This is a genomic window from Methylobacterium indicum (genome assembly GCF_001043895.1).
Lineage (GTDB): Bacteria > Pseudomonadota > Alphaproteobacteria > Rhizobiales > Beijerinckiaceae > Methylobacterium > Methylobacterium indicum.
In genome coordinates, this window is record NZ_JTHF01000017.1 from 1 (window position 1) to 57,671 (window position 57,671).

Consider the following 57,671-nt stretch of genomic DNA (forward strand, 5'->3'; position numbering starts at 1 on the left):
TCACCGTGCGGGCCGGCGAGATCGTCGGGCTGATCGGGCCGAACGGCTCGGGCAAGTCGACGGTGATGAAGCTGATCATGGGGCTGGAGCGCCCGAATGGCGGCAGCATCCGGCTCGACGGCACCGAGATCGCCGGCTGGCCCTCGCACAAGGTGGCGCGGGCCGGCATCGGCCTCGTGTTCCAGCATTCGCGGCCGCTGCACCGCCAGACGGTGCTGGAGAACATCAAGCTCGCGCTCCTGCCCGACAGCCTGGTGCGGCTCTTCGCCGATGCCGGGGTCGAGAAACGGGCACGCGCCATCGCCGAGCGGGTGGGCTTAGGCGCCGTGATGGACCGGCGCCCCGGCACCCTGCCCTTCGCCGACCTGCGCCGGATGGAACTCGCCAAGGCGATCGCCCGCGATCCCAAGGTGGTGCTGGTCGACGAACCGTTCGCCGGCCTCACCTCCGGCGAGGTCGCCGATTTCTCCGCCCTGATCCGCGGTTTTCGCGATGAGGGCAAGGCGGTGCTCCTCGTCGACCACAACGTGAAGAGCGTGTCGGCCCTCGTCGACCGGGTCTTCGCGATGTATCTCGGCGAGCGCGTCGCCGAGGGCAGTGCCGCCGAGGTGATGCGCAACGAGACCGTGCGCCGGGTCTATCTCGGCGGCAGCATCGAGACTGCGTCGCGGCCCGAGGCGCGCTTTGCCGGCCGGCCCTTGCTCACGGTCGAGGGGCTCGACGTGCTCTACGGCAAGGCGCAGGCCCTGCGGCAGGTGAGCCTTCACGTCCACGAGGGCGAGTTCGTCTCGGTGGTCGGCCTCAACGGCGCCGGCAAGACCACCCTGTTCAACGCCATTTCGGGGCTGGTCCCGCATTCCGGAAAGATCGGCTTTTCGGGCGAGCCGCTGGCGAAGCGCACGCCGGCGAGCATCGCCAAGGGCGGCATCGTCCAGGTGCCGGAGACCCGTGAGCTGTTCGGCGAGATGAGCGTACGCGAAAACCTCGATCTGGGCGGCCAGCACCTGCCCAAACCCGAGAGCGCGCGCCAGCTCGACTGGCTGTTCGAGCTGTTCCCGATCCTCAAGAGCCGCGGCGGCCAGATGGCGCGCACGCTCTCCGGCGGCGAGCAGCAGATGCTCACCATCGCCCGCGCCCTGATGATGAAGCCGCGCCTCCTGATCCTCGACGAGCCGACCCTCGGCCTCGCCCCGGTGATCCTCGAACAGCTCTCGAAGGCGCTGGAACGCCTGCGCCAGACCACGCCGATCACCGTGCTGCTCGGCGAGCAGAACGTCACCTTCGCCCTGCCCCACGCCGACCGGGTCTACGTGCTGGAGCATGCCCGCATCGTCTGGGAGGGCCCGCCCGACCGCTTCGCCGCGGAGGCGGGGACCGGCTACCTGTAGGGGGCGGGACCGGCCGCCGGGGTGAATGCGAAAACCCTTGACTCGGGTTAAGGCGGCCGGAGACGAACCATCGTATTCAAAGCAGAACAACCACCTCATGGGAGAGCGGGATGTCCTGCTACTACTTTCACTTTCAGGTGGGCGGCCGCCTCATCCGCGACACGCGCGGCGTGGAACTCGATGAGCCGGGCGAGATCGTCAACTGCTCGGCGCATATCGCGAATTTGCTGCGGCGGCGCGCCTGCCGCGAGCCGGAGTGGAAGGAGGCGATCATCCACGTCGAGGACAAGGAGCGCCGCTTCAGCCTGTTCCTGCCGATTGCGCGGTTCGCCGACGCGATCCCGCGCCTGCAGGCCTGAGGGAAGAACGCACCGCAACCGCGGCGGCGGACCTCCCCCCGCTGCCTCGATCTGTGCCGCCGCCGCGCGGCCCGGCCCGGCCGTCCCGACGATGGCGGGCGCCCCCCCGACGGTTCCCCGAGCACCGCCCGGGGCGAAACCGCCTCAGCCGTAGGCCGCCAGCATCCGGGTCTGGCCCGGCTCGGCCACCGCGATGCCGGCGCCGGTATACTCGTTGAGCTTGTTGCGCAGGGTGCGGATCGAGATCCCCAGGATCTTGGCGGCGTGGGTGCGGTTGCCGAGGCAGTGATCGAGGGTGTCGAGGATCAGGTCGCGCTCGACATCCGCCAGCGACCGGCCGACGAAGCCCCGCGTCACCGCCTCGGCGGTCTGGACAGCCCGCGCGGCGGCGCCCAGCGCGATCGCACCTGTCGAGAAGGCATCGCCCTCGGGCGAGCGGATCGCGTCGGCGTCGATCTCGGGGCCGCTCGCCAGCAGCACCGCCCGGTGCAGGGTGTTCTCCAGCTCGCGGACGTTGCCGGGCCACGGGCTCTGGGTCACGAGGCGGCGCGCCTCCGCGGAGAGCGGCCGGGCGGCGAGGCCGTTGGCCTCGGCGTATTTGCGCGCGAAATGCTCGGCGAGGGCCAGGATGTCCGCCGGGCGGTCGCGCAGCGGCGGCAGGCGCAGGTTCACCACGTTGAGGCGATAGAGCAGGTCCTCCCGGAACGTGCCCTTGCGCGCCTCCTCGGCGAGGTTGCGGTTCGAGGTGGCGAGCACCCGGATGTCGACCTTCACCGGCTGGGTGCCGCCGACCCGGTCGATCACCCGCTCCTGCAACGCCCGCAGGAGCTTGGCCTGGAGCCGGACATCCATCTCGGAGATCTCGTCGAGGAGCAGCGTGCCGCCGCTCGCCTCCTCGAACCGGCCGATGCGCCGGGCCACCGCGCCCGTGAAGGCGCCCTTCTCGTGGCCGAACAGCTCGGATTCGAGCAGCGCGTCGGGGATCGCCGCGCAGTTCACGCTGACGAAGGGCTTCTGCGCCCGGTTCGAGCGGGCGTGGACGTGGCGCGCCAGCACCTCCTTGCCGGTGCCGCTCTCGCCGGTGATCAGCACCGAGGCGTCGGAGCGCGCCACCTGCTCGGCGAGCTTGACCACCCGCTCCATCGACGGGTCGCCCCACACGAAGGAGCGGGCATCCGACGCCACCGCCTCCAGCACCGCCGCGATCAGCTCGGGATCGGGCGGCAGCGGAATGTATTCCTTGGCCCCCGCCTGGATCGCCGCCACGGCGGCCTTGGCGTCGGTGCCGGTGCCGCAGGCGACCACCGGGGTGCGGATGCGCTCGTCGGCGAGCGCCGTCACCAGCACCCGGATCGGCAGCGACACGTCGACCATGACGAGGTCGGCGCCCTTGGCGCGCAGCGCGTTGAGCCCCTGCTCGATCCCGTCGGCCTGGGTCACGGCGGCGCCGCGGCTCATGGCGATCCGGGAGGCGGTGATGAGTTCGCCGTTCAGGCGTCCGATGATCAGCAGCCGCATGGCGGGCACTCCGTGGCGTCTCGTGTCGGTCGGGATGCGGGCGGGACCGGGCCTCAGCCGTCCACCTTGACGATCTCGGTCATCGTCACGCCGAGGCGCTCCTCCACCAGCACCACCTCGCCGCGGGCGACGAGGCGGTTGTTGACGAAGATGTCGATCGCCTCGCCGACCTTGCGGTCGAGTTCCAGCACCGTGCCGGGACCGAGGCGCAGGAGGTCGCCGATCGGCATCCGCGACGACCCGAGCACCGCCGAGACCATCACCGGCACGTCGAAGACCTGCTCGAGGTCCGCCGCCGACTTCGCCGCCACCGGCGCGTCGCGCATCGTGCTGGCCGCCGCCGTGTCGAAGGCGAGGTCCGCCTCGTTGAGCTGGGGCAGTCCGAGATCGTTGTCGGAGGACATCGGGGTTACCTTTGGGGACGAAGCGAGAGCGGAAAGACGTCGGAGAGGCGAAGAAGGGCCGCAGCGTGCGGCGTCAGGCGGGTGCGAGGGCGGCGAACACCGCCGCCTCGATGGCCGCGCGGTCGCGCACCACGCCGCCGTCGGCCCATTCGATGCGGGCATCGCCCGGCGCCAGGCCGGGATCGCCGAGCACGATCAGGCGGCCGTCATAGCCGCGCTCGCGGGCGAGCCGCGCGACCTGCCGCTCGGTCTCCTCGACGAGGTCGTCGTGGACCCGGATCGCCAGGTGGGGCACGCCGCGCAGGTGCTGGAGCGCGCGGCCCGCGGCCTCGGCGATCGCCGCGACCGGCTGGCTGTCGAGGGCGGCCCCGGCGATCTTGCGCCCGAGCGCGACGGCGAAATCGAGGGCCTGGGCCTCGCACGCGGCATCGCGCTCGTCCGCGGCGGCGATCATGCCGGCGGCGGCGGCCGCGACCCGGTTGAGGGCATCGGCGAGGCGGGCCTGGACCTGCGCCTCGGCCTGGGCGCGGCCCTCCTGCAGGCCGCGGGCGAAGGCGGAGGCTTCCGCCGCGGCGCGGGCCGAGGCTTCCGCTTCGGCGGCTGCCTGGGCCGCCGCGGCGCCCGGCGCGCCGGGATCCTCCCGCTGCGGCTTGCCGCCGGGGGGGCTGAAATCGGTATCGAACAGGAAGCGCCGGATCTGAGCCATCAGTAGACCAGCTCCTCTTCGGCGCTGTTCTTGGCGATCATGATCTCGCCCTTCTCGGCCAGGTCCTTGGCGAGGTCGGTCATCTTCGACTGGGCCTCGTCGACGTCCTTGAGACGGATCGGCCCGAGCGAGCCCATCTCGTCCTGCATGTTCTTGGCCGCGCGGCTCGACATGTTGGCGAAGAAGAAGTTGCGCACCGGGTCGGAGGCGCCCTTGAGCGCGCGCGCCAGCACGTCGCGGTCGACGCTGCGCATCAGGGTCTGGACGCTGCCGGCATCGAGCTTCATCAGGTCGTCGAAGGTGAACATCAGCTGGCGGATCTTCTTCGCCGAGCCGCGATTCGCTTGGTCGAGGGCGGTGAGGAACCGGATCTCGGTCTGGCGGTCGAAGGCGTTGAACACGTCGGCGAGGAGTTCGTGCGCGTCGCGCCGGGTGGTCTGGGCGATGGTCGAGACGAACTCGACCCGCAGGATCTCCTCGATGTGGCGCAGGGCCTCCTTCTGCACCGTCTCCATCCGGAGCATCCGGTTGAGGACGTCGATGGCGAAATCCTCCGGCAGGATCGTCAGCACCCGGGCGGCGTAGTCGGAGCGCACCCGCGACAGGATCACCGCGACGGTCTGCGGGTACTCGTTGCGCAGGAACGAGGCCAGGATCTCGGGGTCGATCTGGGTCAGGCTGGCCCAGACCCGGCGGCCGGAGGCGCCCTTGACCTCCGCCATGATCACCGAGACCTGCTCGGGCGGAAAGATCTTCAGGAGGAGCGACTCGGTGCGCTCGAAGCTCGAGGTGATGCCGCCGCTCGCCGAGAGCCGCGACACGAAGTCGATGATCAGGTGCTCGACCACGTCGGCTTCGAGCGAGCCGAGCTGGACCATGGCGTGCGAGACCTTCTTGATCTCGTCCTCTTCCAGCATGCGCCAGATCGGCGCGCCGTCCTCGTCGCCGAGCAGCAGCAGCAGCGCGGCGGCGCGCTGGGTGCCGGGCATCTCGGCGTAGCCCGCGGCCCCGGCGGTCGGGAGGGTGATCGGCATCGGGGTCGCGGCCATGACGTCGGGTCGTCCTCGGTCGAATTGGGGAGGCGGAGGGGGCCGGCCGCGGCGCGGCGGGCCCCGCGGTGCGGGTCAGCGGTCGTCGATCCGGATCCGCGTCAGCGGTCGTTGATCCAGGTGCGGAGCACCTCGACGGTCTCGGTCGGGTTGGACTTCACCACGTCGACCACGCGCTCGACGGTCTGGGCCTGGATCTTGCCGTTGATCTTGGCGAACTCGACGAGGCGGCCGGCCTGGCTCTCGGGGATCGCGATCTCGGTCGGCATGGCGGGCTTGGCCGTCCCGCCCTCGACCGCCATGACCCGGCCGCTGGCATCGGTGAGCACCGTCACCTGGCCGAGCGCGAGGGCGGGCGTCTCCGAGGCGACGACCTTCGCCACCAGCGGGCGCACCACGGTCATCACCACCACGAGGCCGAGGAAGAAGAGCACCGTCATCTCGGCGATGCGCAGCACGTCCTCCTTGGTCGGCTGCAGGAACGACGCGAGGAGGCCGGGCTCCTGCAGGTCGGGCACCGCCGGGGTCTCGGCGAAGCGCAGGTTCACCACCTCGACCTGGTCGCCCCTCGCCTTGTCGTAGCCCACCGCGGTGCGCACCAGCGCGGTCAGGCGCTCGAGCTCGGGGGCGGGCCGCGGGGTGTAGACCGCCTTGCCATCGGGCCCCGCCGCGTAGGTGCCGTCGACCAGCACCGCCACCGACAGGCGCTTGACCCGGCCGCCCTCGTTCACCTCCGTGCGGGTGACGCGGGAGATCTCGTAGTTCGTCGTCTCCTCGTTCTTGTTCGAGGCATCGCGCGGGCCCTGGTTCTGCTGGCCCTGGTTGGCGCCCGGCAACTCGTTGCCGACCGTGACGCCGTTCTCGTTGCCCTGCGTCTGCTGGGTCTCGGTGCGGGTCTGGGTCGAGCGCACGACGCGGCTCTCGGGATCGAAGGTCTCGGAGCGGCTCTCGATCCGGTTGGCGTCGAGCTCGGCCGTGACCTGGACCCGGGCGCGGCCCGACCCGACGATGCCGGCGACGATCTCCTCGACCTGGTTGCGCAGGCGCCGCTCCAGGCCGGTCTGGCGCTCGTCGAGGCCGATGCCCGCCTGGTCCTCGGCGCCCCGGGCGCCGTCGGCGAGGAGCCGCCCGCGCTCGTCGACGATCGAGATGCGCTCGGGCTTCAGGCCCTCGACCGCCGAGGCGACGAGGTGGCGCACCGCCCGGACCTGGCCCGGATCGAGGTCGCCAGCGAGCCGCACCACGATCGCGGCGCTCGGCGCCTCGCGGTCGCGGGAAAACAGCCGCTTCTCGGGCAGGACGAGGTGGACGCGCGCCGCCTGGACTCGGCCGATCGCCCGGATCGAGCGGGCGAGCTCGCCCTCGAGCGCCCGCAGGTGGTTGACGTTCTGGACGAAGCTCGTCGACGAGAAGGCGTCGCCCTTGTCGAAGATCTCGTAGCCGACGCCGCCGGCGCTCGGCAGTCCCTTGGCGGCCAGATCCATGCGCAGCCGCGCGAGGTCGGCGCGGGGCGCCATCACCGTCTGGCCGGCATCGCCCCGCATCTCGTAGCGGATGCCCCGGGCTTCGAGGTCGCGCACCACGGCGCCGGCATCCTGCACCGAGAGCTCGCTGTAGAGCACGCCCATCTCGGGGCGGGAGACCCGCAGGATGACGAAGGCGAAGAATCCGACCAGCGCGAGGGTCACCGCCCCCATCGCGGCGAGGCGCGAGGGCCCCAGCTTCGTCACCAGATCGAGGACCGGCTTCACGACGTCACGCACCCGCCAACCGAAGCCGGAAGCGGCCCCAGGGCAAAAATTGCCGGGTCGTGGTTATGACTTGGTTAACGCGGCAGCAATTGACGTGCGCGAACCCGGGACGCCCGCGGCTTCGCAAGCGAAGCGGGGCGTCCCGGGCCTGTCGATCGGACGGGGCCGGAGGCGCGGGCTCCTGGCGCGAGGCCGGGCCGCGACGGGTCGGCGGGTCCTACTGCCGGTAGTGCTGGATCCGGGTCGTGCGCAGGCCGGCGAGGCCGTGCTGCTCGATCGAAAACTGCCAGCTCAGGAATTCCTCGGTCGTCAGCGTATAGCGCTGGCAGGCCTCTTCGAGGCTCAGGAGACCGCCGCGGACGGCGGCCACCACCTCGGCCTTGCGCCGGATCACCCATCGGCGGGTATCGGTGGGCGGTAGGTCCGCGATGGTTAGCGGGCTTCCGTCCGGGCCGATGACGTACTTCGCCCTCGGGCGATGCGGTTCGGTCATGATACGCTCTACACTCGACTGACCTGTCGAGACCGAAGCTAGGGACCCGCGCTTAAGATTGGTTGAATCATTTCCCTCGCATGTGATTCGTAATCCACAGCAATCCACCGAATCAGTTGCTTGCGGTCCCACCGATCGCCTCGACGCTGCTGAGGGCCACGGTGCGGTCGCCGATGGTCAGGACCGGTTCGGCGCCCGAGACGTCCACGCTGGAGATCGTCCCGGAGATCTTGGTGTCGACGGAGACGGCCGCGCCGGTGGCGTCGAGGGCTTGGACCTTCAGGGTGTACTTGCCGTCAGGGGCGAGCTGCCCGGTCGAGCTACGCCCGTCCCAGGCGAAGCTCTGGCTGCCGGCGGCGAGCGCCTTGGTCTGGGTCGCCACCACGTTGCCCTTGGGATCGGTGATGGTCAGGACCGCCTTGGCGGCGGCCCGCGCCGGGTCGAGGGTCCAGGTCGCCTTGCCCTCGGCGAGCGACGCGGTGGCGCCGTCCGCCGTCACGGTCTTGCCGATGAGGCCCGAGGCGGTCGCGGCCGCCGAGGCCTTGCTGGCGGTGATCAGGTTGCCGAGCTGGTCGTTGGTCTTGAGCTGCTGCTCGACCGAGGCGAACTGCACCAGCTGCTGGGTGAACTGGTTGGTGTCGAGGGGATCGAGCGGGTTCTGGTTCTGCAGCTGCGTCGTCAGCAGGGTCAGGAACTGGTTGAAGTTCCCGGCGATCGTGCTGGCGTCGCTCGATGTCTTGCCGGCGCTGGCGCCGGAGAGGCTGGTCAGGCTGCTGATGCCGGCGGTCATCGGGACCTCTGTCTGTCACGCGTCATCGGGATGATCTTCTTTTAGATTCGCAGGTCGAGGGGCCGGGCGAGGCTGCGCAGCGGCGCGAGCGCGGCCTGGCGCTCCTCGGCCGCCTCGACGCCGGGCCGATCGGTCCCCGGCGGGCGCTCCGTCTGCTCGCGCTGCGGATTCCGGCCGCCCTCGTCGCGCAGGGAGAAGCTCAGGGCGCCGTCGCCCGGGTTGAGCCCGGCCTGGGCCAGCGCCTGCTGCAGGCTGCCGGCGTCGCGCTGGAGCAGCGCGAGGGTCTCGGGCCGCTCCACCACCAGATGCGCCTTCACGCCGTGCTCGCGGTCGATGTCCAGGCGCACGTCGATGCGCCCGAGCTCGATCGGGTCGAGGCGGATCTCGAAGCGGTTCGTACCGGACAGGGCCCGCATCCCGACCGTCATCGGCACGGCGCTCAACGGGGCCTGGACCGAGACCGCGGGCCGTCCCTGGACCGTGTCCGCGCCGGCGGCGGCTCCCTTGGCCTCGGGGCCGGCACTGGCCTCGAGGCCGGCTTTGGCGCCGACGCTTTTGGCGTCGATGCCCCCGATCCCGGCGCCGGCCTGCGCCGCCGACGGGTCGGGCATCGCCTGGCCGGCGGGCGCCGCAGCAGCCCCCTCCCCCGTCTCGGACCGGCGTTCCGTCGCCGGATCGGCGGCGACCGGGACGGCCGGCTTTCCGGCCGCCGCGATCCCCGGTCCGTTCGCCGTCGCGCCGCCTTCCGAGGTCACCGCGGCCCCGGCGGTGGCCGGGCTCGCCGGCGCCGGGGCGGCGAGGAGCGCCAGGAGCGAGCCGGGCGGAGCATCGCCCGCCGCGTTCTCGACCTCCGTCTCGTCGTCGGGATCGATCTCGCCCGTCCCCTCCCCGGCCGCCGCGGCGGCGTGCACGGCCTCGGCCTGCGCGGCGGCACCGGCCTGGGCCGGCGGACCGGCGGCGGGCTTGCGCGCCTCTGCCTGGCCGGCATGGTCGTCGGCACGCCGTGCGGCGGGATCCGCCGAGTCGCGGGCGAGTGTCTTGTTGGCAAGTGTCTTGCGGTCGAGTGCCTTGCGGGCGCGGACCGCCTCGGTGCGGGCCTCGTCCGCCCGTGCCTCGTCGCGGGCTTCCTGACGGGCGTCCTGCGCACGCGACCGGGCCGTCTGGTCGGCGGTGCGGGCCCGCTCGGCCTTGGCTTCCGCGTCGGACGCTTCGGTCCGCGAACGGTCGAGGGACGACGTATCGGTGCGATCGGGCGCGGTGCGGGCGCGCGATGCGGCGTCCGCCCGGGCGAGCCGGGACGCGCGGGCGGCCTCGTCGGCAGTCGGACGAAACAGCTCGTGCGCGGCGGCCCGAACCGGCCGGGCCGGCTCGCGGCCCGTCATCCGTCCCCCCTCACCCGCTGCGCTGATCTGCATCGCCGACCTCGTCGCCGGCCCGTCGGGCCGACCTTCCGGGTCGAGGCGGAGCAAGCCGCCTGCCAGTCGGGCGCACAGGGTAAGCAACTGATATGATGAGGCTATTTTTACAGCCTCATGGGCCGGCGGCGTCCGTCCGGTCGAAATCTGCCGGGCCCCCGGCAAGAACTGCCCCCCTCACGTGACGGTGGGGCCTTCCCCTGCCGCCCTGGCAGAACCCCGGTTGGATCGCTATAGACTCCCTCGCGCATCGCGGATCACCGCCCGGAGCGCGACCCGAAATCCCGCGCATGGTCATGAACTCGCTCGATCTGCCCAAGGCCCCGGAAGAGACCCGCGTCGTCGTGGCGATGTCCGGGGGCGTCGATTCCTCCGTCGTCGCCGCGCTCCTGAAGCGCGAGGGCTACGACGTGGTCGGGATCACGCTGCAGCTCTACGACCACGGCGCGGCCACCCACCGCCGCGGCGCCTGCTGCGCCGGCCAGGACATCCACGACGCCCGCCGCGCCGCCGAGACGATCGGGATCCCGCATTACGTCCTCGACTACGAGGACCGGTTCCGCGAGGCGGTGATCGACCGGTTCGCCGACAGCTACCTCCAGGGCGAGACGCCGATTCCCTGCGTCGAGTGCAACCGCTCGATCAAGTTCCGCGACCTGCTGACCACCGCCCGGGACCTCGGCGCCGACGTGCTGGCGACCGGCCACTACGTCGCGAGCCGGGCGCTGCCGGGCGGCGGCCGGGCGCTCCACCGCGCCCTCGATCCGGCCCGGGACCAGAGCTATTTCCTGTACGCCACCACGAGCGAGCAGCTCGACCTCCTGCGCTTCCCCCTGGGCGAGCGGCCGAAGGACGAGACCCGGGCGCTGGCCAAGGAATTCGGCCTCTCGGTCGCCGACAAGCCCGACAGCCAGGACATCTGCTTCGTGCCACAGGGCCGCTACCAGGACGTGATCGCGCGCCTGCGGCCCGATGCAGTGCGCCCGGGCGAGATCGTCCACCTCGACGGGCGGCGGCTCGGCCGCCACGACGGCATCATCGGCTTCACGGTCGGCCAGCGCCGCGGCCTCAACGTGGCGGCGGGCGAGCCGCTCTACGTCGTGCGCCTGGAGCCCGGCGAGGCCCGGGTGGTGGTCGGCCCCCGGGAGGCGCTCGCCACCTCGGTGGTGCGCCTCGCCGATCCGAACTGGCTCGGCGACGCCCCCCTGACGACGGCCCGCCAGCTGCCCGTGGCGGTGCGGGTCCGCTCGACCCGCGAGCCGCGCCCCGCCACCCTGACCTGGAATCTCGACACGGCCTCGGCCGAGATCGCGCTCGCCACCCCGGAGGACGGAGTGTCCCCGGGCCAGGCCTGCGTCATCTATGCCGATGACGGACCGCGGGCCCGGGTGCTCGGCGGCGGCACCATCCGGCGGGTCGAGGCGGAGCGCCTGGCCGCGGCCTGAGCGGGTTTCGCCGACGTGGACACCGGTTCGGCGGCGAAAATCTGCGACGAAACAAGAGCCTAAGCGCGCGACGCGGTGGCCTGCCGACGCAAGTCCGCCGAGGGCGGCGCCCGGTCGCCCGGTCGCCCGGCGCTGCTCTAGGGTGTTGATCTTGCCGCATTTTCCGCGACGAACCGCTACCCGCTCCGTCGAAAAATGCTCTAGGACGATTTCCGAAGATTTCCTCGGGAAACCGTAGCACAACCGCGCGCGTCATTGCCCGCGAGACGATCGACCTCGGAGACGATACCGACATGCTGAGCGAGCCGCGAGAGGCGGGGCCCACCACCGCCTTGATGCGCAAGGCCTATGCGCGCTGGGCGCCGGTCTACGACGTGGTCTACGACAAGCTCACCGAGCCGGCGGCGCGGGACGCGGTCGAGGCGGCGCTCGTCGGCGGGCGGCGCATCCTGGAGGCCGGCGTCGGCACCGGCCTGTCCCTCGGCTACTACCCGAGGGAATCCGAGGTCTACGGCGTCGACCTGTCCGAGGACATGCTCCGCCGCGCCAACCGCAAGGTGGCGCGGCGCGGGCTCACCCACGTCAAGGGCCTCCAGGTGATGGATGTCTGCCGGCTGGGCTACGCCGACGCGAGCTTCGACGCGGTGGTGGCCCAGTTCCTCATCACCCTGGTGCCCGATCCCGAGGGCGCCCTCGACGAGTTCCTGCGGGTGGTGCGGCCCGGCGGCATGATCGTGCTCGCCAACCATTTCGGCCAGGACACGGGCACGATCGCCAAGGTCGAGGAGATCGTCGCGCCGCTCTGCGAGAAGATAGGCTGGAGTTCGGCCTTCAAGGCCGCCCGGATCGAGGCCTGGGCGAAGAGCCGCGGCGTGACGTTCCTCGGCGTGCGCCCGACCTTCCCGGGCGGGTTCTTCAAGATCCTGCGCATGCAGAAGGCCAGGTGAGCGCGCTGCCCCGGCCCGACCGCGATCCCCCCCCGCCCGACGCGCCGGAGGAGGCCGGTCCCGAGGCCGTGGCGGCCCCGGCCTGGCGCGGCTGGCTGCGGGTGCTGCCGCTCGTCGCGCTGGTGGCGCTCTCCCTCGGCCTCCTCGTCGGCGGGTTCACGCGCTGGTTCAGCCTCGACCAGCTGCTGGCCTCCCGGGCCTACGCCAAGGCCTGGGTCGCGGAGGGATTCTGGCGCGCCTATGCCTGCGCCTACCTGGCTTACGTCGGCACCGTGATCGTGTCGCTGCCGGTCTCGGTGGTGATGACGACCCTGTGCGGCTTCCTGTTCGGGCCGGTGGCCGGCGCCCTCGTGTCGATCTCGGCCGCGACGACGGGCGCGGTGGTGGTATTCTCGATCGGCCGCACCGCCGCCGGCGAGGTGCTGCTGCGCCGCGCCGGCTCGCGGCTCGGGCGCCTCGCCGAGGGGTTTCGCCGCGACGCGTTCTCGTACGTGATGGTGCTGCGGCTCCTGCCGGTCTTCCCGTTCTGGATGACCAACCTGGCGCCGGCGATCTTCGGGGTCAGGCTCCGCACCTTCGCGCTCGCCACGCTCATCGGCATCAGCCCCGGCGCGTTCATCTACGCCTCGGCCGGCGCCGGGGTGGAGAACGTCGTGGCCGCCCATCAGGCCGCGAAGGAAGCCTGCCTCGTCGCCGGGGGCATCGCCTGCGACGCCGCCCTGTCGCTCAGGGCCATCGTCACGCCCCAGCTGATCGCCACCCTGCTCGGCCTCGGCGCCCTCGCGCTCATGCCGGTCGCGTGGCGGCGCTGGAAGCGTCCCGCCGCGTGAGGGTGACCGACTTCGGCTCGTGCCCCATTGGTTGGGTGACGACTGGATTTTCAGCAATCCGGGGATAGCTTCGGATCGGCTCCCGCCGCGCGGGCGACCGGCGCCGGACGGGCGTGTTAGATTCGAGGCGTTGTGGGACTCGGGGGCCCGGCGGGACCGCCGGGCGATTGGGGGCGTCGGCACCGTGCAGGGACGGGATGATGCGGGCAGGCAGGGTGGCATCCGGCGCCTCGCCGGCCGCATCGGCCTGTCCGGCCGCCTGCTGCTCCTCACGGTGGTGTTCGTCCTCATCGCCGAAGTGCTGATCTACGTGCCGAGCGTCGCGAGCTACCGGCGCTCCTGGCTCTCCGACAGGGTCGCCGCTGCGCAGGTCGCCGCCCTCGTCCTCGACGCCGCGCCCCAGCAGCGGGTCTCCGACGACCTCGCCCGGCGCCTGCTGATGGGCGCGGGCACCCGGGCCATCGCGCTCAAGGCCGGCGGCGCGCGGCGCCTCCTCAACCTGACGCCGATGCCACCGGAAGTCGGCGAGACCGTCGACCTGCGCGAGGCCGGCTGGCTCGAGGGGATCGCCGGCGCCTGGCGCACCCTGACCCAGGCGAGCCCCCTGCCCCTGCGGGTGATCGGCCACGGCATGGACGGGGTCGACTTCGTCGAGCTCGTCCTCGATCCCGCGCCCTTGCGCCGGGCGATGATCGCCTTCTCGGGCCGCATCCTGGTCGCCTCGCTGGTGATCTCGGGGATCACCGCCGGCCTCGTCTTCCTGGTGCTCCAGCTCTCGATCGTGCGGCCGGTGCGGCGGCTCGCCCGCAACATCGCGTCCTTCGCGGAGGATCCGGAGGATCTGTCGCGGCGGATCGCGCCGTCCTGGCGCAGCGACGAGATCGGCGCCGCCGAGACGGCGCTCGCCCGGATGGAGACGATCCTGTCGGGCGAGCTGCGCCAGAAGCGGCGGCTCGCCGATCTCGGCCTGTCGGTGAGCAAGATCAACCACGAGTTGAGAAACCTGCTGACCACCGCCCAGCTCCTGGTGGACCGGCTCGAGCATGTCGACGATCCGGGGGTGCAGCGGGTGGCGCCGCGCCTCGTCGCGACCCTCGGCCGCGCCATCCGCTACTGCGAGGGCACGCTGGCCTATGGCCGCGCCGCCGAGCCCCCGGCGGAGCGGCGTCCGACGCCGCTGCGGCCGATCCTGCGCGATGCCCTCGACCTCGCCGGGCTGGCGCCGGGCACCGCCATCACCATCGCGGACCGCACGCCCGAGGACCTGACGGTCGATGCCGATCCGGGCCAGCTGTCCCGGGTGCTGGTCAACCTCGTGCGCAACGCCGTGCAGGCGATCGGGCTCGCGGGCGCGAGCGAGGGCCCGCCCGTGGTGGCGATCGAGGCCGTGCGCCGCGGGACGACCGTGACGATCCTCGTCTCCGACAACGGCCCCGGGCTGCCGGAGCGGGCCCGCGCCCACCTGTTCGAGGCGTTCCAAGGCTCGGGCCGCTCGGGCGGCACGGGGCTCGGCCTCGCCATCGCGGCCGAGCTGGTGCGGCTCAACGGCGGAGCCTTGAGCCTCGACGAGACCCGCAGCGGGGCGCGGTTCCGCATCGTCCTGCCCGACCGGGAGGCGTGAGACCAGCGCTCCACGATGTCGGCGCATCCATTCGGTCTCGGGCAAGCCCGAGATCGACGGGCCGATGAACCATCTCGAATCGTCGATTCCAAGCCGGCGGCTTGGCGACGATGTGAGGACTGTCCCCCCGGTCCTCGGCCTCTGGTGAGCCATCACGGAACGGCACTCTCGGCCTGCGCATCCGCCAGTGTCGTCGGCTGTGAACAGTACCAAAGGTCGTTGCCGACCCCCGTCGGTATCATGCGGCTTTCCAGACGATCCCTCCCGAAAAACCGTATCACCGGCCAGCGCCGCGCCTGAGCGAGGCCGGTTTCCGCATCGCCGCGCGATTGCGCAGCAATCGTTCGGAAACCGCACGAGCGGGGCGGTTGCCAGCCCGCCCGCGCCGACGCATCGTCACCCGATGTCGCTGCGCGTCCCCCTCTCCGCCGTCCGCTCCTTCGAGGCCGCGGCGCGCCGCCGCTCGTTCAAGGATGCGGCGGCGGAGCTGAACCTGACGGCGAGCGCCGTCAGCCATGCCATCCGCAAGATGGAGGCGTCCCTCGGCGTGACCCTGTTCGAGCGCCAGGGCCAGGGCGTGGTGCCGACCGCCGCCGGCGAGGCCCTGCTGGAGCATGTCGGCCGCGCCTTCGACGAACTGCATCGCGGCCTCGACCTCGTGGCGGCGCGCGGGCCCCAGCTCCTGCGCCTGCACTGCGCCCCGAGCCTCGCGGCGCAGTGGCTGACGCCCCGCCTCGCCCGCTTCCTGACCGCCAATCCGGGCTTCGAGGTGCGTCTCGCTGCCGGCATGGATTACGCCCGCTTCGTCAGCGACGAGTTTGACGCCGACATCGTCTACGGCCCGCCTCGGGGCGAGGGCCTGGTGACGGTGCCGCTCTGCGCCGAGACGGTGACGCCGCTCTGCGACCCCGCGCGGGCCGCCTGCATCCGCCGACCGGAGGATCTCCTCGATCAGGTGCTGATCCAGAGCGACAACAAGCAGGTGCGCTGGCCGCTCTGGTTCGCCCGCAACGGCCTGCCGGCGCCCCGCCCCCTCGGCGTGCGGTTCGACCGCAGCTTCCTCGCCATCGCGGCCGCCGCCGACGGGCTCGGCGTGGCGCTCGAATCGACGCTGCTCGCCGAGCGCGAGATCGCCAGCGGCCGCCTCGTCGCGCCTTTGCGCGGCCTGGCGCAGGACATCACCTACATCGGCCACCACCTCGTCTACCCGGCCACCACCCGGCGCCGCGCCCCCTTGCGGGTCTTTGCCCGCTGGCTCGGGCAGGAGATGGGGGTCGCCCTGCCGGACGATCTGGCGTGACGCGCGGGCGGCATCGCGCCCCCCGCCCTTCCCTCACCGCCGCGCCGTCGAGCCCCGGGCGATCAGCCGGCCGCTCAGCACCACCTTGCGCACCGGCTGGTCCGGATTCTTCAGCCGGTCGAACAGCAGGTCCATCGCCTGGGCACCGATCTCGGCCACCGGCTGCTCGATCACCGTCAGGCCGGGCTCGACCAGATCGGTCCAGGGCTCGTTGTCGAAGCCCGCGAGCGCGATCCCGCCGGGCCAGGCGAGGCCCGCCGCGCGGGCCGCCCGCACCGCCCCCATCAGGATCAGGCCGTTCGACAGCACCAGGGCCTCGGGCCGGTCGGCCCCGGCGAGCCAGCGCGCCACCTCGCCTTGCGCCGGCTCGGCATCCGGCAGGACGGTGCGGACCTGCGGCGCGAGCCCGTGCCGGCGCATCGCCGACAGATACCCGTCCCGCCGCTCCTCGGCGGTCGAGCTCGTCGAGCCGAACAGGCCGCTGATGCGGGAGAAACCCTGCTCCACCAGGTGATCGACGAGGGCGGCACCGGCCGCGACGTTGTCGAGCACCACACCGTCATGGCCGCCCGGCGGGCCGGTCCGGTCGATCAGCACCAGGGGAAACGGAAAGTCCTCCGGCCGCAGCCGCTCGGCAGTGCGGCGGGTCGGCGCGAAGACGACGCCGGTGACCCGCTCCTCCTGCATCAGGCGCAGGTACAGGGCCTCGCGCTCGGCATCCTCGCCGGTGTTGCACAGGATCAGCCGCATCCCGGCCCGGTAGGCCGCATCCTCCACCGCCCGGCTCACCGCGGTGAAGAACGGGTTGCGGATGTCGGCGACGATGAGCCCGATCGTCTGCGCGGCCTGCGAGCGCAGACGGCGGGCCGACAGGTTCGGACGATAGCCGGTCGCCCGCACCGCCGCCTCGACCTGCTCGCGCAGGGCGTCGCTGACCGGGCCCTTGCCCAGGGCCCGCGACACGGTCGCGGTGGATACGCCTGCCGCGCGGGCGACGTCACGGATGCCGACGGCCATGCTCTCGAAAACGTTTTCACTCACGATCGGGAGATCGTGCCAGTCGGCAGGCCATGACGCAAGCCCTGGCGGGGGTCGCTTCCATCCCCATAGGTCATTTCAGTTGACACGGCCTATGAAAACGTTTTCATAAGCAGCAAGCAAAACCGACCTCGTGGGAGGAAGCCTGCCATGTCCGCGCCGACAGCGCCGCGCGTCCTGATCCGTACCGCCGCCGCCCCCGCCGACAAGGAATCGGCCATTCGCGAGGCGGCCCAGCTCCTCGTCGCCGCCGGCTGCATCGACCCAGCCTACGAGGGCAGCATGCTGCGCCGCGAGGGCGTGGCGAACACCTATCTCGGCCACGGCGTCGTGATCCCGCACGGCATGGTCGACGATCGCGCCTTGGTGCGCGAGAGCGGGCTCGCCGTGCTGCAGGTCCCCGCCGGGGTCGCGTGGCACGACGGACAGGACGCCCATCTGGTGGTGGCGATCGCCGCCCAGTCCGACACCCACATTACGATCCTGCGCCGCCTCACCCGCCTGATCCAGGACGAGGCCCGGCTCGCGCGCCTGCGCACCACCCAGGACCCCGCCGAGATCGCCGCCGCGCTCTCCGAGGACGCGCCCGCTCCCGGCGTCGCCGGCCCGGCCGCCGACCTGCCCCACGCCTTCACCTGGACCGTCGACTACCCGACCGGCCTGCACGCGCGGCCGGCTTCCGCCTGGGTCGAGGCGGCGCGCGGCGGGAGCGCCCGGATCCAGGTCCGCCACGGTGCCGAGGTGGCGGACGCCAAGACCCTCATCGCCCTGCTCCAGCTCGGCCTGCGGGCCGGTGACGAGGTGGTGATCTCCGCCGAGGGCGAGGACGCGCCGGCGGCGCTCGCCCGATTGAAGGCCACGGTCACCGGCCTCTCGGCCGGCGAGAAGGCGGCCGCCGCCCGGGCGGCGGAGGCCGTCGCCAAGGCCGCCGCCCCGGTGGCCGGCTGGAACCTGGCCGATCCGTGCCGGATCGTGTCCGGCATCGGCGCCAGCCCCGGCCTCGCCATCGGCCCTGTCCACGTGCTCGGGCCGACCGACGTCGCGGTGCCGGACGAGCCCGAGCCGCTGACGAGCGGCGGCGACCGGCTGCACGCGGCGCTCGAGAGCACGGGCGCCCAGCTCAAGGCGCTCGCCGACGATACCGGCCGACGCCTCGGCCAGGCGGATGCGGGAATCTTCAAGGCGCAAGCCGAGCTCATCGCCGACACCGACCTGATCACGCTCGCCTGCCAGCTGATGGTCGAAGGCCACGGCGTCGCCTATGCCTGGCACCAGGCGGTGGAGCGGATGGCCGGCCAGCTCTCGGCGCTCGGCAACCCGGTGCTGGCCGCCCGCGCCGCCGACCTGCGCGACGTCGGCCGCCGGGTGCTGGCCCAGATCGATCCGGCGCTCCGGTCCGGCCACGCCCTGCCGGACGCGCCCTGCATCCTGCTCGCGCCCGATCTCGCCCCCTCCGACACCGCCGGCCTTGATCCCGCTCGGGTGCTCGGACTCGCCACCGCGCAAGGGGGCCCGACCTCCCACACCGCGATTCTCGCCCGCACCCTCGGCATCCCCTCGGTGGTGGCGGCCGGCGCCAACCTGCTGGCCCTGCCGGCGGGCACGACCGCGATCCTCGACGGCACCACCGGGCGGCTCTACCTCGACCCGAGCGAGGGCGACCTCGCGGCGGCGAGGCACTGGCGCGATCGCCTGCGGGCGACGCAGGAGGAGGAGGCGCGCGAGCGCGGCCTGCCGGCCCGCACCCGCGACGGCCACGCCGTGGCGATCGGCGCCAACGTCAACACCCCCGACCAGGTACCCTTCGCCCTCTCGCAGGGCGCCGAGGGCGTCGGCCTGATGCGGACCGAGTTCCTGTTTCTCGAGCGCGGCGACACCCCGGGCGAGGACGACCAGTACGCCACCTACCGGGCGATGCTGGAGGCGCTGGAGGGCCGCCCCCTGATCGTGCGCGCCCTCGACATCGGCGGCGACAAGCAGGTGCCCCACCTCGCCCTGCCGAAGGAGGAGAATCCCTTCCTCGGCGTGCGCGGCGCCCGCCTGCTCCTGCGCCGGCCCGACCTGATGGAGCCGCAGTTGCGCGCCCTCTACCGCGCCGCGAAGGATTGCGTGCCGGCCGGAGCGCCGACCGGCAAGGACGCGCCCCTCTCGATCATGTTCCCGATGATCACCTCGGTGCCCGAGGTCACGGCCCTGCGCGCGGCCTGCGAGCGGATCCGCACCGAGATCGGTGCGCCGGAGGTGCCCCTCGGCATCATGATCGAGGTACCGGCCGCGGCGATCCAGGCCGACGCGCTGGCCGCCCATTGCGACTTCTTCTCGATCGGTACCAACGACCTCACGCAATACGCGCTCGCCATCGACCGTCAGAACACCGAGCTGGCGCCGGAGGCCGATTCGCTCCACCCGGCGGTCCTGCGCCTGGTGCGGATGACCTGCGAGGGTGCGGCCCGCCACGGGCGCTACGTCGGGGTCTGCGGCGGCATCGCGGGCGATCCGTTCGGGGCGGGGCTGCTCGCGGGCCTGGGCGTGCACGAGCTCTCGATGACGCCCCGCGACCTGCCGGCGGTCAAGGCGCGCCTGCGCGCCGCCACGCTGGCCGACCTCGAGGCGCTGGCCATCGATGCCTGCGCGCAACCCGACGCCGCCTCGGTGCGGGCCCTCGACGGCAAGGCGGGCGAGACCGCGGAGGCGCGGTCGTGACCCGCATCCTGACTCTCACCCTCAACCCGGCGATCGACCGGACCGTCACCCTCGACCGGCTCGTGCCCGGCGCCGTCCACCGCGCCCGGGCGATGCGCGACGATGCCGGCGGCAAGGGCGTCAACGTGGCGAGCTGCCTCGCCGATTGGGGCGTCCCGATCACGGCTGCGGGGGTGCTCGGCGCCGGCAATGCCGCCGTGTTCGAGGCACTGTTTGCGGCGAAGGGCATCGCCGACCGCTGCCTGCGGGTGGCGGGCGAGACCCGCACCAACCTGAAGCTCGTCGACCCCGCCGGCACCACCGACGTGAACCTGCCCGGCCTCGCCCTCGACCCGGCGAGCCTGGACGCGGTGCGGGCGGTGCTGCGCGCGGAGGCCGGACCGGACACGCTGGCCGTGCTCGCCGGCAGCCTGCCGGCGGGCGCCGGGACCGACCTCTACGCGGTGCTCACGGCGGAGCTGAAGGCCGGGGGAACGCGCGTGCTCCTCGACGCCTCCGGCGCAGCCCTCGCCGCGGCGCTGGCGGCGGAGACCCTGCCCGACATCGTGAAGCCGAACCGGCACGAGCTGGAGGAATGGGCCGGGCGGCCGCTCCCCACCCTCGCCGACGTGGTGGACGCGGCCGCGGACCTGGTGCGGCGGGGCATCCCGCTGGTCGTCGTCTCCCTCGGGGAGGACGGCGCGGTTTTCGTGCGCGGCCAGGGTGCAGCGGTGAAAGCCCTGCACGCGCTCGCCCCCGTGGTCGAGGTCGCCAGTACCGTCGGGGCCGGCGACGCCCTGGTGGCCGGGCTGGTGGCGGGGCTCTCGGCCGACCTCGCGCTCGCCGACACCGCCCGCCTGGCGCTGGCCTTCGCGGCCGGCAAGCTGACGAGGGCCGGCGCGAACCTGCCGGATCGCGCGGAGATCAAGGGAATCGCCCGGGCGATCGAGGTTCGCGTTCTACCCGCCGCGAAAATCTAAGACGCGGGTAGATTTCAGCATAGTTCATTAAAGATCCGCTTCTCGAAGTCATCCCGGGGCTCGCCTCAGACGAGAGCCCGGGATCCAGAACCGCAAGCCATGCCGAACGAAGCGGGATGCGGTCCGCTCTGTTCTGCAGGGAAATGCGGTTCTGGCTTCCGGTCGCCGCTGCGCGGCCCCGGAATGACGAACGAGGGCGAAAACTCCGAAGACGCCGCGACACGCATCCAGACGGAACACCCGAGGAGGAACAACCCATGACCCAGTTGGTGGCCGTCGTCGGGGGCGGCGAGCTCGGCACCCATGCGGTGCTGGCGGCCGAGGCCCTGCGCCGGGCGGCGGCGCGGCGCAACCAGCGCCTCGACCTCGAGGTCCGGGGCCGCGGCACCGCCGGCACGCCCCTGACCGAGGGCGCGATCCGGGGCGCCGACGCGGTGCTCCTCGTCGGCTCCGGCGATCTCGGCGCCAGCCGCTTCGGGGGCTTGCGCCGCGCCGAGGTGGGCATCGAGGACGTGCTGACCGACGCCGACCGGGTGATCGAGCGGGCGCTCGCCGGGGCTCCGCCCGCCCCCGCCGGTGACGGCGTGAAGCGCATCGTCGCCATCACCTCCTGCCCGACCGGCATCGCCCACACCTTCATGGCGGCGGAGGGCATCCAGGCCGCGGCGCAGGCGCTCGGCCATCAGGTCCGGGTCGAGACGCAAGGCTCGGTCGGCGCCCGCGACGCCCTGACGCCAGACGAGATCGCGGCGGCCGACATCGTCCTCATCGCCGCCGATACCGGCGTCGATCGCGGGCGGTTCTCCGGCAAGCGGGTCTACGCCACCACCACCAAGGCGGCGATCCGCGACGGCAAGGGCCTGATCGCCACCGCCCTGAAGGACGCCGAGCTGCAGGGTGCGGGAGCCGCGGAATCCGGGCCCGACCGCCCCGCGGCGGCCGAGACGAAGGCCGGCGCCTACAAGCACCTGATGACCGGCGTCTCGTTCATGCTGCCCTTCGTGGTGGCGGGCGGCCTCCTGATCGCGCTCGCCTTCGCGTTCGGCGGCATCGACGCGATGTCGGCGGCCAACAAGGGCAGCCTGGGCTTCGCGCTCGGCGAGATCGGCGCCAAGGCGGCCTTCGCGCTGATCGTGCCGGCGCTCGCCGGCTACATCGCCTTCTCGATCGCCGACCGGCCCGGCATCGCGCCGGGCATGATCGGCGGGATGCTGGCGGCCAACCTCAACGCGGGCTTCCTCGGCGGCATCGCGGCGGGCTTCATCGCCGGTTACACGGTGTCGTTCCTCAACCGCTCGATCCGCCTGCCGAAGAATCTGGAAGGCCTGAAGCCCGTCCTGATCCTGCCCCTACTGGGCACCCTCGTGACCGGCCTCCTGATGGTCTACGTCGTCGGCGTGCCGGTGGCGGCCCTGCTCGCCGCGCTCACCGGCTGGCTCAAGGGCATGCAGGGCGCGAGCGCGCTGGTGCTGGGTCTCGTCCTCGGCGGCATGATGGCGGTCGACATGGGCGGACCGATCAACAAGGCGGCCTATGCCTCCTCGGCGGCGCTCATCTCCTCGGGGATCTACACCCCGATGGCCGCCGTGATGCTCGCCGGCATGACCCCGCCGCTCGGCATCGCGCTGGCCACCCGGCTCTTCCCCGGCCGCTTCACCGCCCAGGAGCGCGAGGCCGGGACCGCCGCGGCGGTGCTGGGCGCGGCCTTCATCACCGAGGGCGCGATCCCCTTCGCGGCCGCCGACCCCCTGCGGGTCATCCCGGCCCTCGTCGCCGGCTCGGCGGCGGCGGGCGCGGTCTCGATGACCTTCGGGGTGGCCCTGCGGGTGCCCCATGGCGGGCTGTTCGTGCTGCCGATCCCGAACGCCATCACGCCGGTGCTCGGCGCGGTCGCGGCCCTCGTCGTCGGCACGCTGATCACCGCCGTTCTGGTCGGGGTGCTCAAGAAGCGGGCGGCCTGAGCCGCAGGAGGACGATCCCGTCCGGGCGGCCTCGGGCCGCCCGGCGAAATCACGCATCCGGGGAGCGTATTTTACCCCCGGATCCTCGCGAGGCGGAGCGTTTCCTGATAGTCTACGGGTGATCCGCGCCTCGTCTCGCGGGGTGTCGCTCGAGACTTGTCGGAAACGGACGGCGCTGCGCGATGGCGGTGATCGGTCAGGTCACGCTGGACCTCGTCCAGGCGGTGAAGGCGGCGCGGAGCGCCGCCGAGATCACGGCGGTGCTGATCCGGGCCGGCGGGATCTTCGGCTACGAGCGCTTCGCCATCGCGGGCGTGCCGCAGAGCGCCGGCGAGAACCTGCCCGACCGCCTGCTGCTGATGCACTGGCCGGAGGAATGGGCCACCCGCTACGTCGCGCGCGGTTACGTCCAGCACGACCCGGTGATGGCGCAGGTCCGGCGGACCACCGCGCCGTTCCTGTGGTCTGAGGTCGAGGTCGAGCGCGACGCCGCCCTGGCCCGGCGGGTCATGGACGAGGCCCCGGCCTTCGGCCTCGGCGACGGGCTCTGCGTGCCCATCCACGACATCGACGGCACCGAGACCGCGGCCTCGTTCGGCGGCGCCCGCATCGATCTCTCGGACGAGGCCAGGGCCGGGCTGCACCTGCTCGCCATCTACGCCCACCTCGCCTCGCGGGGCCTCGGTCCCGCCCTGCCTTCCCGGATCGCGCGGCCGGAGGGTGCCCCGCGCTGCACCCGGCGCGAGATCGAGTGCATCCGCTGGGCCGCCGCCGGCAAGACCGGCTGGGAGACCTCCGAGATCCTGTCCCTGTCCCAGCGCACGGTCGAGGATTACCTGAGCAACGCCGCCCGCAAGCTCGGCGCGGTCAACCGCGTGCAGCTCGTCGCGCTCGCGATGCGGGCGGGATTGATCGAGTGATGCTTCCGAAAGGGATCGTCCGGAAACGGTATCATGCCACCTTTTCGGCCTTCAGCGGTGTCATCAGGGGCGTACTCATCGAGACCGACGGGACCTCGGCACACAAGCTCATGCTGAAAGGCTCCGGCGCCCAGGCCTGAAACCGCATGACTCCTGGAATACGGGGGTTCAGTTCGTGGAGGAGATCGTCGAGAGCGTCGGCGACGAAGTCGTTGAGGATCTTACCGGCCAGGTAACCCGCGCCGAGGAGAACGACCGCCCCCAAGACGGGGCCGAGGGAGAGCGCACCGACCAGCGCGAGGCCCGCTGTCTCGCCGACCCAGGCCGCCGCGACGCCGAGACCGAGCCGGGCGGCTCCGACAGTCACCGTCCGCGTCGGATCCCAGGCCTCGCTCGCGTCCTGCGCGATCAGTACGACCGTCAGGACCAGCTGCGCCGGACGGACGACGCCTTGCAACGCCTTCACGGCGGTGCCGAAAGTGCCGGCCTTCCCCGATCGGTCGATGACCTGCTTGAGGACGTCGATCTTCTCGCTGTCGCTCATCGCTTCGTAGGGACGACCGTTGCTCACTTCGGCTACGAAGCGCGCAAGATCCTTCTTGACCACCGGCGAGACGAAAGACTTACAGACCTTGCCGGCCTGCCGATTGATCTCGGCCGCCCTGCCGGCATTATGCCAGAACGTCATCTCGCGGGTGATCTCCCGCATCGCGATCGCCTCGATCGCGAGGCTCTTGATCGCTGCGACGTCGTTCCCCTGGTGCTGAACTCGGTCGAGAAAGAACTTCGCGTTCTCGCGAATCGCCTGGATGTATTCCCGCCTCGCCTGGAAGTTGGAGATGCTTCCGACGGCCGAGAGAAGGCTTCCCTTCGCGTAGCGTTGGACATCGTCAACGACAGTCCGCGACGGGGCGGACGACCCGGCGTCGTGCCGGCCGTCCAGGTCCCTCAGGAGGCCCAACGCCTCGCTCGCGCCCTCGTCGATCTGTCGCCCTGCGCGGAGGCAATCCCCGGGTGCGAGACAACCGCTCAGCAGCAGAACCCGCTCGCGATCTCGGGTAAGGCCGACCAATCGGTGAAGGTCGGGCTCGGGCGAGGCCGTCACGCTCATGACTACACCTACTGGAGCGTATCGGAACGGCCGATGACGATGTCGGTGACGGGGCTCGTCCCGGCCGCCGTCAGCACCACCGCAACATAGTCGTGATCGACCTCGAATGGTCGTTCCTCGGCCTTGCCGGTATGCTCGGCCCGCGCGGATGCTCCACCACCATTGGTCAGGTTGCGCATGATGCCGAGATTGGTCTCGGCGTCGTAATGCCCGGGTTTGCGGATTTCGGCGCAAACCGTGTTCTTGTGGCTCGACGAGAACGGTCCGTCCCAGAACGGAACGTCCCAGCCGCAGAAGATGTCGGTCGGAACCTCTTCGGTCCTATACACGATACCACCAGCGACGCCTTCGAAGCGTGCAGCATGCACGACGAGGGCGATCGACCATTGTCCGTTCTCGATCACCAGATCGAGCGGGTATTTCCAGACCTTGCCGTGCCAATGCACGTCGGAGCGCAGGAACAGACGTCCGCCGGAGGCATTGAATACGCGCAGCAGCGTGGATGCACCGGAGGCGTACTCGTCCTTCATCCCATTGACGACTTTCATCACCTCGAAGTCGGTGGAGCCTCGCTGCTCCAGGGCGTAGGAGGACAGGAGCGTTGCGGTTGCCGTCGCATCGCGATAGCGCGCGTCGGTCTTCAACGTTGCAGAAGTGACGGCTGGCCCGAGGATCATAGGTTGCCTCCCGATGACGATTCAAATCAAGCAAATGGATATTGATTGCTTGTCGTATATAGTCCGTCAACAACAACTGTCTTACCAAGAAATCCGCGCATGATCGCCGCCACCCGATCGTCTCGCGAAGCCGCCATCGGCTGCGCTTTGCCCGATTCTTCGCCTGTGCGCTTCATGGAAACGGAGCATCCGACAACCCCGCAACGCCAATGCGTCGTTACCCCGGAATCATTTCCACGATATCCAATGGTGAAATTGCCGTACACAATGTTGTTGGGAGCAACCTCATCCTTGGAAACAATGACACTCCACTGTCCTGGATCGACGATGTAGTCAGGCGGGTACTTGGCGATGGACGCTTTTCCCGTGTAGCTCTCGCGATCGAGCCACAGTCGCTCGTCGCTGGCGTTGTAGAGGCGGAACGCGATCGAACCATCGCCCAGTTCGCCCAGCATCGCGTTGACGTGGCGCATCAATTCGAAGTCGCGCAGACCACGTCTTTCGAGAGCGATTCTGGCAAGGTCGTCGTTCGTGATTGTCTGGGCGTCAGCATATCGAGGGTCGAGCTTGATCTGTTCTCGAACCAAGGGAGTTGAGAATAGCATCGATCGTCCTTATTCGATAAGTCGATGAATATAAAGATACGCGAGGACATCGCCTGCCGCAACCAATTTCTATCATCGGTAATTTACAAAAATAGTTGCAAAAAAAATTGTTCAATAAATTTTCTTATATTCAAATTTATGTAATAAAATCGTCTTTGGAAATCGCCTAACGAGGGCGCAGATGGGAATGATATCTTCCTTGGGGCGTCGCACCCGCGACCACGCGATGGCGCCGTGCGGTGGACTGGCCTCGCGCCGGAGCGAGATCGAGAGCATCGCATGGGCCAGCGGCGCGATCGGCCGCGAGACCTCCGAAGTCCGGTCCCTGTCCCAGCGTACGGCCGAGGACGACCTGTGCGATGCCGCCCACTCGCTCGGCGTCGTCGAACGCGGCCCCGCGTCGCCCAGGCGTTGCGGGCGGGATCGATCGACCAGAGCGTTTCTGGACGGAGAAATGCCGACGCGCCGAAAGACGATGCCGGAAGACCGAGGAGCCGGGTTAGCACCCGATCGGTCTCGGCGAGCCCGCGAGGGCATGCCCCGCCGTCCAGAGCGGTCGCTCGTGCCGGTACGGCACGCGGGTACCGGAAAGACGATCGGGCTCGTCCCGCCGCGGTGACGCAGGGAACGCGACGGGGTTCGGATCACGGCCGGCCTTCGCGATCTCCCTCCTACCCGAGAAATCTTTGCCGATTCAAGAAAATCGCACCTTGAGTTGCATAATGGACCGGTCTCCAGAGACTAATACTTTTTTCTACAATTCACTGACGTTTCTATGCCGTATCTACACGCCCTGATCGCCATCCAGAACAAGACCATGCCGATCTCCCCGTAAATTTACGGGCTATCTCATTCTAGGTTCAAAGCTCAAGAAGTGCTCCAGAGCAAGGAGCCCTGATCTTGATCACGATCGTCGATCGCGACAACTGCCGCGACCACGCGGCGCTTCTCGACAGGATATACTGTTTTCGCCACCGTCTCTTCGTGGAGACGATGCGGTGGGAGGCGTGCCGCAAGCCCGACGGGCGCGAGCGCGACCAGTTCGACGGGCCGGACGCCATCCACGTCGCCGGGATCGACGACGGTGAGGTGGTATCCTATTCGCGCCTGCTGCCGACGACCCGGCCGCATCTCCAGACCCATGTCTACCCGCAGTTGCTGCAGGGCGCGACCGCGCCGAGCGGGCCGCGTATCTTCGAGTGGACGCGCTGCGGTGCCGCGCCCTGGCGGCGCGCCGCCGCGACCGCCAAGGACCCGATCGCCGGGCGCCAGTTCGTGGCGGTGGCCGAGCTGACCGGAAGGCTGGGCCTCGACGGCTACCTGATCCAGGCGCACCCGATCATGATCACCCACCTGGCGACCATGGGCTGGGACACCGAGCCGCTGGCGCTGCCGACGATCTACGACGGCAATCCCCTGGTGCCGTTCTTCGCCCGCTGGACGCCGGCCACCGCCGACACCACCCGGGCGGTGTTCGGGCTGGAGGGCACCGCCTACGACGTACCGCGCGGCTTCGGCCGGGGCGACCGCGACCGGGTGCCGCCGGGCCTGCATCTCGCCTGAGCGGGGCTTCGGCTCGCAAGAACCGGCGCTATTCCACCCCGGCGGGGGGCTTGAGGGTCGCGCCGATCCGCGAGGAGACGATCACGGCCTGGGTCCGGCTCTCGACGCCGAGCTTCTGCAGGATCGCCGAGACATGGGCCTTCACGGTCGCCTCCGAGACCCCGAGCTCGTAGGCGATCTGCTTGTTGAGCAGGCCCTCGGACAGCATCATCAGCACCCGCACCTGCTGCGGCGTGAGGGTGGCGAGGCGGCGCATCAGGTCCGCCGTCTCCTTGTCCTCGGAGGCCGACAGCTCGATGTCGGGCGGCGACCAGTTGCCGCCGGCCAGGACCTCGCCGATCGCCTCGCCGATGCGGTCGACCTCGAGGGATTTCGGGATGAAGCCGGCGGCACCGAAATCGAGGGCGCGGCGGATCACCACCGGGTCCTCGTTGGCCGAGACGATGACCACGGGAATCGCCGGGTGCTGCGCCCGCAGGTAGATCAGGCCGGAAAAGCCCTGGACGCCCGGCATGGTGAGATCGAGGAGCACGAGGTCGATCTCGTCCTCGGCGTCGAGGATCTTGGTGAGGGGTTCGAGCCCGCTCGCCTCGATGATCCGGGCGCCGGGCAGGATCGCCGTCACCGCACCCCTGAGGGCGCCGCGAAAGAGCGGGTGGTCGTCCGCGACGACGATGGTGGTCCCGGAACCCAACTCACTCCCCACCACGGCACCTGCGCTCCCGGCGCTCGTCTTCCGGCGCTCTTCGGCCTGCTTCTAATGTCTCTATAGCTTTTTCCGGCAGGCTTGAAACCTGAGGCCGCGCACTATCCACGCCGGCTCATGCTCCGGCGGATTGCGCAGATCACGGCGTGACGACGCCGGACACGACGCGTCTCGTCAAGAATCGGGTTGCGGATGAAGGCGGGCTCGGAGGCACGGCCTCGACGAGATGCCGGGAATCGGGGCCGGCAGGCCATGGAGGCAGGGCCAGACGGGACAACCGGGCGATCTCAAGCCGCCGGTTGCCCCCGGCATCCGGAAGGCGCCACCGATCGTCGTCCCGAAAGAGTGTCGTGCGGGGAGGACGGCGCCCTCCCCGCGATATTGGGCGCGACGTCGTCGACGCCGGATGCGGCGCGCCGTGCAACGGGAGCCCGGCGCGGGCGAGGCTCAGTCGAGCGAGCCGGTGCGGGCCGCCGCGACGGGCTCGACGTAGCGCTGCGCCACCAGCTCGGGCTGGGTGGCGGGGCGGCGCGCCGCCGGGACCGGCTGGGGCGTCGTCACCAGGCCGGCCATGGGCTGCGCCGAGGCGGTCTCGCGGGCCATCTCGCGCATGATCGGCGGGAAGACGGTGACCGAGGATGCACGATCCTGCGCATTCGCCGGGAAGGCCGACAAGACAAGCAGAGACAATGCACAATAATTCAGTGCCGACACCATGATAGCCCCGCGATTTGATTGGATTTGATTGAAAAATACACGGCTTCTTGTGCGGCGCAATATGCCGAACGAATATTTCTGTTGGATGCCAGACCATGAACGATAACACGCTTCATGCGTCATGCCGGCATTAAAATGCCGACATCGCATGATGATCGATGCGCAACAACAAGCTTTGTGGAGTGAAGCTATCAGCCGGCATCGGAACGGGGTTCATCCGCACTTTCGGTACTGGCGGGCGCTCGTCCAGCTGAGCTCTGGGGGTCTCGGTTCACGCAGCATGCAGCACGCGCTGGCGGAGCAGGTCGAACCTGGCGCGACCATATAAGCTGCGCTTGATCACTTCGAGGCGGTTGACCTGCCCGTCACCCTGGCCGTTGCTCCAGGGCTCGGCGATCGCCGCGCGCACGGCCTCCTCGTCCTGCCGAAGCCCGGTGACGACGCCACCGAGTTCACCGGGAGCGGCAGCCTCCAGTCAAGGTGTCAGTCCGGCGGGATCGTCCCGATGCAGGAGATCCGCGGAGGCGCGGACGTCCTCGGCCGCCCGCTTCGAGCGCGGTGGCGCCGTGCAGAGCGCGTCGGTGAAGGCGCGAACCTCGGGCGACAACACGGCTGGACCGCCCGTCAGCCACCGGGTGATGCGGCGTGTCGAGGGGATCCGGGCGGAAGGCGGTCGAGCCGGGGCCCCCGACTTCTGCCGTGCGGCCCAGCGCCGGACGATGTCGTCGTCGCCCGTGAAGCCCTGCGCGCGCACCTCGCGATGGCGAACGGTGGCGCTGCGTTGACCTTGCTGCCGGCGTGCCTCGCCGAAGGAGATGGTAAGGTCGAGCCGGCTCGGGCCTGGGGCACGGCGGTAGGGCACGAACTGGCCGGCCCGGATCCGGCGACGCACGGCGTTGCGCGATGCTCCGAGACGGCGTGCGATCTCCTTGGTCGCTTGACCTGGTGTCGCCGCCGACAGGCATCGCCGGTCGTCGTGACGAACGAGCACCGGGCCCCGCCGAGTACCATGCCGATGTCGGTCTGCGCCTCGGCCAATCGTTCGCTTCGGCGCGCTTTGCGTGACCCCAGCCCCGCTGCGGGTTCGGCAAGGATCCGCCCCGGGCAGTGGCCGCAGGGGGAGCGGCGCATGCGCAGGTGCCACGTCACGCTCCGATCTTGCCACGGCGGGTCCTCGAGTATTCGCCAATACGCGCTTGTGAGCGCGCGTCGAGGATCGGTCGCAACTCGGACAGGTTGCGGGGGCGCGGTGGTCTGGGCGGTGATCAGCAATCCGGCCGTTTCAGCGTCAGGTCATCGACGTGAAGGCCGTCCGGGACCAGCGGCATCGACGGGTGCGAGATCGGCCTCGTGCTGCCCTCCGGCTGCCCTGCACATCAACGCGCGATCCCATGAATCCGCACTCACAATGCGGATGAACCCGTGTTCCACGCCTCATCACAGCTCTCGACGACGCAGCGGATAGCCGGCCCGATGCCGTCGTCGCGCCAGTCCGGCAAAGAGCGGTGGAGCGAGGAGCAGAGCCGCGGCCGCCGCTCCGCTCTCCCACAGCAGGAACAGCGATTCGTCCCGCCGAATCTCGTCGAACCATTCCCAGACCGTCCAGAACTCGATCTGGCCCCAGATCAGGGTGACCGGCCACAACAGCAACCATCGGCGACCTCCGCTCGCCGCCGCGAGGGCGGTGATGAGCAGCAGGACGCCGGTGATGATCCCGTACTCCGCGCGTGTCTCGTCGATCTTGTCCGAGACTTCGGCGAGCGCCGGGTCGGCGGCGAGGATGACCGCCAGGACGACGGAGGCGCGACCGGCCATCCGCTTTCCGATGGTCAGCACCGAGCCACCCGCCTCACCGCTCCGGGACGCGCCTGTCGGCTCCGGGGTGGTGCGGCTTCGGCCCGGGCCGTCCGCCGGTCGAGCCGGGCGGCGGAGCGGCGCAGCGTCATCACGCCGAGAGCCGCCGCGCCTCCCACGAGGCAGGGGACCAGAACCAGGGCGTAGGTCGTCAGGCTCATCATCGCAGGGTCGTCAACGTCAGCCTCGCACCGAAGTGTAGACCAACGCCGAGCACGAACCAAACGGCCATCAGCGCGAGGGCGGGCGCAGTGACGCGGCCCGTCGCCATGGCGGCGGTGAGCGGGGCGACGATCCCCGTGATGGCGAAGCCCGCCGCGCCGATATTCATCAGGTTGGCGGTGAGCTTCACCTGCTCGTTGTGGACGAGGATGTCGCGGGCGAGCCGTGCCCGCTCGCGCTCCTCGTCGCCCTCCCCGTCAGCCTCTCCGCCGGGGCGCGGCCCGTTCGCCATGCGCGATCCGGGCCCCGGTCACGAACGGCCGGCTTTGGGGTAGCCCCGCGGCGCCATCGTGCCGGCGGTGCCGCGATGGCCGACCCACTTCGCCAGTTCCTCGCCCGCCACCGTCCGGGTGCGCCCGGCGCTGTCGGGCCAGGTGAGCCCGTCCGCGAGACGGAAGATCACGACGGAATCGAGGGCGCCGTCGCGGTACTTCTGCAGCCGCACGCCCTTGCCGCGGACCATCTCGGGGATCTCGGCGAGGGGGAAGACCGTCATCAGGCGGTTGGTGCCGCAGGCGGCGACGTGGTCGCCCTCCCCCACCTCGACGACGAGGCTCGCCTGCGCCGGCTCGTCGAGGCCGATCACCTGCTTGCCCTTGCGGGTATTGGCGACGAGCCCGTCCGCCGGCGTGACGAAGCCGCGCCCGTCGGTGGTGGCGAGCAGGAGCTTCACGCCCGGCTTGTGCGCCCAGACGGTGACGATCTCCGAGCCCTCGTCCATGTCGACCATCAGGCGGACCGGATCGCCGAAGCCGCGCCCGCCCGGAAGCTTGGCGGCTTCCAGGGTGAAGACCTTGCCGTTCGAGGCCAGCACCAGGATCTTGGCGGTGGTCTCGGTGAGCAGGCTCACCTTGAGGGTATCGTCGCCCTTGAACTGCACGCCCGAGAGGTCGGCGGCGTGGCCCTTGAGCGCGCGGATCCAGCCCTTCTGCGACACGATCACGGTGATCGGCTCGCGCTCGACCATCGCCTCCGAGAAGTCGATGCCGGAGGTGTCGGGCGGGTTCTCCAGGGTGGTGCGGCGGCGGCCGAGCGGGGTCTCGGGGCCGTAGGTCTTGCGCACGCCGCGGATCTGCTTGGTGATCGCCTTCCACTGCAGGTCGTCGGAGCCGAGCAGGCCGTCGAGGTCGGCCTTCTCGGCGGTCAGCGTGTCGAACTCGCGCTTCAGTTCCATCTCCTCCAGCTTGCGCAGGGAGCGCAGGCGGGTGTCGAGGATGGCGTTGGCCTGCAGCTCGGTCAGCTCGAAGACCCGCATCAGCTCGGCCTTCGGCTCGTCCTCCTCGCGGATGATCTGGATCACCCGGTCGAGGTCGAGATAGACGATGAGCAGGCCGCCGAGGATCTCGAGCCGCCGCTCGATCTGGGCGAGGCGGTGGCGCGAGCGGCGCTGCAGCACGACCCGGCGGTGGTCGAGCCACTCGCGGAGCGCCTCCGCCAGGCCGATCACCCGCGGCACCGTCCCGCCGACGAGCACGTTCATGTTGAGCGAGATGCGGCTCTCGAGTTCGGTGAGCCGGAACAGCGATTCCATCAGCACGACGGGATCGACGGTGCGCGAGCGCGGCTCCAGCACCACCCGCACGTCCTCGGCCGATTCGTCGCGCACGTCGGCCAGCAGCGGCAGCTTCTTCTCGTGGAGAAGCTCGGCCATCTTCTCGATCAGCCGGGCCTTCGGCACGCCGTAGGGAATCTCGGTGACGACCACCACCCAGGTGCCGCGGCCGAGATCCTCCTTCTGCCAGCGCGCCCGGACCCGGAAGCCGCCGCGCCCCGTCCGGTAGGCCTCGGAGATCGAGGCGGCGGAATCGATGACGATGCCGCCGGTCGGAAAATCCGGTCCCTTGACGAAGGTGGTCAGCTGCTCCGACGTCGCGTCGCGATGGCCGATCAGGTAGAGCGCCGCGTCACACAGCTCCGCCACGTTGTGGGGCGGGATCGAGGTCGCCATGCCGACCGCGATGCCCTGCGAGCCGTTGGCGAGCAGGTTCGGGAAGGCCGCCGGCAGGACGACCGGCTCCTCCTCCTGCCCGTCGTAGTTCGGGCGGAAATCGACCGCGTCCTCGTCCATCCCCTCCAGGAGGAGACGGGCGACCTCGGTCATCCGGCACTCGGTGTAGCGCTGGGCCGCCGGGTTATCGCCGTCGATGTTGCCGAAATTGCCCTGGCCGTCGACGAGCGGATAGCGCTGGGCGAAGTCCTGGGCGAGGCGCACGAGCGCATCGTAGACCGCCACGTCGCCGTGGGGGTGATACTTGCCGATCACGTCGCCGACGACGCGGGCGCACTTCTTGTAGGCGCTGCCGGGATCGAGGCGCAGCAGCCGCATCGCGTGCAGGATACGCCGGTGCACGGGCTTGAGGCCGTCGCGGGCGTCGGGCAGCGCCCGGTGCATGATGGTCGAGAGCGCGTAGGCGAGGTAGCGCTCCTCGAGCGCCGCCTTCAGGTCGACGTTCTCGATCCCGTCGCGGTCGGAGGGGGGCTCGAAGGGCTTTCCCATGGGCGCAGATCAACTCACGGTTTCAGCGGTCGCAAGACCAGAACATAACACGAACATCGACCGATGGCCAGGAAGCCGGCGGCCGTGTGCGGGGCGTCACTCGGCCCCGGCGGTCCCGTGGGCCACGAACCGGACCCGCTCCTCCGGCTCGGCGACGTCGCGCGGGCCCCAGATGTGCTGGTCGAGGAAATAACCCGTTAAGGTAAAGCCTTGCTTGACCTCCCGGGGCGTCGGCACGTTGAGGCCGCGGCGGTCGGGTCGGTCGACCAGGAAGTCGGGCAGCGCCAGCAGCCGGTCGCGCCAGGGCTCGCCGGCCGCGGCGCTCACCGCCCGCCCGCTCTTCGGCGAGACATAGGCGAGGTATTCGTTGGTGCCGGTGGCGGCGCAGGCCGAAAGATCGAGGCCGAAGCCGAGCTCGGCGAGCATCGCGAGCTCGAACCGCACCATCAGGGCCGGAGCGATTGCGGGCTCGTGCAGGTGCTCGATCAGCACTTTCGCCATCGCGAACAGGGCGGGATGGGGATCGCGCTCGGGCAGGAGCCGCAGCAGGCCGGCGGCGTAGCCGATGCCGTAGAGGGCGAGGCGCGAGCCGATCAGCCGCGCGCTGGCGCTCTCGATCGGCTCGACCGCATAGGCGCCCAGGCCCTCGTCGAGCCGCGCCCGCCACACCGCCCGCACCAGGTTGCCGGGCTGGAGCACCGGCTGCATCCGCCGCGAGCGCCCGCCATGAACGAGTCCGAGATGGCGCCCGTGCTCGGCGGTCATCAGTTCGAGGACGACGCCGGCCTCGCCGTGCCGCCGCGCCCCGAGAACCAGCCCGTCATCCGTCCACTGCATGAGACGGTCAATAGCCGCTCGGAGGGCGGAACTGAACCGGGTTTCGGCGCGACGTCGATTCGGGGTTGTGATGCCCTCATCCGAGCATTCGGCGAACGTCATGCAGGTCGGGCACGATACAACGGCAAAGACGCCGCATCTCGTCGGTGGCAGGGAGTAAGTCGGGGACCATCACGGTGCACATGCCCGCCGCCGCAGCTGATCTCACCCCGTTGTGGGAGTCTTCCAGGGCCAAGCACTCTTCGGGCTTCACGCCCAACACCTCTGCGGCGCGCAAGAAAGGGTCTGGGGCCGGCTTCCCATGCAGGTAATCGCCAGCGGCGACGATCGCCTGGAAACGACCGTCCAGACTATGTAATTCCAAGTTGAAATCGACATCGGAGCGACTGGACGACGTGCAAATGGCGCGAGGCAAACCCAGCGTGTCGAGCTGCGCTAGCAAGTCTATGACCCCCGGCTTCAAGGCGAGCGCAGGTCTCATGCCGAGCAAATGGCGGTCCCACGCGGTCTCGAACATTTCCACGCCGTCAGGCGAACTGATACGCTCTTGAAGCAATGCCCGGTTCGCGGACCATGGGCGTCCGACCAGAGTGATGAAATCCTCTGTCGTGAATCCGCATCCCAACTCTTCCGACGCCGCCATCATGGCGTGGTGAGAGAGCCTCTCGCTGTCGAAAAGCAGCCCGTCCATGTCGAAGATCACGGCGGCTGGCAGTGCCGATAGGCTGACCGGTCTCATCTGGACATCGACCCCATCTGTCTCAGCCATCGCCTCGCTCAGCCGGAGGGGAGCCTTCCGCCACCGGCAGTCCTTCGAACCGTCAGGTCGAGTGGGTTCGCGCCCTTGGCCCTTCGCCGGCCCCGGCCCTCAGGCCGGCCCCGGCCGTCAGGCCGGCCCCGGCCGTCAGGCCGGCGGCAGCATCACGGCGAACCAGATGCGGGTGCCGCGCCCGGGTTCGCTCGCGACGTCGATCCGGCCGCCCATCAACTCGACGAGGTGGCGGCAGATCACGAGGCCGAGCCCGCTGCCGCCGTAGCGGCGACGGATCGATTCGTCGCCCTGGCCGAAGGGCACGAACAGACGCTCCTGCTGCGCCGCCGACATGCCGATGCCGGTGTCGCTCACCGTGAACAGGATCCGCCCCTCCCCGCCCCGCCCGGTCTCCGGGCCCACCGTCAGGACGACCCGGCCCGCCGGCGTGAACTTGACCGCGTTGGTGAGGAGGTTGAGCAGCACCTGGCGCAGGCGCCCGGTATCGCCGAGCACCAGGGCCGGGGTGGCGGGGTCGCGCACGACCTCCACCGCCACGCCCTTGCGGGCGGCCGCTCCCCGGGCCACGGCCGCGGTGCCCTCCAGGAGATCGGCGAGCACGAAGGCTTCCGGATCGAGGGTGACCTGGCCGGCCTCGATCTGCGCCACGTCGAGCACGTCGTCGACGACCCGGATCAGGATCTCGCCGGCTTCCTGCACGGCGGCGAGGTGGCGCAGGGTCTCGGGTTCGCGCGAGCGGCTGAGCATGTGCTCGGTGTAGCCGAGGACCGCGTTGAGGGGATTGCGGATCTCGTGGCTCATCATCGCCAGGAAGTCCGACTTGGCGCGGTTGGCCTGCTCGGCGCCCTCCTTGGCGTTGGACAAGGCCTGCTCGGCGCGCTTGCGGGGCGTGATGTCGAGGGTGAGGCCGACGATGCGCCCGCTCATGCCGTGGGCGTCGTCCAGGACGCGGCCGAGGCTCTGGATCCAGCGGATGCCGCCGAGTTCCGAGGTCACCCGCACGTCGACCGAGAACGGGGTGCGGGTGGTGACCGCCCGGGTCACCGCATCCCACAGGGTCGCGCGGTCGTCGGCATGGACCAGCCCGGTCCAGGACGAGGAGGTGATCGTGCAGGCCTGGGCCGGGAGGCCGTGCAGGCGGGCGCCCTCCGCCGAGAGGGAGAGCGCGCCGGTGCGCATGTTCCAGTCCCACAACCCGACGCCGGCGGCCTTGTGGGTGAGGAGCAGCAGGTTGGTGGTGGCCTCGAGGGCCTGGTTGTCGGCCACGACGTCGTCGACGTCGGCCGCGGTCATCATCCAGCCGGCGATGTCCGCGCCCTCGCGGATCGGCACCAGGTCGGTCTGGTGCCAGTGCCAGCGCCCGCTGGCATCGCGCAGGCGGATCGTCAGGTCGTAGGGTTGGCCCGAGCGGATCGCCGCGACGCGGGCCGCCACGACCCGGTTGCGATCCTTGGGGTGGATCGCCCCGTCCCACGAATCGGGCTCGCCGATCCCGGACCCGACCTCGCGGGCCGCCCGGTTGACGAACGACACCGCACCGGCCGCGTCGAGGACCCAGACTTTATGCGGCAGGGCGTCGAGGAGGATGTGCGACGGCAGGTTTGCAGGTCCTCGGTGGCGCTCAGGCGGCGCGCGGCCGAGGGCGTTGTCCGGCCGCGAGACCGGAACGCCCTCGATCGGATGCGCGGTGCGCGCCATCATCTGTCTTCCCTCCGACCGCCCCCGGCTCGGGGGAGACCTGCGCTCCTTGCGGAACCGACCTCGATTGGCGCCCCGCTGCCGGACGCCCCGCGCGCACGACCGAATCGGACAAATCCCGATACTGCTTCTGCTAACCTAAGGGCGCGATTTGTCAAAGAGCTCCGGCGAGCATTCCAAAACTTTCCCGTGAAGAATCGCCGCGGTACCATGACCTGTCGGCCGAGCCCTAAAATCACCTGGGCACTTGCCGGCCGGGAGTCGGGAATAGGGTGCACCATCGGTGGCATGGCGCACCTCTACAGTCCCAGGGGATATCCTGGCCGGCGGCGAGGCCCGCAATTCAAGTATAAGTCGTCCCAATTCATGTCCTCACCGCCGGCCATCCTCTCCGTCACAGCGTGCGCGCCGCAACACCCGGACAGGCGGCGGCTTCGAGGCGCGCGGCGACGCGATCGCGGGAATGTGAGCCGAGCCCGAGATGCACGCCGTCCGGCGACCGGGCGAGGCCGGCCGGGTTGCGCAGGTCGGCGAAGGCGTCGACGAAGCGACATCCGGCCCGGCGGCACTCCTGCTCGATGATGCCCGAATAGGTGGCGGCGGCGGCGACGTCGTAGAAACGCGTCACGCCGGGCCGGCTGGAATCGAAGGGGGGAATCGGCGTCGCGACGACGGCGTGCGCTCTCGGTGCCAGCTCGGCGAACAGCGCCCGGATCTCGGTCCGGAAATGCTCGGTCGCCTCGGGATTTCCGGCGCGCTGGCGCTCCGTGAGGTCGTTGGTGCCGATCGTCACCACGATCGCGTCCGGCGGCCGCGGCAGCACGATCCATCCGGCCACGGCCCGCAATCCGGCCGTGCGGGTTCCCGCGATGGCGCCGTTGACGGCGGGGTGGCCGCACAGGGTCGGCAAGGAGAGCCGCTCCATCTGCGAATCGCCGAGGAGCAGGCTGTAGGGTCCCTCGACCTGCTTGAGCAGGCCGGAGACCGCGAAGGCCCGCGCCTCCCGGAACGCCGCCACGCCCTGCCCGCCATCGGACCGGTGCCCGAGGACGAGGTATCCGCCGAGTGCCGCCGCCGCCACGACGGCCGCGATCGCGACTCCAAGAATTGTTTTCCGCACCCGCTGCGTCCGATCCCGACGCCCCCGCTCCGCGTGCACAAGCGCTGACACGCAGCGGCCTGTCAATCGCGGTGCGCGGCCGGTACCGGATCGTCAACCGCACGTTATCCACAGGTCCGGGGCTTTTCCCCGACATCTTCACGCCTGATTCGGCGGTTCTGTTCATGGTTGAGGGCAGGTCAACGGAGAGCCCGCACCATGATGCCAGTGGAGATCGACCCGTCCGAGGTGCGTACGCCCCGCAACGATGCGGCGGGGCGCGCATTCCCGCGTCTCGGCCGTCCGGCGATGCTGGCCGCCCTGGCCGTGGTCGGGATCGGCGGCTGCGCGGGCCTCGCCGCCGCGGCCTATCCATCGGTGAGTGCCCTGCTGCGGCCGCGGCCGACGGAGGTCCATTTCGGCCGCGTCGCCGACATGCCCGAGATCAAGGACGGCATTCCGGCCCTGCGCACGACCCCTCCCCCGACCGTGCGCAAGGTCGAGATTCCGCCGGCAGCGCCGCCTTCCGCACCCGTCGCCCTGCTGGACCCGAAGCCGGCCGTGCCGCCCGTCCCCCTGGTATCGCCTGCCGCCGACGTGGCCGCGACAGGGACGGCCCTGGTGACGGCGCCGGCGACCGTCGCCAAGGTGCCGGAGACGCCCCGTCAGACCGTCGCGGCCCGGGATGTCGCCACGCCCCGCGAGGTGGCAATGTCCCGCGAGGCGGCAACGGGCCGCGAGGCGGCAGCGGGCCGCGAGGCCGTGACGCCCCGCGCGGTGCCGGCGCGTGCGCGTTCGGCGGAATCCACACCGCTGCCCCCGGCCCGGGCGGTCCCGGCGAAGCCCGCCACCCCACCGCGCGAGACGGTGGCCGAGGGGAAGGCCGCGAAGCCGGTCCATGCCCGGGAGGCGAAGGCCGAGACGCCCCGGCCCGCTTCGGCAAAGCCGGCCGGCGAGAAGGCCGCCGCCGAGAAGCGCCCGGTCGAGCGCGTCGCCGCGGAGAAGCCGGCGCCCCGGCGCGAGAAGCCGGAGGCGCATCAGCGTACCGCTGCCGCCCAACCTCCCGCCGCGGCCCCGGCCGAGGAGCCGACCCGCTTCCTCGGGGTGCCCCTGCCCGACCTCGCCCCGGCCGGCCGGGCGATCAAGGACACCGTGAAGGACACGGTGGACGCCGTGATCTCGTTCCCGAGCCGGCTCTGATCGGCGGCGTCCGATCGGCAGCTCGGGAACCACCAGCCTCGCGAGAGCCGGCCTTGACGCGCTTCGGGGCGCGGCTCGCTATCCGGCTCGTGCCGCGCCGTCGACGAGTTCGAGCACCAGCCCGTCGCGATGCGGCCGGCCGTACTCGTCGGTCGCCTCGACGGTGAGGCGGTGGGTGCCGGCCCTCAGGTCCCGCGGCAGCCGCGCGACCCAGAGATGCGAGCACGGCTCGGCCTTCACCCAGCTCTTCTTGGTGGCGGCGTTGCGGGCATAGAGCGCGGCGACGAACGGGTCGGGCCGGCGCGTCCGGGTCATCGGCATCAGCGGCCCGTCGCCGATGCGGAACGAGACCCGGCTGCGCGGCCCGCCGTCGAACAGGTTGACCACCACGTTCATCCCCGCCGCGCTCTCGGCCGGAATCGTGGCGCCGAGAAGCTCGTAGAGCCGTGTGTCGGGCAGCCGGGCGAGGTCGTCGGCGTGGAACTGGCTCTCCAGCACGATCCGCATCTGGCGGCCCGCATCGTCGCTCGCCGGGACGTAGCGGGTGGTGTAGCGCCGGCCGCCGGTGATGCTGAGCACGTGGAAGCCGTGCGGCGTCCCGTCGCGGCTGTCGGCGGTGGCGATCCCGCGCCGGTCCGGCGGGCCGCTCCACCACGAGCCCGAGACGGCGGTGAGGATGTGGTGATGGTGGGCGTCCTCGCCGGTGGCACCGGCCCGGCCGTCCGGGCCGAGGTAATGGTGCTCGGTGGTGTGGGTATGGCCCGAGACGCTGACCGACGGCCGCCCGGCGAGGAGCCGCAGCAGCTGCGCCCGGTCGGCGGTGCTGTTGGCGGGATCGTCGGGCCCGAGATCGTTCGTCAGCGGGATATGCATCGCCACCACCACGAGGCGGTCGGCGGGGGTCTGCCCCAGGAGATTCTCCACGAAGGCGAGCTGGCGCTCGCCGATCCGGCCCTCGTAGCGCCCGCCCCGTCCCGCATTGGCGGTGTGGGCGCCGAGATAATTCACGTTGTCGAGCATCAGGAACAGCACGCCGCCGTGTTCCAGCGCGTAGTACGGCGCCCCGAAAGTGCGCTTGAAGGTCTCGCGGGAATAATGGTCGTCCGGCGCCTCGAAGTTGAGGTCGTGGTTGCCGCCGATATGAAACCACGGCACGCCGATCTGCGCGATGATCCGGTTCTGGCGCGGATAGAGCGAGAGGTCGTCGAAGAGGATGTCGCCGGTGGTCATGCCGAAGGCGACCGTGTCGAACGCCCCGGGCGTGCCAAGCACCCGGGCGACCGCCGTGTCCCGCACGAAGGTCAGCTCGGCGTGGCTCTCCGGCTGCGGGTCGGTGAACAGTACGACCTCGAAGTCGCCGCTCTCCGGGCGGCGCACCAGGCCGAAATCGACGGAAGCCGGCAGCGGCCCGGTCGGCGCGATGCCGGGATAGCGCAGGGCGAGGTCCGGCGGGGTGCCGGCCGGCTGGTGCAGGCAGGAGAAGTGCGGCAGCCCGTCGGGCCCGAGCGGCAGGGCGAAGCCCGTCGGCTTGACGACGAAGATCACCGCCTCGTCGCCGATCGGCAGGGTGTAGCGTCCCTGCGCGTCGGTGCGGACCACCTCGCGGCCGTTCGAGACCAGCACGTCGGGCAGCCCCGGATCGTCGGGCCCGCGCCGGCCCTTGGCGCCGCGATCCTCGTAGACGAGGCCGGTGACCTGTGCGGGCCCCCGCCCGTTTGCCGGCCCGTCGGCCGGAGCGCCCTGCGCCAGGGCCGCGAGGGGCGCCAGGGCCAGGGCGGTCGCCCCGGCCAGGGTGGTGCGCCGGGTCAGAGCAATGTGATCCGTCATCGCCGCCTCATCCTCGTGACAACCCTGCCACCGGGGCGAGGCTGCGCGTTGGTCCGCGCCGAGGCAAGCACGCCTCCTTGACGGTGCGGTGACGGGGGGCGGTACCGGCTCGCGCGTGATCGGACGACCTCACCACCCGTGATTGTCTAAACGAGTCTTGGGGCGACCCAGTTTCGAGCTCATGGCGCGAGTAATTGTATGATTTTAATCTATAATTTAAAATATACACCACGCCTGCAACGTACTCAGCCGTCATGACAGGGGGCATGTGAGGAGATATCTTTCCTAGACTCTAACTGATTTTTACTGATATGCTTCTGTATAAACGGGCTAAAGATGTCTCTGCGTGTATCAACCGAGTCAACAATGATCGATTCGATAGGGATGGCGTTCGTTTGGGTCCAGTATTGTGATTTTTTGTAAGTTCAAATGTTGCTTATGTATTCTTATGCGGGCAAATCCACCAATTTTTGAAATAAAAACACATATCTAACCAAATATTAACTAATTTAAATTATTTCCAAATTCAGTTTCATTGAGCTTCGAGCGGGAGAGTGGCGAATGATATCGGCGAACGCAGTCCCCGAGATCCGGATGACATCAAGTGCCACGGCTCTGAAAATCCTGAATGACGTGATCGCGACAGCGGCGCCGGCCAAGGCCGCGAAGGCTTGGCCGGCCTTCGATGCAACGTCCCAGGCGGCCAAGGCCCTCTCAAACCGGGTCCTGGACGCGATGACGACCCTGAAGACGCTCGATAACCGCCTATCGCCGTCCGCACTGGCGTCCCTCAGCCCCGCGGAGCGGAACGCCATGAGGTTCGTGGCGCCAGCCCCCTACATCAAGTTGCCGGACAAGATGCTGCACGAGCCGATCCCAAAGAGCGACGAGGCGTTCATGCGTGGATTGGGTGCCGATGGCTGGGTCGCCCATTACGCCCCAAGATTGTCAACCGCCGCCTTCGAAGAGGAGGCCAGACGGAGCATTAGCTTGACGCTGGAGAACTATAAACAAAAATATAAAGAAATGTATCAATATTACAAAAACGCCTTTGAAGACGAAAATACACAATATGCGCTATCCCATGTCGACGGAATGACGCCCGTCAGTCGGAAGTCTCTCGAAAGCGCCATGATGGGCTATCGAATTCAAATGTCGCTGGATGCGGCGTTGAAAAACGGAAATATTACATTCAGCCGCCCAGAGGATGAAGCGGGCCTGGACTACATCGGAGTTTCATACGACATGTACAAAGACGGAGAGTTTCACGGCAATTTGCTTAATTATAAAAGCAATCCTGATTATCATGAAAAGCTGATGTCGGAGGGTACGGTCCCGTACACGTGGGGAATCGGCCTGCTCGGGTTCCTGGCCAAGTTCAAGCTCCTTAGCATGAGCGAGATCGAAGGGGCGGCGTAGCATTTTCCGACGAAGCAGGGACCGCCTGTCGCGGAATGTGCCGCAAAATAAATATCTAGAGCATCGTCCGACTGCATTGCGATCGGGCGATGCCCTTGTACGATTGACAACAATGCCATCGAACCGACTATCGCATAGGGTAATAATGTTATTTTAATGGTCAATAATTGAGAGGTCCGCAAGATAATCGAGTAGCCGGCGGTATTCCGCGGGCTGCAATCCGGTTTCCCCGTTCGCCGCGCTCCGCCCCTCAGCGTCATTCGCCATTGCCTGTCGGATCGCTCTTCCTTCTGGTGACGCTTCTCGGGTGCCCGGATCCGGGCGAGGGCCCTCGTCGCGGAACCCTCGTCTGTCCCGGCAGCCCCGCGATCCGGGGCGAGGCTGCGTGTTTTCCCGTGCCTGGACCCACCAACGTTCTTCCGCGATTCGGTGGGACCCTCAAACGGCTCACGCCGCCCGCACGCGCTCCAGGAAGCGGGAGACGCCCTGGCGCAGGTCCTCGGACTGGTGCGACAGGGCCGAGGCCGCGGCGAGCACGTGGTCGGCGGCCGTGCCGGTCTCGCCCGCCGTGGCGGCGACGCCGTCGATGGTCTGCGTCACCACCCGGGCGCCGTTCGCGGCATGCGAGGCGTTGTGGACGATGTCGCGGGTGGCGGCGCCCTGCTCCTCGACCGCGACGGCGATCGAGCGCGTCACGCTGCTGATCTCGCGGATGCGCGTGCCGAAGCCGCCGATCGCCGACACCGCCTGAGCGGTCGAATCCTGGATCCGGGCGATCTGCGAGGAGATCTCGTCGGTGGCCTTGGCGGTCTGGTGGGCGAGTTCCTTGACCTCGGCGGCGACGACCGAGAAGCCGCGCCCCGCCTCGCCGGCACGGGCCGCCTCGATGGTGGCGTTGAGCGCCAGCAGGTTGGTCTGGCCGGCGATGGAGGCGATGATGCCGACCACGTCGCCGATCTTGGCGACCGCGCCGTCCAGCGCCTGCACCAGGGCGGCGGTGCGGCCCGCCTCGTCGGTCGCGGTCCGGGCGAGATCCGCCGAGGCCGAGGCGCGCCGCCCGATCTCGGCGACGGATTGGCCGAGCCGCCCGGCGGCGTCGGCGACGCTGTCGATGCGGCCGGACACTGCCTGGGCGCCGCCCGAGGCCGCGCCGGATTCGTCCGTCGTGCGGGCCGCGACCGCGGTCATCGAGCGGGCCGTCGCCTGGAGCTGGGTCGCCGAGGCGGACACCGTGTCGACCACCTCGCCGACCGTGGCCTCGAGGCGGTCGGCCAGCTCGCGCATCCCGGCGAGGCGCTGCGCCTCCGCCGAGAGACGCGCCTGGGCGGTCTCGGCCTCCAGGCGGCGGGACTGGATCATCGTGGTCTTGAACACCTGCACCGCCGCGGCCATCGCGCCGATCTCGTCGCGACGATCGATCCCCGGGACCACGGCGTCGAGCCGGCCCGCGGCGAGGTCGCCCATGCTGCGGGTCATCGCCCGGATCGGCCGCAGCACGCCGCGGACGATGCAGAGAAGGCCGAGGACCGCCAGGAGCAGGGCGGCGGCGAGGATCGCGCCGTTGCGGATCACCGTCCGCTTCGCGTCGTCCGAGAGGATCCGGGCCCGGTCCACCATCGCGTCGAGGGCGACGTTGGCGAGGTCGACGATGGTGGCCTGGTTGTCGGTGTCGCGCCGGCGCAGGTCCTGGATCGCGATCCCGACCGGCCGCCCGGCGCCCAGGGCCTCGGCGAGGGCGCGGCGCTCCTCCTTGGCGGCGGCGGAGAAGTTGCGCGCCTGCGCGGTCTCGAAGGCGGCCCGGATCGGTCCATCGGGGACACGGGCGACGGCATCGACGGCGCCGGCCCAGGTCTGGTCGACCCGCCCGCGATCCTCGGCGGCCGCGAGCGTGCCGGCGGGCGACCACGAGGCCGGGTTCGCCACGCCGGTCTGGAGGCGCAGGGCGGCCCCGCCGGCCGCCACCCGGGTCGCCCAGGCCGACCGCTTGACCAGCCGGGCCGCTCGCATCGCCGGATCGGAGGAGCTGATCGCCGTATCGACCGCGTCCGTCGTCGCCGACAGGCCGTCGAGGAGCGCGCCGTAGGCGGCCGTGGCGTCGGCGAGGATCGAGGCCTCCCGGTCGGTCCGGGCCCGGTCCAGGGCGGCGTCGATGCGCGGGCGCAGGGCGACGAGGGCGGCCTGCACCTCGCGCAGCCGGCCGAGGGTGGCGGCGACCGTCGGCTGGTCGGTGCCCTCCAGGGCCGCCACGGTGTCGGCAAAACCCTTGTCCGCCGCCGCGCGTCCCTTGGCGAGGGCGGCCCGCATGTCCGGGGCCGCCGCGGCCTCGGTACCGAGCGCCGTCAGCGCGGTACCGCGCTCGAGCCGGTTCGCCAGCAGCGTGCCCAGGAGGGCGCGGCTGCCGACCGACAGGGTGACCACCTTGCCCGCCTCCGCCTGCTCGCGGGCGGCCCCGACGAGCGCGCCGGTGGCCTGGGCGAGCAGCAGCACACCCATCAGCCCGACGACGAGGCAGAGGACCCAGGATACCGACATCCTGGCGAGGGGCGGCCGGGCGGCCGAGGAGGAGGCCGAAATCTTCATGGCGGGGTCGCTGAGCAGGACGAGACTGTCGCGAAGCTTGGCCGCCTAAGCGTGAAGCTTCCCCTAAGGCACAAGTCCTTGAAGTTCTGACAGATACCGAAATCTCCGTACGCGACCATAACGACCGCGATCTCGGTCCCGCGGCGGCGTGACCGTCGCCGGCGGCGGCCTCGTCAGTCGAAGCCGGGCTTGCCGCCCCGCAACTTCTTCACGTCCCCGCGGCGGCCCTTGTCCTCCAGCCGGCGCTTCTTCGAGGCCAGGGTCGGACGGGTCGGGCGGCGCGGGGTCGGCGGCACGGCGGCCTCGCGGACGAGGTCGACGAGGCGCTCCCGCGCCTCGGCGCGGTTGCGCTCCTGGGTGCGGTGGTTCTGGGCGGTGATGACCAGGACGCCGTCCGCGGTGAGGCGGCGCCCCGCGAGCTTCATCAGGCGGATCGCCACGGCGTTGGGCAGCGAGGGCGAGCGGCGCACGTCGAAGCGCAGCTGCACCGCGGACGACACCTTGTTGACGTTCTGGCCGCCCGGGCCGGAGGCGCGCACGAAGCTCTCGTCGAGTTCGGACTCGTCGAGGGTGATCCAGGGCGTGCATTCGAGACCCACGACGGGCGCTCCCGAGAACCTGTGCGAACGATCGATCGCGCCGCCATCCCACGAAACCGCCCCGCGCGCTACATCCCGGGCGTGCCCAAGACCTCCTCCCCCGCCGCACCGGCCCGCAAGTCCCGCTCCCGCAAGGCGCCCTCCGGCGCGCCGCCCGCGACCGGGACGACTGCGCCCGGGCCGTCGCCCGCCTTGCCGGCCACCTTGCCGCCCGCCTTCGCGGATTGGTTCGCGGCGCGCGGCTGGGCCCCGCGGCCGCACCAGCTCGCCCTGCTGGCGGCGGCGCAGAGCCGGCGCTCGGCCCTGCTGGTGGCGCCGACCGGGGCCGGCAAGACGCTCGCCGGATTCCTGCCGACCCTGGTCGAACTGGCCGAGGGCAGCGGCAAGGGGGGCCTGCACACGCTCTACATCTCGCCCCTGAAGGCGCTCGCGGTCGACATCGCCCGCAACCTCGAAGCGCCGGTCGCGGGAATCGGGCTGGAGCAACGAATCCGGATCGAGACCCGCACCGGCGACACTCCATCGCACAAGCGCACGAGGCAGGTCGCGCGCCCGCCCCACATCCTGCTCACCACCCCCGAGCAGCTGGCTTTGCTGATCGCCCACCGCGAGGCGGCCGAGCTGTTTCGCGGCCTCAAGCGGGTGGTGCTCGACGAGCTGCACGCCCTCGTCACCTCGAAGCGCGGCGACCTCCTGAGCCTCGGGCTGGCCCGGCTGCATCGCCTCGCTCCGGGGCTCGCCATGACCGGCCTGTCGGCGACGGTGCGCGAGCCCGACGCGCTGCGGCGCTACCTGGTGCCGCAATACCCGGAAGCAGCGATGGCCGACCTCATCACCGTCGAGGGCGGGGCGCGCGCCGACCTGCACATGCTGGAGACCGGCCGCACCCTGCCGCTCGCCGGGCACACGGCGTGGCAGTCGATGCCGGCGGTGTACGATCTCATACGCCGCCACAAGCTGGTGCTGGTTTTCGTCAACACCCGGCTCCAGGCCGAGTACACCTTCCAGGAACTCTGGAACCTCAACGACGACGGACTGCCGATCGCGCTCCATCACGGCTCCCTCGACGCCACCCAGCGCCGGAAGGTCGAGGCCGCGATGGCGGCCGGCGTGCTCCGGGCCGTGGTCTGCACCGCGACCCTCGATCTCGGTATCGACTGGGGCGACGTCGACCTCGTGATCAATATCGGGGCGCCGAAGGGGGCGAGCCGGATCATGCAGCGGATCGGCCGGGCCAACCACCGGATGGACGAGCCGTCCAAGGCCTATCTGGTGCCCGCCAACCGCTTCGAGATGCTCGAATGCCGCGCTGCCCTCGACGCGGTCGAGGAGGCGGCGCAGGACACGCCCGATCCGCGCATCGGCGCCCTCGACGTGCTGGCCCAGCACGTGCTGGGCATGGCCTGCGCCGGGGCCTTCTCGGAGGACGACCTCTACGACGAGGTCCGGGCCGCCTCCCCCTATGCCGATCTGACCCGCGAGGATTTCGCCCTGGTCCTCGATTACGTCGCCACCGGCGGCTACGCCTTGCGGGCCTATGAGCGCTTCGCCAAGATCCTGCGCGGGCCGGACGGGCTGTGGCGGGTGCGCGACGCCCGGACCGCGCAACAGTACCGGATGAATGTCGGCACGATCATCGAATCGACCAAGGTCAAGGTGCGGCTCGCCCGGCGCAACCGGACCAAGCCCGGCGCCGTGCTGCCGGCGGGGGGCCGGGTGCTCGGCGAGATCGAGGAGGATTTCGCCGAGACGCTGACGGTGGGCGACACCTTCCTGTTCGCGGGCGAGATCCTGCGCTTCGAGGGCCTGCACGAGGACGAGGCGCTGGTCACCCGCGGCGCGCCCGGCACCGACCCGGCGATCCCGAGCTATGCCGGCTCGAAATTCCCGCTCTCGACCTTCCTCGCCGCCCGGGTGCGGGCGCTGATCGCCGATCCGTTCGAGTGGGACCGGCTGCCGGCGCAGGTCGCCGACTACCTGGTGCAGCAGCGCCGCCGCTCGGTGCTGCCGGGCCCCCGCGACCTCCTGGTGGAGACCTTTCCGCGGGCGAACCGCTATTACCTCGCCTGCTTCCCGTTCGAGGGGCGGCTCGCCCACCAGACCCTCGGCATGCTGCTGACGCGGCGTCTGGAGCGGTCCGGGATGCGGCCGCTGGGCTTTGCCGCCAACGATTACGGCCTCGCGGTGTTTTGCACCCGCGACCTGTCGGAGCGCATCGCCCGCGAGCCCGGCTTCCTCGACGGGTTGTTTGCCGAGGACATGCTCGGCGACGACCTGGAGGAATGGCTCGACGAATCGGCGATGATGAAGCGCACCTTCCGGCAATGCGCGGTGATCGCCGGGCTGATCGAGCGCCGGCATCCGGGCCTGCGCAAGACCGGGCGGCAGGTCACGATCTCGACCGACCTGATCTACGACGTGCTGCGCAAGCACCAGCCCGGCCACCTGCTCTTGCGGGCCGCCCGCCAGGATGCGGCAACCGGACTCCTCGACGTGACCCGCCTCGGTATGATGCTTGCGCGCATCCAGGGGCGAATCATCCACAAGGCCCTCGACCGGGTTTCTCCGCTCGCCGTCAACGTCATGCTCGAGATCGGGCGTGAGCGGGTCTACGGCGAGGGAGCGGACGAGATCCTGGCCGAAGCCGAGGCGGCTCTGCTCGGCGAGGCGCTGGCGTGACAGAACAGAGACCGGAGGGCGCCCCGCTCCGGCACAGGAAGACGATCACCGTGGCCGTGTCGCTGAAGCTCGAGAAGACCCACAAGACCCCCGGCGCGACGCTCGCCGGAGAGACCCTGATCCTCGACCTCAGCGGCGCCCTGTGGCTGCCGGAGCATCGGACCCTCGTCGTCTCCGACCTGCACCTCGAGAAGGGCTCGGCCTTCGCCGCCCGCTCGGGCCAGTTCCTGCCGCCCTACGACACCCGCGAGACCCTGGCGAACCTGCACGAGGCGGTGGCCCGCCTCGACCCGGCCTGCGTGGTGTGCTTGGGCGATTCCTTCCACGACGCGCAGGGGCCGGCCCGCCTCGACGTCGCCGACCGGGCGCTCATCGCCGCCCTGCAGGAGGGCCGCGACTGGATCTGGATCTCCGGCAACCACGACCGGGCGGTGCAGGACGGCGTCGGCGGCCGCTTCGCCGACACCCTCACGGTCGGCGGATTGATGCTCCGGCACGAGCCGGCGGACAAGCCCGAGATCGGTGAGGTCGCGGGCCATTTCCACCCGATCGGCAAGGTGGCGATGCGCGGCCGCGCGGTGCGCCGGCGCTGCTTCGTCCTCGACGGCACCCGCCTGGTGATGCCGGCCTTCGGGGCGCTCACCGGCGGGCTCAACGTCCGCGACAAGGTGTTCGACGACCTCTTCCCCGGCGGGTTCACCGCCCACCTGATCGGCGACGGGCGGGTCTTCGCGATCAGCCGGACGATGCTGACGCGGGAGTGATCATCCGCTTTCCGCCTGATCGCGTCGCGAAGCGGATATCGAATCAGACCTGCGGCCGTTGAAAGCGGCTCTCTGTATGAATTGGCCGGAAAGCGTCCCATCGGCCTTGGAGCCCGCCATCATCGACGCAGACATCGCCGCGATCCGTGGCCAATGGATCCTCCTTGCTGCCGACGACCTGAACAGCGAGTATGCCGATGATCGTTGCGCCAATGGGCGAGCCCGTCGTCAGGAGGGGAGAATGGGCGTTATCGACTATCGATCAACCAAAGAGCTTCCCATTGTCGATATCGTCAATCTCTATAAGTCAAATGGATGGTCTTCGGCGCAAAAGCCGGAAATATTGCTGAAGGCTTTGAAAAACTCCGAAAACGTAATCTCCGCTTGGAGCGAGGATAGGTTGATCGGCTTAGGAAATGCGATTTCGGACGGCTGTCTCGTGGTATATTACCCTCATCTTCTCGTTTTGCCTGATTATCACGGCCGCGGCGTGGGAAGAGAGATCATTCGGCAGTTGAAGGAAATATATAAAGATTTTCATCAGCACATAATAGTTTCAGAGTTTAATGCAGTTAATTTCTATCAATCTGTGGGTTTTTCTAGGGCCGGAAACACCGTCCCCATGTGGATATACGAAGGAAACGACCACTAGAGCACTTCACGATTGCGTAGCAATCGCAAAGCTCTCCAGGCCTTCGATTTTGCCGCATTTCTTAGACGAACCAGTATCCACTTCGTCGGAAAATGCTCCAGCGATCATCTTCCAGCTTTGCCCAGGGCGCTTTGCTGGCCGATTGTCGACGCGATACTATGACGCACTTAGAAAGCCCGCCGCCAGCAACGCCAGCCCAGCCACGCCCGACAGCACCAGCCGCAAGCGTCCGAGCCAGGCCGGCACCAGCCCGCGCCGCGGCAGGTCCTGGTCGACGAGGCCCCAGGCGAGGACCAGGGCGCCGAGCGCCCTGAGGTCCCAGGGGGCCGGCGCGAACAACGCCGCCCAGGCGACGAGCGAGGGCACCACCGCGACGGCGTAGTCGGCGCCTCGCCCCTCCGGCGAGGCGGCGGCCGCGCCCCAGCGCAGGCCGCCGAGGAACGAGGCGATGACGGCGCCGTAGGCGGCGAGCAGCGGACGCGGCGCGACCCCGAACGGCGACTGGCCGAGGATCACCAGCGCGGAGAGGCCCAGGAAGGGGATCAGGCCCGCAGCCCCGAGGATCAGGGCGGCGGGGGACGAGGTGCGGGGCATCAATCTCTCCGGAAGATCACGCTGGCGAGCCAGCCGGAGATGAGCGCCAGCGCCCCGACGGCAAGCCCGTAGGCCAGCGACCAATCGCGGGCGAATGTCGCGATCCCCTGCTCGATCCCCGACTTGACGAGATCGAACCGCCCTTCGTGCCGGGCGAGCGGCACGCCGCCGGCCAGCAGCACCACCTCGACGTCGTAGGCGCCGACCGGCGCGGTGGCCGGCAGCGGCGCGGTGGCGCGAAACACCGTGGGCGACAGGAAGCGCACCCCGGACGCGGTCTCGGTGAACAGCCGCTCGCGCCGGCGCAGGCGCAGCAGCGCCTCGCGAAAGGGATCGTCCGGCACCGGCGCCGCCAGGGTCAGGTCGGGGGCGGCGACGATGGCCGAGAGGCCGAGCCGCAGGCGCCGGCGCGTCGCCGCGTCGGCGAGATCGGGCAGGGCCCGCGAGGACAGGACTGCCAGGAAGCTCGGCACCTCGGCGAATTTCTGCTGGGCCCGGTTGATCCAGACCGGCCCGAGCGCCTCCTTCTCGCGCACCGTGAGCGACTGGCGGGGCCCTCGGATCGTCACCACCACGTCGTAGCCGCCGGAGCGCGCCGCCGCCTGGCCGTCGCGCTCGACCGCGCCGAAGACCGCGACCGAGGTCCCCGTGTAGGTCGAGGTGACGGCGAGTCGATTGAACGACAGGCTCACCACCAGGGATTCGGCCTGCGCCGGGCCGATGGAGAGGAGGCCCAGAACCATCAGGGCCGCCCGGCAAACCACCCGTGGACGGTGCTGGGGCGGGTTTCCCCCTCTTACGACGAGGGTCGATCCGACGCGCATCAGCGCGCCTCCTGGACCACGATCGAGAACGGCTCCGCGGGCCGTAGCACCAGCTCGACCGCGAAGCGCAGACCCACCGCCAGGACCAGGATCGCGAGCAGGAACCGGAAATATTCCGAGCGCAGGTTGCGGCCGGCCCGCGCGCCGAACTGCGCGCCGAAGACCCCGCCGACGATCAGGATCACCGCCAGCACGATGTCGACCGCCTGGTTCTGGGTCGCATGCAGCACCAGGGCGACGAAGCTGGTGCACAGGATCTGGAACTGCGAGGTGCCCACCACCACGCCGGTCGGGACCCGCATGAGGTAGAGGAGCGCCGGCACCAGGATGAAGCCGCCGCCGATGCCCAGCACCGCGCCGGCAAAGCCCACGAACAGGGCAAGGCCCAGGATCGGGATCACGCTGGCGTAGAGCCGCGAGCGGGGAAACCTCATCCGCAGCGGCCAGGCCATGTAGGCGGCGTGATCGCCGCCGAGCCGTGCGGGCCGCGCCCGGCCGCGCCGCCTCGCCCAGAACCCGCGCACCGATTCGGCGAGCATCAGCCCACCCACCACCGTGAACAGCGTGACGTAGGCGACCGTGATGACGAGGTCGAGCTGGCCGGCCCGCCGCATGGCGGCGAAGAACCAGACGCCGAGGCTCGTCCCGGCAAAGCCCCCCAGCACCAGGACGAGGCCGAGGCGCAGATCCAGGGCGTTGCGGCGAAGCGCCGCCAGAACGCTGGTCGCCGACGAGGCGACGATCGGCGCGGTCTGGGTCGCGACGGCGATGGCCGGCGGGATGCCCATCACGATCAGGATCGGCGTCATCAGGAAACCGCCGCCGATGCCGAACAGCCCGGAAATGAACCCCACCGCCGCGCCGAGCCCGATGAGGACAAGGACGCTGACCGGCATCTCGGCGATCGGAAGGTAGATCTGCAACGCGGGAGCGGTCCGGGACGGCGCGGGATCCCGATCCTAGACCATGTTTTCGCCGCAGGGGAAACCGGACGAGGATCCGGGCCGGAAGCCCGGGATGCCGGAACGACGAAGGGCGCGGATTCCTCCGCGCCCTTCGTCGATCATTCGCCCAATCAGACCTTTCCGGTCCCCCGGCCCGTCGTGAGGGGCGGCGGTGCGCCGATCAGCGACATCCCGCCGGCCGGCGAGGCGGTCTCGACCCGCATCGGCGGCGGATCGTTCACCGCCGGGTCCGGGGTCTTCGCCTTCCAGGCCTCGGCCGCGGCACGGGCGGCCGTCAGGTCCTTCGGCGCCAGCTTGCCGGCGACCTCGTCGCGCTTGCGGCCGGCATCGTCGTCGCCCTGCGCCGCGGCGGCGGAGAACCAGCCATAGGCCTGGGCCAGATCCTGGTTGACGCCGAGGCCGCGGGCGAGGAGCACCGCGAGGTTGTACTGGCTGTCGCGCACGCCGTATTCGGCCGCCTTGCGGAACCAGTTCGACGCGGAGGCGTAATCGGGCTTGCCGCCGGCGGCACCCGATTCGGCCAGCATCACCGCGAGGTTGTGCATGGCCCGGACATGGCCCTGGATCGCCGCGCGGCCATACCACAGCCGGGCCTTGTCCTGGTCGCGGACGAGGCCGAGGCCCTTCTCGTACTGGCTGCCGAGGCGGTACTGCGCCGGAGCGTAGCCGGCGCTCGCCAGACGGTCGAACAGCTTGGCAGCGAGCGCCGCGTCCCGCGGCAGGCCGCGACCGTCGACGGCACGGCTGGCAAGCTCGTAGATCGCGGCCCCGTCGCCCTCCAGGGCGGCCTTGCGCAGGGGGGCGGCGCCGGCCGGGATGCCGGATAGGTCGCCGCTCAAGGACGCCATGTCGGCCACCCGCGGCAGGGCGGACTTCGCGGGCTCCATCGGTTTGCCGAGATCGGCCGCCTTACCAAGCTCCGCCGACTTACCAAGCTCCGCCGACTTACCAAGCTCCGCCGACTTACCAAGCTCCGCCGACTTGCCGAGATCCGCCGACTTGCCGAGATCCGCGGCCTTCGCCGCGTCGGCCGACTGGGCGACCTCGCCGGGCTTTGCCGGGTCACCGGATTTGGACGGGTCGGCGGATCTGGCGGCCTCGGCCCGGTCGTCGGGCTTGGCGGAGGAAGCTTTCGCATCCGCCACGTCTCCGTGGGCACCGAGAGCCTTCGGGGTGGCATGCGCCGCCACCGACTGGGTCGTGGCCGGATCGGACGGCGCCGCCGCCTCGCGGGAGACCGTCGCGCTCCCGAGCCGGGCGCCCGAGCCCTGGAGGGCCTGCAGCGTCCCGAGGGCGAGCACGATCGCCGCGATGCCGAGGAGGAGCGGCCGGCGGCGGCGCTCGATCCCGGCCCGGAGCCGCTCGACGAGGCTGCCGCGGGCCTCGCCCTGGCGCTCGGCGGCCGGGAAAGCCGCGTCGGTGCCGGCAGCCTCGGCGGCGGCGGCCTGGGCGGCGCGGCGAGCGGCGGCGATGAAGCTCGCCTTGATGTCGCCGGCCGGCGTCTCGAGGGGCGTGGCGGTCTCGGATTGGACCGGTTGGGATGGGGCCGGTTGCGGCTGGCGCGGGCGGGAAGCACCGGGCTCCAGCATCTCGTCGGCGGGGCTCGCCGGGCCGAGCCGCGGGGCCGGGCGCTCCGCCGGCGCGGCGCTCTCGCGCAGAGTCTCGCGGAGGTTTCGCCCGGTCCGGCGGGCGGGGGCGGCGAGAGCCGGCGCCGGCTCCTCGGTGCGGGTCTCGACCGGGGCGAACCGGGCGACCAGCTGCTCGAGGGCGGCGTGGACCCCCTCCATCGTCGCCTGCATGCGCTTGTCGGACGCGGCCTGCTGCATCCGCATGTCGGCGAGCGCAGCCTGCAGCCCGCCGAGACCTTCGGCCGCCGCCGCGCCCTGACGTTCGGCGCCGAGGGAATCGGCGACGCTGCGGGCGGCGCGCTCGGCCGCGGCCTGGATCGGCGCCTCGTCGCGCAGGAGCGCGACCTGGGCCAGGAGGTCGCCCATGGTGCGCTCGAGGCCGGCGAGAGCCGGGTCGCTGCCGCGGGTGTCGATGCGGCCGGCCAGGGCCAGGACCTGACGCTCGAGGCCGTCGAGGGTCTCGCCGCCGGTCCCGGGTCCGACCCGGTCGAGCTTCTCGGCGAGGCTGCGCAGCATGCCGTGGATGGACGCGAGATCGCCGCTCGGCAAGGCCGGCTGACGCAGGGTCTCGCCGATCTGCTCGAGCCGCTCCATCACGTCCCCGACGGTGTTCACCGCCGCGACCTGATCGACCTTCGCCGAGAGGGCGTCGATGCGCCCGAGGATGTCGCCGGCCGCATCCGGCTGCTCGCGGCGCTCGGCACGCAGGTCGTCGATCTTGCGGTCGAGGTCGGCGATGCCCTGGACCAGCGCCGGCGCATCGGCGGCCGGGGCGCGCACGCCCTCGCGGATCTCCTCCAAGAGGGGCCGCAGCTCGTTCATCAGGGCCGGGCTGTCGAGCATGCCGTTGCCGAGCCGGGTCACGGTCTCGGTCAGCTCGTCGACGGAGCGGGCCAGGTTCTGCACGCGGGCCGGCTCGGCCAGGATCGCGATCTGCGCGCGGATCTCGTCGAGCTCGCCGAAAAGCTTGGCCAGCGCGTCCCGGTCGGCGAGGCCGGCCCGGTCGGGATCGAGGGCACCGTCGGCTTGCCGGGCCAGACGCTCGACGTCCTGCGTCACCCGGGCATGCACGTCGGCGGCGACTTCCTCGGCGAGGCGGCCGACCTGGACGCGCATCAGGTCGATCGGGCCGGCGACCGCCACGAGATCGGCGGGGTCGCGGGCCCGCTGCACCTCGTCGGCGAGGGGGCGGACGGCCTGCTCCAGCGTGACGAGGTCGCCGCTCGTCGCGAGCGAACCGATCGATTCGCGCAGCCGCGACGTCTCGGCCTGCAGCCCCGCGATGGCCGGCGAGAGGGCGTCGGCGGCGGCCTCGGTGGTCTCCACGACCCAGGCGAGGTCGCGCCTCAGGCCGTCGACGAGGAGATCGCTCTCCTCCTCGGGCGAGCCCTCGTCGAGTTGCTGCTGGCGCTGGCGGATCTCCGCCACCGCGGCGGCGAGGCTGTCGGGCGCCGGGCGATTGCGCCGTCCGGCCGGACGCGGGGCCGGCCCATGGGGCGCAGCCTCGGTCAGGCGGGTCTCGATGCCCTTGACCGCCTTCGCGACCACCTCGTCGGTGGCCTCCCGGCTCTCGGTGATACGGCGGTCGATGGCATCGAGGCGCCGACCGATCGCCGCAACGGCCTCGATCAGGGCCGCGTCGCCCGCGATCGCCGCCGGGATCGCCGCGGCCGGGATGGCGGTGGCGGTAGCGGGAGCCGGCGCGGGGACGGGCTGGTGGCGGACCGGCTCGGCGACCGGGCCGCGCGCCGGGCGCGGGCGATGGCCGCGGGGCGGCTCATGGTGCCAGGATCGGTCGCCCCGAGGGTGCTCTCCGGTATCGGCCGGCATGAAGGCTTGAGCCGGAAACGCATCGCCGCGGCCGCGGCGGGATCCGGATGCGGCGCGGCGCGGTTGCTGCCGCACCCCCGCCCGGGCCGATCCTTCGCTGATCGCTTCCGCCAGCCACTCGTCCACCGACAGACCGGCGCGCCGAGCTGCCTCCCGGGCGGCGTCGCGCAGCTCCGGATCGAAGGCATCGAGGGTAGGAGCGGTCCGTCGCATGGCGGGCTCTGCGCAAGGGTGGCCGAAGGGTCTCGCGGATAGGCACCGGCCGGGGCCGGTCGAAACCCGGCACCCTGGTCGATCATGAAGATCCGGTCAGCGGCCGCGGCCTGAAAGGTTTCGTTCGGCACTTTCGATCGACACGGTAAACAAGTGGTTAAAGCCCGTGCGAAGCGCTGTCAGGGAGTGGGATCGCTGCCACTCAGTTGCGTGCGCAACCTGATTTTGGGCGATTTTTGCTCACAACTCTGACGCGTACCCGCATGAGGAAAACAGCCAAAAAGCCCGATTTTTGCCATCCATCCAGAATATAACGGTAAGCCGTTTTATCGCGTAAGCGACTGCTACATATAGCTTTTTACCGTAAGTAACACACGCTCAAGTTGACGTTACCTTTCCCTTAGGGAGGTCATTTGACCTTCTTTGTGTCATCACGGGTCCGAAGGGCACCGGTGGTTCGGGGCGCGACGTGTGGTTCAACGGGGGAAACGGCATGGCTTATGATCGGCAGACCGAGAGTGGCAGAGGAGCGTCGGTTCGCTCTGCCGGACCTGTGACCCGTCCTGGTCGCCCGGCGGGGCGCTCGGCGTCCCCGGCAACCTTGACCATCGGCGACCTCGCCGAGGAATTCGGCGTCACCCTGCGGGCCTTGCGCTTCTACGAGGCGAAGGGCTTGCTGCATCCGCAACGCCGCGGCACGACCAGGCTCTACACCGAGGACGACCGTTCGCGCCTGGCCACCATCCTGCGGGGCAAGGAACTCGGCTTCACGCTGCGCGAGATCGCCGCGATGGTCGACGGCGACGAGTTGGCCGAGACCGGGGCCGGCGGTGCGCTCGCCCTCAGCCCCGCCCAAGTCGCCGAGCAGATCACCCATCTCGAAAACCAGAAGGCGGAAATCGAGCGGGCGCTCGAGGCGCTGCGGGGCTACGGCAAGACCGCCGCCTGAGATCGGGTAATCTGGCGGCATCCAGCGGGGGCAGGTGCCGCCCGGACAGGAGCGCCGAACCGACCGTCGGAGGACGTACCGGATTCGGCGATCTCACGCGTGACTCCCGCGGCAGCCCCCCGCCCCTCTTCCGTTCTCGATCGAGATAGTTTAGATATGAACTATCTCGCCGCGGCCGACGCCGTGCGCGACGAGGGAACGGATCCTGGGAGCGGGGAAACATGCCGAGCTACAAGGCGCCGGTGGAGGACGTGCTGTTCCTCCTCAACGACGTGTTCGGATTCGCGCGCTACAGCAACCTGCCCGGCTTCGCCGAGGCGACGCCCGACGTGGTCGAGGCGGTGATCGCCGAGGGCGCGAAGCTGTGCGAGGAGGTGCTGGCCCCCCTCAACCGGGTCGGCGACAGCGAGGGTTGCACCCGCCACCCCGACGGCCGCGTGACGACGCCCAAGGGCTTCAAGGCCGGCTACGACGCCTATGCGGGCGGCGGCTGGATGGGCCTGTCGATGCCCGAGGAGTATGGCGGCCAGGGCCTGCCCCACACCCTCAACAGCGTGATGCAGGAATTCGTATCCGGCGCCAACACCGCGCTCGGCATGTATCCGGGCCTGACGCAGGGCGCGATGGCCGCGCTCCTGGTGCACGGCTCCGAGGAGCAGAAGCGTACCTACCTGCCCAAGATGGTCGAGGGCACCTGGACCGGGACGATGAACCTGACCGAGCCGCATTGCGGCACGGATCTCGGCCTCCTGAAGACCAAGGCGGTGCCGAACGGCGACGGTTCCTACGCGCTCACCGGCACCAAGATCTTCATCTCGGCCGGCGAGCACGACCTGTCGGAGAACATCATCCACCTGGTGATCGCCCGGATCGAGGGCGCGCCGGCCGGCACCAAGGGCATCTCGCTCTTCGTGGTGCCGAAGTTCCTGGTCGGGCCCGACGGGACTTTGGGTGCCCGCAACGGGGTGTCGTGCGGCGCCATCGAGCACAAGA

General features: G+C 70.4%; 47 protein-coding genes and 1 pseudogene (1 of these 48 running past the window's edge). 19 read left to right on the forward strand and 29 right to left on the reverse strand.

Going from position 1 to position 57,671, the window contains the following annotated elements; all coding sequences use genetic code 11:
- The coding region (locus QR78_RS02480) for an ATP-binding cassette domain-containing protein (RefSeq protein WP_048425909.1) at positions 1-1,388 on the forward strand (1,388 nt) is incomplete at its 5' end.
- Positions 1,389-1,498: 110 nt separating this feature from the next.
- The gene (locus QR78_RS02485) at positions 1,499-1,747 is read left to right on the forward strand and encodes a DUF6894 family protein (RefSeq protein ID WP_048425910.1); all 249 of its coding nucleotides are present in this window, start codon (positions 1,499-1,501) and stop codon (positions 1,745-1,747) included.
- A 144-nt stretch (positions 1,748-1,891) separates the two neighbouring features.
- Here the strand turns inward: QR78_RS02485 and flbD are convergent, their stop codons facing one another.
- The 8 genes from flbD to QR78_RS02525 form a co-directional block, all read right to left on the reverse strand.
- Positions 1,892-3,265 carry a sigma-54-dependent transcriptional regulator FlbD gene (flbD, locus tag QR78_RS02490; RefSeq protein WP_048425911.1) on the reverse strand — a complete coding sequence of 458 codons (1,374 nt, stop codon included), beginning with the start codon at positions 3,263-3,265 and terminating at the stop codon, positions 1,892-1,894.
- Positions 3,266-3,318: 53 nt separating this feature from the next.
- Positions 3,319-3,669 (reverse strand): flagellar motor switch protein FliN, encoded by a 351-nt coding sequence (gene fliN / locus QR78_RS02495; RefSeq protein WP_048425912.1) that lies wholly within the window; start codon positions 3,667-3,669, stop codon positions 3,319-3,321.
- Positions 3,670-3,742: 73 nt separating this feature from the next.
- A complete protein-coding gene (locus QR78_RS02500; protein WP_048425913.1) occupies positions 3,743-4,375 on the reverse strand; it encodes a FliH/SctL family protein in 633 nt (210 codons plus the stop codon).
- Complete coding sequence (gene fliG, locus QR78_RS02505; RefSeq protein ID WP_048425914.1) at positions 4,375-5,424, reverse strand: flagellar motor switch protein FliG; 1,050 nt, start codon at positions 5,422-5,424, stop codon at positions 4,375-4,377. Before fliG ends, QR78_RS02500 begins: the two co-directional genes overlap by 1 nt.
- A gap of 101 nt (positions 5,425-5,525) precedes the next feature.
- The gene (gene fliF, locus QR78_RS02510) at positions 5,526-7,175 is read right to left on the reverse strand and encodes a flagellar basal-body MS-ring/collar protein FliF (RefSeq protein ID WP_048425915.1); all 1,650 of its coding nucleotides are present in this window, start codon (positions 7,173-7,175) and stop codon (positions 5,526-5,528) included.
- Between the two features lie 217 nt (positions 7,176-7,392).
- On the reverse strand, positions 7,393-7,668 hold the full coding sequence (gene sciP, locus QR78_RS02515; RefSeq protein ID WP_048425916.1) for a CtrA inhibitor SciP: 276 nt from the start codon (positions 7,666-7,668) through the stop codon (positions 7,393-7,395).
- 112 nt (positions 7,669-7,780) lie between these two features.
- A complete protein-coding gene (locus tag QR78_RS02520) occupies positions 7,781-8,458 on the reverse strand; it encodes a flagellar hook assembly protein FlgD (RefSeq protein WP_048425917.1) in 678 nt (225 codons plus the stop codon).
- 41 nt (positions 8,459-8,499) lie between these two features.
- Positions 8,500-9,873 carry a flagellar hook-length control protein FliK gene (locus tag QR78_RS02525; protein ID WP_082171569.1) on the reverse strand — a complete coding sequence of 458 codons (1,374 nt, stop codon included), beginning with the start codon at positions 9,871-9,873 and terminating at the stop codon, positions 8,500-8,502.
- 296 nt (positions 9,874-10,169) lie between these two features.
- Between QR78_RS02525 and mnmA the strand changes: the two genes are divergently transcribed.
- The 5 genes from mnmA to QR78_RS02550 all read left to right on the forward strand — a co-directional run bounded on the left by mnmA (position 10,170) and on the right by QR78_RS02550 (position 16,016).
- Positions 10,170-11,318 (forward strand): tRNA 2-thiouridine(34) synthase MnmA, encoded by a 1,149-nt coding sequence (gene mnmA / locus QR78_RS02530; protein ID WP_048425949.1) that lies wholly within the window; start codon positions 10,170-10,172, stop codon positions 11,316-11,318.
- A gap of 293 nt (positions 11,319-11,611) precedes the next feature.
- Complete coding sequence (locus QR78_RS02535; RefSeq protein WP_048425918.1) at positions 11,612-12,265, forward strand: class I SAM-dependent methyltransferase; 654 nt, start codon at positions 11,612-11,614, stop codon at positions 12,263-12,265.
- Positions 12,262-13,095 (forward strand): TVP38/TMEM64 family protein, encoded by an 834-nt coding sequence (locus QR78_RS02540; protein WP_082171570.1) that lies wholly within the window; start codon positions 12,262-12,264, stop codon positions 13,093-13,095. The genes QR78_RS02535 and QR78_RS02540 overlap by 4 nt, the downstream gene beginning before the upstream one ends.
- A 184-nt stretch (positions 13,096-13,279) precedes the next feature.
- Positions 13,280-14,716 carry a sensor histidine kinase gene (locus tag QR78_RS02545; protein WP_048425951.1) on the forward strand — a complete coding sequence of 479 codons (1,437 nt, stop codon included), beginning with the start codon at positions 13,280-13,282 and terminating at the stop codon, positions 14,714-14,716.
- A 403-nt stretch (positions 14,717-15,119) separates the two neighbouring features.
- On the forward strand, positions 15,120-16,016 hold the full coding sequence (locus QR78_RS02550) for a LysR substrate-binding domain-containing protein (RefSeq protein ID WP_048425919.1): 897 nt from the start codon (positions 15,120-15,122) through the stop codon (positions 16,014-16,016).
- Between the two features lie 33 nt (positions 16,017-16,049).
- Here QR78_RS02550 and QR78_RS02555 read toward each other — a convergent pair whose 3' ends face one another.
- On the reverse strand, positions 16,050-17,057 hold the full coding sequence (locus QR78_RS02555) for a LacI family DNA-binding transcriptional regulator (RefSeq protein ID WP_244276286.1): 1,008 nt from the start codon (positions 17,055-17,057) through the stop codon (positions 16,050-16,052).
- A 147-nt stretch (positions 17,058-17,204) separates the two neighbouring features.
- Here QR78_RS02555 and ptsP point away from each other — a divergent pair, with 147 nt between their 5' ends.
- From ptsP to QR78_RS02575, 4 genes are all read left to right on the forward strand, one after another.
- Positions 17,205-19,757 (forward strand): phosphoenolpyruvate--protein phosphotransferase, encoded by a 2,553-nt coding sequence (gene ptsP, locus QR78_RS02560; RefSeq protein ID WP_048425921.1) that lies wholly within the window; start codon positions 17,205-17,207, stop codon positions 19,755-19,757.
- Complete coding sequence (gene pfkB, locus QR78_RS02565; RefSeq protein WP_048425922.1) at positions 19,754-20,716, forward strand: 1-phosphofructokinase; 963 nt, start codon at positions 19,754-19,756, stop codon at positions 20,714-20,716. Before ptsP ends, pfkB begins: the two co-directional genes overlap by 4 nt.
- Positions 20,717-20,973: 257 nt before the next feature.
- Positions 20,974-22,677, forward strand: coding sequence for a fructose-specific PTS transporter subunit EIIC (locus QR78_RS02570; RefSeq protein WP_048425923.1), 1,704 nt, complete (start codon positions 20,974-20,976; stop codon positions 22,675-22,677).
- Positions 22,678-22,859: 182 nt separating this feature from the next.
- Positions 22,860-23,597, forward strand: a complete 738-nt coding sequence (locus QR78_RS02575; RefSeq protein WP_053220765.1) for a LuxR family transcriptional regulator — start codon at positions 22,860-22,862, stop codon at positions 23,595-23,597.
- Positions 23,598-23,628: 31 nt separating this feature from the next.
- Here QR78_RS02575 and QR78_RS02580 read toward each other — a convergent pair whose 3' ends face one another.
- Genes QR78_RS02580 through QR78_RS33780 form a run of 3 tightly spaced genes read right to left on the reverse strand, consistent with a single transcriptional unit; the run spans position 23,629 to position 25,990 of the window.
- Positions 23,629-24,708: a hypothetical protein gene (locus QR78_RS02580; RefSeq protein WP_048425924.1), complete on the reverse strand. Its 1,080-nt coding sequence runs from the start codon at positions 24,706-24,708 to the stop codon at positions 23,629-23,631.
- Between the two features lie 8 nt (positions 24,709-24,716).
- The gene (locus QR78_RS02585; protein WP_125900892.1) at positions 24,717-25,385 is read right to left on the reverse strand and encodes a hypothetical protein; all 669 of its coding nucleotides are present in this window, start codon (positions 25,383-25,385) and stop codon (positions 24,717-24,719) included.
- Positions 25,386-25,411: 26 nt separating this feature from the next.
- On the reverse strand, positions 25,412-25,990 hold the full coding sequence (locus QR78_RS33780) for a hypothetical protein (protein WP_125900895.1): 579 nt from the start codon (positions 25,988-25,990) through the stop codon (positions 25,412-25,414).
- Positions 25,991-26,890: 900 nt separating this feature from the next.
- Between QR78_RS33780 and QR78_RS02590 the strand changes: the two genes are divergently transcribed.
- On the forward strand, positions 26,891-27,553 hold the full coding sequence (locus QR78_RS02590; protein WP_048425926.1) for an acyl-homoserine-lactone synthase: 663 nt from the start codon (positions 26,891-26,893) through the stop codon (positions 27,551-27,553).
- 28 nt (positions 27,554-27,581) lie between these two features.
- Here the strand turns inward: QR78_RS02590 and QR78_RS02595 are convergent, their stop codons facing one another.
- The 10 genes and pseudogenes from QR78_RS02595 to QR78_RS02635 all read right to left on the reverse strand — a co-directional run bounded on the left by QR78_RS02595 (position 27,582) and on the right by QR78_RS02635 (position 37,937).
- Entirely contained in the window at positions 27,582-28,247 is a 666-nt protein-coding gene (locus QR78_RS02595; protein WP_048425927.1) for a response regulator, read from the reverse strand.
- 459 nt (positions 28,248-28,706) lie between these two features.
- Positions 28,707-28,862: a hypothetical protein gene (locus tag QR78_RS35610; protein ID WP_179945797.1), complete on the reverse strand. Its 156-nt coding sequence runs from the start codon at positions 28,860-28,862 to the stop codon at positions 28,707-28,709.
- A gap of 385 nt (positions 28,863-29,247) precedes the next feature.
- Positions 29,248-30,304 (reverse strand): annotated as a pseudogene (locus tag QR78_RS32340) (transposase).
- A 109-nt stretch (positions 30,305-30,413) separates the two neighbouring features.
- Positions 30,414-30,791 (reverse strand): hypothetical protein, encoded by a 378-nt coding sequence (locus QR78_RS02605; protein WP_048425928.1) that lies wholly within the window; start codon positions 30,789-30,791, stop codon positions 30,414-30,416.
- Between the two features lie 199 nt (positions 30,792-30,990).
- The gene (locus QR78_RS02610; protein WP_048425929.1) at positions 30,991-31,284 is read right to left on the reverse strand and encodes a hypothetical protein; all 294 of its coding nucleotides are present in this window, start codon (positions 31,282-31,284) and stop codon (positions 30,991-30,993) included.
- 18 nt (positions 31,285-31,302) lie between these two features.
- On the reverse strand, positions 31,303-33,549 hold the full coding sequence (parC, locus tag QR78_RS02615; protein ID WP_048425930.1) for a DNA topoisomerase IV subunit A: 2,247 nt from the start codon (positions 33,547-33,549) through the stop codon (positions 31,303-31,305).
- A gap of 96 nt (positions 33,550-33,645) precedes the next feature.
- The gene (gene recO, locus QR78_RS02620) at positions 33,646-34,386 is read right to left on the reverse strand and encodes a DNA repair protein RecO (RefSeq protein ID WP_048425931.1); all 741 of its coding nucleotides are present in this window, start codon (positions 34,384-34,386) and stop codon (positions 33,646-33,648) included.
- 76 nt (positions 34,387-34,462) lie between these two features.
- A complete protein-coding gene (locus QR78_RS02625; protein ID WP_244276288.1) occupies positions 34,463-35,155 on the reverse strand; it encodes an HAD family hydrolase in 693 nt (230 codons plus the stop codon).
- A gap of 135 nt (positions 35,156-35,290) precedes the next feature.
- Positions 35,291-36,859 (reverse strand): PAS domain-containing sensor histidine kinase, encoded by a 1,569-nt coding sequence (locus tag QR78_RS02630; protein ID WP_053220766.1) that lies wholly within the window; start codon positions 36,857-36,859, stop codon positions 35,291-35,293.
- A 391-nt stretch (positions 36,860-37,250) separates the two neighbouring features.
- On the reverse strand, positions 37,251-37,937 hold the full coding sequence (locus tag QR78_RS02635) for an SGNH/GDSL hydrolase family protein (RefSeq protein ID WP_048425932.1): 687 nt from the start codon (positions 37,935-37,937) through the stop codon (positions 37,251-37,253).
- A 237-nt stretch (positions 37,938-38,174) separates the two neighbouring features.
- Between QR78_RS02635 and QR78_RS02640 the strand changes: the two genes are divergently transcribed.
- A complete protein-coding gene (locus tag QR78_RS02640; protein ID WP_048425933.1) occupies positions 38,175-39,155 on the forward strand; it encodes a hypothetical protein in 981 nt (326 codons plus the stop codon).
- Positions 39,156-39,233: 78 nt separating this feature from the next.
- Here the strand turns inward: QR78_RS02640 and QR78_RS02645 are convergent, their stop codons facing one another.
- Complete coding sequence (locus tag QR78_RS02645) at positions 39,234-40,982, reverse strand: calcineurin-like phosphoesterase C-terminal domain-containing protein (RefSeq protein ID WP_048425934.1); 1,749 nt, start codon at positions 40,980-40,982, stop codon at positions 39,234-39,236.
- A gap of 561 nt (positions 40,983-41,543) precedes the next feature.
- Between QR78_RS02645 and QR78_RS33785 the strand changes: the two genes are divergently transcribed.
- A complete protein-coding gene (locus tag QR78_RS33785; RefSeq protein ID WP_125900899.1) occupies positions 41,544-42,401 on the forward strand; it encodes a hypothetical protein in 858 nt (285 codons plus the stop codon).
- Positions 42,402-42,848: 447 nt separating this feature from the next.
- Here the strand turns inward: QR78_RS33785 and QR78_RS02655 are convergent, their stop codons facing one another.
- Both QR78_RS02655 and arfB read right to left on the reverse strand, forming a co-directional pair.
- Complete coding sequence (locus QR78_RS02655; RefSeq protein ID WP_179945798.1) at positions 42,849-44,981, reverse strand: methyl-accepting chemotaxis protein; 2,133 nt, start codon at positions 44,979-44,981, stop codon at positions 42,849-42,851.
- Positions 44,982-45,154: 173 nt separating this feature from the next.
- Positions 45,155-45,580, reverse strand: coding sequence for an alternative ribosome rescue aminoacyl-tRNA hydrolase ArfB (gene arfB / locus QR78_RS02660; protein WP_048425936.1), 426 nt, complete (start codon positions 45,578-45,580; stop codon positions 45,155-45,157).
- 192 nt (positions 45,581-45,772) lie between these two features.
- Here arfB and QR78_RS02665 point away from each other — a divergent pair, with 192 nt between their 5' ends.
- The 3 genes from QR78_RS02665 (at position 45,773) to QR78_RS32345 (ending at position 49,675) form a co-directional block, all read left to right on the forward strand.
- On the forward strand, positions 45,773-48,259 hold the full coding sequence (locus tag QR78_RS02665; RefSeq protein ID WP_048425956.1) for a ligase-associated DNA damage response DEXH box helicase: 2,487 nt from the start codon (positions 45,773-45,775) through the stop codon (positions 48,257-48,259).
- A 50-nt stretch (positions 48,260-48,309) separates the two neighbouring features.
- Entirely contained in the window at positions 48,310-49,023 is a 714-nt protein-coding gene (pdeM, locus tag QR78_RS02670) for a ligase-associated DNA damage response endonuclease PdeM (protein WP_048425937.1), read from the forward strand.
- 106 nt (positions 49,024-49,129) lie between these two features.
- Entirely contained in the window at positions 49,130-49,675 is a 546-nt protein-coding gene (locus QR78_RS32345) for a GNAT family N-acetyltransferase (RefSeq protein WP_202972672.1), read from the forward strand.
- A 156-nt stretch (positions 49,676-49,831) separates the two neighbouring features.
- Here the strand turns inward: QR78_RS32345 and QR78_RS02675 are convergent, their stop codons facing one another.
- The 4 genes from QR78_RS02675 to QR78_RS02690 all read right to left on the reverse strand — a co-directional run bounded on the left by QR78_RS02675 (position 49,832) and on the right by QR78_RS02690 (position 55,729).
- Positions 49,832-50,269 (reverse strand): DUF3429 domain-containing protein, encoded by a 438-nt coding sequence (locus QR78_RS02675; protein WP_048425938.1) that lies wholly within the window; start codon positions 50,267-50,269, stop codon positions 49,832-49,834.
- The gene (locus QR78_RS02680; RefSeq protein WP_048425957.1) at positions 50,269-51,012 is read right to left on the reverse strand and encodes a TIGR02186 family protein; all 744 of its coding nucleotides are present in this window, start codon (positions 51,010-51,012) and stop codon (positions 50,269-50,271) included. Before QR78_RS02680 ends, QR78_RS02675 begins: the two co-directional genes overlap by 1 nt.
- Positions 51,013-51,092: 80 nt before the next feature.
- A complete protein-coding gene (locus QR78_RS02685; RefSeq protein WP_048425939.1) occupies positions 51,093-52,016 on the reverse strand; it encodes a sulfite exporter TauE/SafE family protein in 924 nt (307 codons plus the stop codon).
- Between the two features lie 152 nt (positions 52,017-52,168).
- Positions 52,169-55,729 (reverse strand): SEL1-like repeat protein, encoded by a 3,561-nt coding sequence (locus tag QR78_RS02690; protein WP_048425940.1) that lies wholly within the window; start codon positions 55,727-55,729, stop codon positions 52,169-52,171.
- Positions 55,730-56,330: 601 nt separating this feature from the next.
- On the opposite strand from QR78_RS02690, the gene QR78_RS02695 reads away from it, so the two are divergent.
- Together QR78_RS02695 and QR78_RS02700 are read left to right on the forward strand one after the other, a co-directional pair.
- A complete protein-coding gene (locus QR78_RS02695; RefSeq protein ID WP_244276290.1) occupies positions 56,331-56,678 on the forward strand; it encodes a MerR family transcriptional regulator in 348 nt (115 codons plus the stop codon).
- A 221-nt stretch (positions 56,679-56,899) separates the two neighbouring features.
- A protein-coding gene (locus tag QR78_RS02700) for an acyl-CoA dehydrogenase C-terminal domain-containing protein (RefSeq protein WP_048425942.1) crosses the window boundary here: on the forward strand, positions 56,900-57,671 show its beginning. 1,022 nt of this gene lie beyond the right edge of the window; 772 of the gene's 1,794 nt are visible here — the first part of the coding sequence; its start codon is at positions 56,900-56,902; the stop codon falls past the right edge of the window.

Bases quoted from the DNA above. Each gene is read 5' to 3' on its own strand.
- QR78_RS02485 (WP_048425910.1), top strand. From the start codon at position 1,499: ATGTCCTGCTACTACTTTCACTTTCAGGTGGGCGGCCGCCTCATCCGC.
- flbD (WP_048425911.1), bottom strand. From the start codon at position 3,265: ATGCGGCTGCTGATCATCGGACGCCTGAACGGCGAACTCATCACCGCC.
- fliN (WP_048425912.1), bottom strand. From the start codon at position 3,669: ATGTCCTCCGACAACGATCTCGGACTGCCCCAGCTCAACGAGGCGGAC.
- QR78_RS02500 (WP_048425913.1), bottom strand. From the start codon at position 4,375: ATGGCTCAGATCCGGCGCTTCCTGTTCGATACCGATTTCAGCCCCCCC.
- fliG (WP_048425914.1), bottom strand. From the start codon at position 5,424: ATGGCCGCGACCCCGATGCCGATCACCCTCCCGACCGCCGGGGCCGCG.
- sciP (WP_048425916.1), bottom strand. From the start codon at position 7,668: ATGACCGAACCGCATCGCCCGAGGGCGAAGTACGTCATCGGCCCGGAC.
- QR78_RS02520 (WP_048425917.1), bottom strand. From the start codon at position 8,458: ATGACCGCCGGCATCAGCAGCCTGACCAGCCTCTCCGGCGCCAGCGCC.
- QR78_RS02525 (WP_082171569.1), bottom strand. From the start codon at position 9,873: ATGCAGATCAGCGCAGCGGGTGAGGGGGGACGGATGACGGGCCGCGAG.
- mnmA (WP_048425949.1), top strand. From the start codon at position 10,170: ATGAACTCGCTCGATCTGCCCAAGGCCCCGGAAGAGACCCGCGTCGTC.
- QR78_RS02535 (WP_048425918.1), top strand. From the start codon at position 11,612: ATGCTGAGCGAGCCGCGAGAGGCGGGGCCCACCACCGCCTTGATGCGC.
- QR78_RS02550 (WP_048425919.1), top strand. From the start codon at position 15,120: ATGTCGCTGCGCGTCCCCCTCTCCGCCGTCCGCTCCTTCGAGGCCGCG.
- ptsP (WP_048425921.1), top strand. From the start codon at position 17,205: ATGTCCGCGCCGACAGCGCCGCGCGTCCTGATCCGTACCGCCGCCGCC.
- QR78_RS02570 (WP_048425923.1), top strand. From the start codon at position 20,974: ATGACCCAGTTGGTGGCCGTCGTCGGGGGCGGCGAGCTCGGCACCCAT.
- QR78_RS02575 (WP_053220765.1), top strand. From the start codon at position 22,860: ATGGCGGTGATCGGTCAGGTCACGCTGGACCTCGTCCAGGCGGTGAAG.
- QR78_RS02580 (WP_048425924.1), bottom strand. From the start codon at position 24,708: ATGAGCGTGACGGCCTCGCCCGAGCCCGACCTTCACCGATTGGTCGGC.
- QR78_RS02585 (WP_125900892.1), bottom strand. From the start codon at position 25,385: ATGATCCTCGGGCCAGCCGTCACTTCTGCAACGTTGAAGACCGACGCG.
- QR78_RS33780 (WP_125900895.1), bottom strand. From the start codon at position 25,990: ATGCTATTCTCAACTCCCTTGGTTCGAGAACAGATCAAGCTCGACCCT.
- QR78_RS35610 (WP_179945797.1), bottom strand. From the start codon at position 28,862: ATGGCCCGCGAGACCGCCTCGGCGCAGCCCATGGCCGGCCTGGTGACG.
- QR78_RS02605 (WP_048425928.1), bottom strand. From the start codon at position 30,791: ATGGCCGGTCGCGCCTCCGTCGTCCTGGCGGTCATCCTCGCCGCCGAC.
- QR78_RS02610 (WP_048425929.1), bottom strand. From the start codon at position 31,284: ATGGCGAACGGGCCGCGCCCCGGCGGAGAGGCTGACGGGGAGGGCGAC.
- parC (WP_048425930.1), bottom strand. From the start codon at position 33,549: ATGGGAAAGCCCTTCGAGCCCCCCTCCGACCGCGACGGGATCGAGAAC.
- recO (WP_048425931.1), bottom strand. From the start codon at position 34,386: ATGCAGTGGACGGATGACGGGCTGGTTCTCGGGGCGCGGCGGCACGGC.
- QR78_RS02625 (WP_244276288.1), bottom strand. From the start codon at position 35,155: ATGGCTGAGACAGATGGGGTCGATGTCCAGATGAGACCGGTCAGCCTA.
- QR78_RS02630 (WP_053220766.1), bottom strand. From the start codon at position 36,859: ATGATGGCGCGCACCGCGCATCCGATCGAGGGCGTTCCGGTCTCGCGG.
- QR78_RS02640 (WP_048425933.1), top strand. From the start codon at position 38,175: ATGATGCCAGTGGAGATCGACCCGTCCGAGGTGCGTACGCCCCGCAAC.
- QR78_RS02645 (WP_048425934.1), bottom strand. From the start codon at position 40,982: ATGACGGATCACATTGCTCTGACCCGGCGCACCACCCTGGCCGGGGCG.
- QR78_RS33785 (WP_125900899.1), top strand. From the start codon at position 41,544: ATGATATCGGCGAACGCAGTCCCCGAGATCCGGATGACATCAAGTGCC.
- QR78_RS02655 (WP_179945798.1), bottom strand. From the start codon at position 44,981: ATGAAGATTTCGGCCTCCTCCTCGGCCGCCCGGCCGCCCCTCGCCAGG.
- QR78_RS02675 (WP_048425938.1), bottom strand. From the start codon at position 50,269: ATGCCCCGCACCTCGTCCCCCGCCGCCCTGATCCTCGGGGCTGCGGGC.
- QR78_RS02680 (WP_048425957.1), bottom strand. From the start codon at position 51,012: ATGGTTCTGGGCCTCCTCTCCATCGGCCCGGCGCAGGCCGAATCCCTG.
- QR78_RS02690 (WP_048425940.1), bottom strand. From the start codon at position 55,729: ATGCGACGGACCGCTCCTACCCTCGATGCCTTCGATCCGGAGCTGCGC.